This window comes from Maritalea porphyrae, assembly GCF_027213965.1.
GTDB classification, from domain to species: domain Bacteria; phylum Pseudomonadota; class Alphaproteobacteria; order Rhizobiales; family Devosiaceae; genus Maritalea; species Maritalea porphyrae_A.
Window position 1 is genome coordinate 1 of record NZ_JAPWGX010000008.1, and the last position, 57,671, is coordinate 57,671.

Annotated in this window: 58 protein-coding genes (1 of these 58 running past the window's edge); 24 read left to right on the plus strand and 34 right to left on the minus strand. The window is 49.7% G+C overall.

The features are described from left to right. From O4H47_RS17305 to O4H47_RS17315, 3 genes are all read left to right on the plus strand, one after another. A partial coding sequence (locus tag O4H47_RS17305; RefSeq protein ID WP_269395272.1) for a hypothetical protein occupies nt 1–430 on the plus strand: 430 nt, incomplete at its 5' end. 404 nt (nt 431–834) lie between these two features. Continuing rightward, nucleotides 835–2,184 carry a tyrosine-type recombinase/integrase gene (locus tag O4H47_RS17310; RefSeq protein WP_269395273.1) on the plus strand — a complete coding sequence of 450 codons (1,350 nt, stop codon included), beginning with the start codon at nt 835–837 and terminating at the stop codon, nt 2,182–2,184. Further along, on the plus strand, nt 2,181–3,320 hold the full coding sequence (locus O4H47_RS17315; protein ID WP_269395274.1) for a tyrosine-type recombinase/integrase: 1,140 nt from the start codon (nt 2,181–2,183) through the stop codon (nt 3,318–3,320). The genes O4H47_RS17310 and O4H47_RS17315 overlap by 4 nt, the downstream gene beginning before the upstream one ends. Before the next feature lie 285 nt (nt 3,321–3,605). On the opposite strand, the gene O4H47_RS17320 is transcribed toward O4H47_RS17315, so the two are convergent. The 11 genes from O4H47_RS17320 to O4H47_RS17370 form a co-directional block, all read right to left on the minus strand. After that, entirely contained in the window at nt 3,606–4,712 is a 1,107-nt protein-coding gene (locus O4H47_RS17320; protein ID WP_269395275.1) for an ABC transporter substrate-binding protein, read from the minus strand. A gap of 49 nt (nt 4,713–4,761) precedes the next feature. Beyond that, nucleotides 4,762–5,523, minus strand: a complete 762-nt coding sequence (locus O4H47_RS17325; protein ID WP_269395276.1) for an ABC transporter permease — start codon at nt 5,521–5,523, stop codon at nt 4,762–4,764. Next, nucleotides 5,520–6,323 (minus strand): ABC transporter ATP-binding protein, encoded by an 804-nt coding sequence (locus O4H47_RS17330; protein WP_269395277.1) that lies wholly within the window; start codon nt 6,321–6,323, stop codon nt 5,520–5,522. The genes O4H47_RS17325 and O4H47_RS17330 overlap by 4 nt, the downstream gene beginning before the upstream one ends. A gap of 87 nt (nt 6,324–6,410) precedes the next feature. After that, complete coding sequence (locus O4H47_RS17335; protein ID WP_269395278.1) at nt 6,411–7,232, minus strand: alpha/beta fold hydrolase; 822 nt, start codon at nt 7,230–7,232, stop codon at nt 6,411–6,413. Next, a complete protein-coding gene (locus O4H47_RS17340) occupies nt 7,229–7,516 on the minus strand; it encodes a 2-hydroxymuconate tautomerase (protein WP_269395279.1) in 288 nt (95 codons plus the stop codon). The genes O4H47_RS17335 and O4H47_RS17340 overlap by 4 nt, the downstream gene beginning before the upstream one ends. A gap of 12 nt (nt 7,517–7,528) precedes the next feature. After that, nucleotides 7,529–8,296: a 2-keto-4-pentenoate hydratase gene (locus O4H47_RS17345; protein ID WP_269395280.1), complete on the minus strand. Its 768-nt coding sequence runs from the start codon at nt 8,294–8,296 to the stop codon at nt 7,529–7,531. Further along, nucleotides 8,293–9,327 carry a 4-hydroxy-2-oxovalerate aldolase gene (gene dmpG, locus O4H47_RS17350; RefSeq protein WP_269395281.1) on the minus strand — a complete coding sequence of 345 codons (1,035 nt, stop codon included), beginning with the start codon at nt 9,325–9,327 and terminating at the stop codon, nt 8,293–8,295. The genes O4H47_RS17345 and dmpG overlap by 4 nt, the downstream gene beginning before the upstream one ends. A gap of 1 nt (nt 9,328) precedes the next feature. Further along, the gene (locus tag O4H47_RS17355) at nt 9,329–10,264 is read right to left on the minus strand and encodes an acetaldehyde dehydrogenase (acetylating) (protein ID WP_269395282.1); all 936 of its coding nucleotides are present in this window, start codon (nt 10,262–10,264) and stop codon (nt 9,329–9,331) included. Further along, entirely contained in the window at nt 10,261–11,058 is a 798-nt protein-coding gene (locus O4H47_RS17360; protein WP_269395283.1) for a 2-keto-4-pentenoate hydratase, read from the minus strand. The genes O4H47_RS17355 and O4H47_RS17360 overlap by 4 nt, the downstream gene beginning before the upstream one ends. Before the next feature lie 14 nt (nt 11,059–11,072). Next, the gene (locus tag O4H47_RS17365; RefSeq protein ID WP_269395284.1) at nt 11,073–12,551 is read right to left on the minus strand and encodes a 2-hydroxymuconic semialdehyde dehydrogenase; all 1,479 of its coding nucleotides are present in this window, start codon (nt 12,549–12,551) and stop codon (nt 11,073–11,075) included. A gap of 270 nt (nt 12,552–12,821) precedes the next feature. After that, a complete protein-coding gene (locus O4H47_RS17370) occupies nt 12,822–13,667 on the minus strand; it encodes a glutathione S-transferase family protein (protein WP_269395285.1) in 846 nt (281 codons plus the stop codon). A gap of 175 nt (nt 13,668–13,842) precedes the next feature. On the opposite strand from O4H47_RS17370, the gene O4H47_RS17375 reads away from it, so the two are divergent. After that, a complete protein-coding gene (locus O4H47_RS17375; RefSeq protein WP_269395286.1) occupies nt 13,843–14,571 on the plus strand; it encodes a GntR family transcriptional regulator in 729 nt (242 codons plus the stop codon). Here O4H47_RS17375 and O4H47_RS18210 read toward each other — a convergent pair. Both O4H47_RS18210 and O4H47_RS17380 read right to left on the minus strand, forming a co-directional pair. Continuing rightward, nucleotides 14,536–14,739 (minus strand): helix-turn-helix domain-containing protein, encoded by a 204-nt coding sequence (locus O4H47_RS18210; RefSeq protein WP_419719645.1) that lies wholly within the window; start codon nt 14,737–14,739, stop codon nt 14,536–14,538. The two genes, O4H47_RS17375 and O4H47_RS18210, sit on opposite strands and share 36 nt — an antisense overlap. Then, nucleotides 14,706–14,921, minus strand: a complete 216-nt coding sequence (locus O4H47_RS17380) for a hypothetical protein (RefSeq protein ID WP_269395287.1) — start codon at nt 14,919–14,921, stop codon at nt 14,706–14,708. Before O4H47_RS17380 ends, O4H47_RS18210 begins: the two co-directional genes overlap by 34 nt. A 137-nt stretch (nt 14,922–15,058) precedes the next feature. Here O4H47_RS17380 and O4H47_RS17385 point away from each other — a divergent pair, with 137 nt between their 5' ends. Then, on the plus strand, nt 15,059–16,126 hold the full coding sequence (locus O4H47_RS17385) for an IS110 family transposase (protein ID WP_269395288.1): 1,068 nt from the start codon (nt 15,059–15,061) through the stop codon (nt 16,124–16,126). 346 nt (nt 16,127–16,472) lie between these two features. Then, nucleotides 16,473–17,858 carry an IS1182 family transposase gene (locus tag O4H47_RS17390; protein WP_269395289.1) on the plus strand — a complete coding sequence of 462 codons (1,386 nt, stop codon included), beginning with the start codon at nt 16,473–16,475 and terminating at the stop codon, nt 17,856–17,858. Between the two features lie 225 nt (nt 17,859–18,083). Here O4H47_RS17390 and O4H47_RS17395 read toward each other — a convergent pair whose 3' ends face one another. The 6 genes from O4H47_RS17395 to O4H47_RS17420 all read right to left on the minus strand — a co-directional run bounded on the left by O4H47_RS17395 (nt 18,084) and on the right by O4H47_RS17420 (nt 22,472). Next, nucleotides 18,084–18,587: an AAA family ATPase gene (locus O4H47_RS17395; protein ID WP_269395290.1), complete on the minus strand. Its 504-nt coding sequence runs from the start codon at nt 18,585–18,587 to the stop codon at nt 18,084–18,086. A 537-nt stretch (nt 18,588–19,124) separates the two neighbouring features. Beyond that, entirely contained in the window at nt 19,125–19,871 is a 747-nt protein-coding gene (locus tag O4H47_RS17400; RefSeq protein ID WP_269395291.1) for an SDR family oxidoreductase, read from the minus strand. 17 nt (nt 19,872–19,888) lie between these two features. Then, on the minus strand, nt 19,889–20,317 hold the full coding sequence (locus tag O4H47_RS17405; RefSeq protein ID WP_269395292.1) for a nuclear transport factor 2 family protein: 429 nt from the start codon (nt 20,315–20,317) through the stop codon (nt 19,889–19,891). 61 nt (nt 20,318–20,378) lie between these two features. After that, nucleotides 20,379–21,140: a hypothetical protein gene (locus O4H47_RS17410; RefSeq protein ID WP_269395293.1), complete on the minus strand. Its 762-nt coding sequence runs from the start codon at nt 21,138–21,140 to the stop codon at nt 20,379–20,381. Nucleotides 21,141–21,311: 171 nt separating this feature from the next. Further along, nucleotides 21,312–21,770: an SRPBCC family protein gene (locus O4H47_RS17415; protein WP_269395294.1), complete on the minus strand. Its 459-nt coding sequence runs from the start codon at nt 21,768–21,770 to the stop codon at nt 21,312–21,314. Between the two features lie 9 nt (nt 21,771–21,779). Then, nucleotides 21,780–22,472 (minus strand): glutathione S-transferase family protein, encoded by a 693-nt coding sequence (locus O4H47_RS17420; RefSeq protein WP_269395295.1) that lies wholly within the window; start codon nt 22,470–22,472, stop codon nt 21,780–21,782. A gap of 116 nt (nt 22,473–22,588) precedes the next feature. Between O4H47_RS17420 and O4H47_RS17425 the strand changes: the two genes are divergently transcribed. Next, a complete protein-coding gene (locus O4H47_RS17425; protein ID WP_269395296.1) occupies nt 22,589–22,972 on the plus strand; it encodes a winged helix-turn-helix transcriptional regulator in 384 nt (127 codons plus the stop codon). A 216-nt stretch (nt 22,973–23,188) separates the two neighbouring features. On the opposite strand, the gene O4H47_RS17430 is transcribed toward O4H47_RS17425, so the two are convergent. From O4H47_RS17430 to O4H47_RS17440, 3 genes are all read right to left on the minus strand, one after another. After that, nucleotides 23,189–23,824 carry a tyrosine-type recombinase/integrase gene (locus tag O4H47_RS17430; protein ID WP_269395297.1) on the minus strand — a complete coding sequence of 212 codons (636 nt, stop codon included), beginning with the start codon at nt 23,822–23,824 and terminating at the stop codon, nt 23,189–23,191. A 534-nt stretch (nt 23,825–24,358) separates the two neighbouring features. Next, nucleotides 24,359–25,504: a serine hydrolase domain-containing protein gene (locus tag O4H47_RS17435; protein WP_269395298.1), complete on the minus strand. Its 1,146-nt coding sequence runs from the start codon at nt 25,502–25,504 to the stop codon at nt 24,359–24,361. Nucleotides 25,505–25,551: 47 nt separating this feature from the next. Beyond that, entirely contained in the window at nt 25,552–26,709 is a 1,158-nt protein-coding gene (locus O4H47_RS17440) for a helix-turn-helix domain-containing protein (protein WP_269395299.1), read from the minus strand. A gap of 465 nt (nt 26,710–27,174) precedes the next feature. On the opposite strand from O4H47_RS17440, the gene O4H47_RS17445 reads away from it, so the two are divergent. The 3 genes from O4H47_RS17445 (at nt 27,175) to O4H47_RS17455 (ending at nt 29,544) form a co-directional block, all read left to right on the plus strand. Beyond that, nucleotides 27,175–27,966, plus strand: a complete 792-nt coding sequence (locus O4H47_RS17445) for a hypothetical protein (protein WP_269395300.1) — start codon at nt 27,175–27,177, stop codon at nt 27,964–27,966. Further along, nucleotides 27,963–28,328 (plus strand): GntR family transcriptional regulator, encoded by a 366-nt coding sequence (locus O4H47_RS17450; RefSeq protein ID WP_269395301.1) that lies wholly within the window; start codon nt 27,963–27,965, stop codon nt 28,326–28,328. The genes O4H47_RS17445 and O4H47_RS17450 overlap by 4 nt, the downstream gene beginning before the upstream one ends. Before the next feature lie 730 nt (nt 28,329–29,058). Further along, entirely contained in the window at nt 29,059–29,544 is a 486-nt protein-coding gene (locus tag O4H47_RS17455) for a ParA family protein (protein WP_269395302.1), read from the plus strand. 251 nt (nt 29,545–29,795) lie between these two features. Here O4H47_RS17455 and O4H47_RS17460 read toward each other — a convergent pair whose 3' ends face one another. Together O4H47_RS17460 and murQ are read right to left on the minus strand one after the other, a co-directional pair. Beyond that, a complete protein-coding gene (locus O4H47_RS17460) occupies nt 29,796–30,677 on the minus strand; it encodes a BadF/BadG/BcrA/BcrD ATPase family protein (protein ID WP_269395303.1) in 882 nt (293 codons plus the stop codon). 8 nt (nt 30,678–30,685) lie between these two features. After that, nucleotides 30,686–31,636, minus strand: coding sequence for an N-acetylmuramic acid 6-phosphate etherase (murQ, locus tag O4H47_RS17465; protein WP_269395304.1), 951 nt, complete (start codon nt 31,634–31,636; stop codon nt 30,686–30,688). A 101-nt stretch (nt 31,637–31,737) separates the two neighbouring features. On the opposite strand from murQ, the gene O4H47_RS17470 reads away from it, so the two are divergent. The 7 genes from O4H47_RS17470 to dld all read left to right on the plus strand — a co-directional run bounded on the left by O4H47_RS17470 (nt 31,738) and on the right by dld (nt 39,834). Beyond that, nucleotides 31,738–32,589, plus strand: a complete 852-nt coding sequence (locus tag O4H47_RS17470; RefSeq protein WP_269395305.1) for a MurR/RpiR family transcriptional regulator — start codon at nt 31,738–31,740, stop codon at nt 32,587–32,589. A 225-nt stretch (nt 32,590–32,814) separates the two neighbouring features. Then, nucleotides 32,815–34,038: an extracellular solute-binding protein gene (locus O4H47_RS17475; RefSeq protein ID WP_269395306.1), complete on the plus strand. Its 1,224-nt coding sequence runs from the start codon at nt 32,815–32,817 to the stop codon at nt 34,036–34,038. Nucleotides 34,039–34,163: 125 nt separating this feature from the next. Then, on the plus strand, nt 34,164–35,255 hold the full coding sequence (locus O4H47_RS17480; protein ID WP_269395307.1) for an ABC transporter ATP-binding protein: 1,092 nt from the start codon (nt 34,164–34,166) through the stop codon (nt 35,253–35,255). A 3-nt stretch (nt 35,256–35,258) separates the two neighbouring features. Beyond that, a complete protein-coding gene (locus O4H47_RS17485; protein ID WP_269395308.1) occupies nt 35,259–36,215 on the plus strand; it encodes a carbohydrate ABC transporter permease in 957 nt (318 codons plus the stop codon). A gap of 8 nt (nt 36,216–36,223) precedes the next feature. Then, entirely contained in the window at nt 36,224–37,057 is an 834-nt protein-coding gene (locus O4H47_RS17490) for a carbohydrate ABC transporter permease (protein WP_269395309.1), read from the plus strand. 7 nt (nt 37,058–37,064) lie between these two features. After that, complete coding sequence (locus O4H47_RS17495) at nt 37,065–38,090, plus strand: serine hydrolase domain-containing protein (protein WP_269395310.1); 1,026 nt, start codon at nt 37,065–37,067, stop codon at nt 38,088–38,090. A gap of 49 nt (nt 38,091–38,139) precedes the next feature. Continuing rightward, nucleotides 38,140–39,834 carry a D-lactate dehydrogenase gene (gene dld, locus O4H47_RS17500; protein ID WP_331283689.1) on the plus strand — a complete coding sequence of 565 codons (1,695 nt, stop codon included), beginning with the start codon at nt 38,140–38,142 and terminating at the stop codon, nt 39,832–39,834. Between the two features lie 20 nt (nt 39,835–39,854). Here dld and O4H47_RS17505 read toward each other — a convergent pair whose 3' ends face one another. From O4H47_RS17505 to O4H47_RS17520, 4 genes are read right to left on the minus strand one after another with little or no spacing between them, the layout of a single operon-like run. After that, nucleotides 39,855–40,970, minus strand: a complete 1,116-nt coding sequence (locus O4H47_RS17505) for an anhydro-N-acetylmuramic acid kinase (protein WP_269395311.1) — start codon at nt 40,968–40,970, stop codon at nt 39,855–39,857. Nucleotides 40,971–40,980: 10 nt separating this feature from the next. Next, nucleotides 40,981–41,943 carry a serine hydrolase domain-containing protein gene (locus tag O4H47_RS17510; protein WP_269395312.1) on the minus strand — a complete coding sequence of 321 codons (963 nt, stop codon included), beginning with the start codon at nt 41,941–41,943 and terminating at the stop codon, nt 40,981–40,983. Between the two features lie 32 nt (nt 41,944–41,975). Then, entirely contained in the window at nt 41,976–42,923 is a 948-nt protein-coding gene (locus O4H47_RS17515; RefSeq protein WP_269395313.1) for an ABC transporter ATP-binding protein, read from the minus strand. After that, nucleotides 42,920–43,882: an ABC transporter ATP-binding protein gene (locus O4H47_RS17520; RefSeq protein WP_269395314.1), complete on the minus strand. Its 963-nt coding sequence runs from the start codon at nt 43,880–43,882 to the stop codon at nt 42,920–42,922. Before O4H47_RS17520 ends, O4H47_RS17515 begins: the two co-directional genes overlap by 4 nt. Before the next feature lie 251 nt (nt 43,883–44,133). Between O4H47_RS17520 and O4H47_RS17525 the strand changes: the two genes are divergently transcribed. The 4 genes from O4H47_RS17525 (at nt 44,134) to O4H47_RS17540 (ending at nt 48,317) form a co-directional block, all read left to right on the plus strand. After that, on the plus strand, nt 44,134–45,633 hold the full coding sequence (locus tag O4H47_RS17525) for an ABC transporter substrate-binding protein (protein WP_269395315.1): 1,500 nt from the start codon (nt 44,134–44,136) through the stop codon (nt 45,631–45,633). A gap of 68 nt (nt 45,634–45,701) precedes the next feature. Then, nucleotides 45,702–46,658, plus strand: coding sequence for an ABC transporter permease (locus O4H47_RS17530; RefSeq protein WP_269395316.1), 957 nt, complete (start codon nt 45,702–45,704; stop codon nt 46,656–46,658). Further along, complete coding sequence (locus O4H47_RS17535; protein ID WP_269395317.1) at nt 46,655–47,482, plus strand: ABC transporter permease; 828 nt, start codon at nt 46,655–46,657, stop codon at nt 47,480–47,482. The genes O4H47_RS17530 and O4H47_RS17535 overlap by 4 nt, the downstream gene beginning before the upstream one ends. An 85-nt stretch (nt 47,483–47,567) precedes the next feature. After that, the gene (locus tag O4H47_RS17540; protein WP_269395318.1) at nt 47,568–48,317 is read left to right on the plus strand and encodes a GntR family transcriptional regulator; all 750 of its coding nucleotides are present in this window, start codon (nt 47,568–47,570) and stop codon (nt 48,315–48,317) included. A 139-nt stretch (nt 48,318–48,456) separates the two neighbouring features. Here the strand turns inward: O4H47_RS17540 and O4H47_RS17545 are convergent, their stop codons facing one another. The 5 genes from O4H47_RS17545 to repA all read right to left on the minus strand — a co-directional run bounded on the left by O4H47_RS17545 (nt 48,457) and on the right by repA (nt 53,427). After that, the gene (locus O4H47_RS17545; RefSeq protein WP_269395319.1) at nt 48,457–49,167 is read right to left on the minus strand and encodes an RES family NAD+ phosphorylase; all 711 of its coding nucleotides are present in this window, start codon (nt 49,165–49,167) and stop codon (nt 48,457–48,459) included. Next, complete coding sequence (locus O4H47_RS17550; RefSeq protein WP_269395320.1) at nt 49,164–49,577, minus strand: antitoxin Xre-like helix-turn-helix domain-containing protein; 414 nt, start codon at nt 49,575–49,577, stop codon at nt 49,164–49,166. Before O4H47_RS17550 ends, O4H47_RS17545 begins: the two co-directional genes overlap by 4 nt. A gap of 373 nt (nt 49,578–49,950) precedes the next feature. Continuing rightward, on the minus strand, nt 49,951–50,829 hold the full coding sequence (locus O4H47_RS17555; protein WP_269395321.1) for a helix-turn-helix domain-containing protein: 879 nt from the start codon (nt 50,827–50,829) through the stop codon (nt 49,951–49,953). Between the two features lie 349 nt (nt 50,830–51,178). After that, complete coding sequence (repB, locus tag O4H47_RS17560) at nt 51,179–52,192, minus strand: plasmid partitioning protein RepB (RefSeq protein WP_269395322.1); 1,014 nt, start codon at nt 52,190–52,192, stop codon at nt 51,179–51,181. Then, nucleotides 52,189–53,427 (minus strand): plasmid partitioning protein RepA, encoded by a 1,239-nt coding sequence (gene repA / locus O4H47_RS17565; RefSeq protein ID WP_419719644.1) that lies wholly within the window; start codon nt 53,425–53,427, stop codon nt 52,189–52,191. The genes repB and repA overlap by 4 nt, the downstream gene beginning before the upstream one ends. A gap of 563 nt (nt 53,428–53,990) precedes the next feature. Between repA and O4H47_RS17570 the strand changes: the two genes are divergently transcribed. Next, complete coding sequence (locus O4H47_RS17570) at nt 53,991–55,079, plus strand: Fic family protein (protein WP_269395323.1); 1,089 nt, start codon at nt 53,991–53,993, stop codon at nt 55,077–55,079. Between the two features lie 108 nt (nt 55,080–55,187). Further along, nucleotides 55,188–55,487, plus strand: coding sequence for a PfkB family carbohydrate kinase (locus tag O4H47_RS17575; protein ID WP_269395324.1), 300 nt, complete (start codon nt 55,188–55,190; stop codon nt 55,485–55,487). A gap of 55 nt (nt 55,488–55,542) precedes the next feature. On the opposite strand, the gene O4H47_RS17580 is transcribed toward O4H47_RS17575, so the two are convergent. After that, nucleotides 55,543–57,582: a bifunctional aldolase/short-chain dehydrogenase gene (locus O4H47_RS17580; RefSeq protein ID WP_269395325.1), complete on the minus strand. Its 2,040-nt coding sequence runs from the start codon at nt 57,580–57,582 to the stop codon at nt 55,543–55,545. An 81-nt stretch (nt 57,583–57,663) separates the two neighbouring features. On the opposite strand from O4H47_RS17580, the gene O4H47_RS17585 reads away from it, so the two are divergent. Next, nucleotides 57,664–57,671: the 5' portion of a sugar-binding transcriptional regulator gene (locus O4H47_RS17585; protein ID WP_269395326.1), read on the plus strand. The gene runs 967 nt beyond the window's last position; 8 of the gene's 975 nt are visible here — the first part of the coding sequence; its start codon is at nt 57,664–57,666; the stop codon falls past the right edge of the window.

The following is a 57,671-nucleotide window of genomic DNA, read 5'->3' on the forward strand; positions in this document are numbered from 1 at the left end:
CATAGGGGCTACGATGAACCAAAAACCATCTCTTACGCAACAACACCAATCTGTCTATCAAATACTGACGCCGGACACGGAGGTGCCAGTAGGCAATGCTTCAAACGTTGCCGACCAAGTGGAAGAGTTGTTCAACACTCACATGTTGGCCATCAATTCAAACCAACGTGCGGTAGCTAACGCTATTTCTATCATGCAAAGCATGTTGATCTCTTCTGTAGCAGGTGTGGACGGAGACTTAGAAGCAGCCATGACAGAGCTTGCAGAGATGTCTCAATTGCTCGTCGCTAAGACTGTCGAAGAGCCTGATCAGGACACTCCTGGATTGAACATCATTCAAAGGAAATTTGAAGAGCAAGAGATGTCAAAGAGTCCAATTGCGGATGAGAAGGAAGCTGAATTGGATGATGACGAATTGGAGCGCGATTAGTGCTGCTTCATTCCACCCGTATCCCCCCTGCGTCCCTCTGGTCATTTTGCCCAGCACGCCAAAAACTCTCCGGTCATTTTGCCCAGTCGCTTCCAAAATCGCTGGTCACTTTGCCCAGACACTACATAACCTATTGAAATATATGACAAAATCTTACTCGCCACCAAATTCGCATCGAAACCACTGTTTTTACCATTGTTTTCAATGGCTTACTTGCCTTGCAGGGGAGCTGCGTTCCGTGTGTAGTCTTTTTGAGGACTTTGTCCGATTTTGGAACAAAATGTGATTGTGGTAAGATGTTGATCTAGTTGGAAGTATTGGTCCAATCAAAGCCATTGCGGCGTTTGAACGACCCTCCTCCTCCCTGCTTCCCCGTTTTTCCTGGGTGCTTTCCAAGGAACTGCGTGGATTTTTTCCTGAAAGCAAGGAGTAAAACTATGTCCAAATTATCGGCCTCTTCTGCTGTTATTAAAACACGTCACCACACAACTTCCCGGGACGCTATTGTGTGGGATGATCATGTCAGACCACTCGGGCTTCGAACACGAGATGGCAAAAACACGTGGATTGTTCAAACTCGCGTTGATGGAAAAACCAAAAGACGAACGCTTGGTTCTGAAGACGGCATATCAATTTACCAGGCTCGAGTTCTGGCACAGCAAACTTTGGATCAGCTTCAGCAAACATACGCTCGTTCAAATCCATTAGTGAGCATAGAAGACTTTGCCAACATTTGTTTAGAAGATTGCATTGGACGCTGGAAGGCAGGGTCCTTCAAGACGAACAAAAGTGCGATCAGAAGTCACATCATTCCTCACTTCGGGGGGAAAGCTGTAGTCGAAATTGAGCATCAAGACGTCGTCGTCTGGTATCATCAAATCGATAGGGCACCAGCAACACGCAATCGCATCCTCTCTATCCTTTCAACGATCATGCAGCACGCGGAGATTACCGGCATCCGGCCATCACACAGCAATCCGTGCCGTTACATGCGCAAACGTCAGAGCGAGTTCAACGCCGAGTATTTGGATGACAATGGCTATGCGAAGTTGGCAAAGGCCCTACATTGCTTCGAAGACCAGTTTCCCATGCAGGTCGCCTTTGTGAAGTTCCTCATGTTTACAGGCTGTCGCAAGGGAGAAGCAAAATCTGCTCAGTGGTCTCAGTTGGAATTAGATCGCATCGCTCTGCCCGACAGTAAAACCGGGCCAAAAACAATCTGGCTCGGCGATCCAGCACGAAAAATTCTCAAGACATTGCCCAAAACCGGATCACACATATTTGCTGGCAGCCAGTCAAACAAGTTTGCAAACGAGTTTGAAAGGGACCTAACTCGACTTTGGAAGGAAGTAAGAAACAAACTCACCAGACCAAAGTTCAGGCTGCACGATCTACGCCACAGCTTTGCGTCCGTTGCCGTAAATATGGACTATGACCTCAAGGTCATTGGCGGGCTGCTTGGGCATACTGATCCAGAAACCACGGCCGCATATGCGCATCTGAACAAGAAAACTGTTCGCGAAGCTGGTGATCGGGTTGGCAAGCATTTAGAGCGTACATTCGGTCAAAAGTCACCGTCCCAAGAGCCCACCATTGCCCGCAAGACTTTAGGGCGACATTCAGTGTTTATGAGGTTTATTAAATCCAAGCAGAAGCTTGATCAGTTCTGCAAACTGGAAGGTCTAAGTCCTCAGACCTTTCGCCAAGAGCTCCGATTATGGAGGAAGAACAATCAGCGGAGGGCGGCAAAATGAAGACGCTCACTCTGTTGACCCCTCACCTATTGGACAACCTCGTTCCACAAGCAAAAGAATACACACTATTTGATGCCCAGTCCGATCAACTTGCCCTGCGCATTCAACCCGGTGGTTCGATGTCTTGGGTAATGTGGGAAAGACAAAATGGCAAAACGCGCCGCATAACGTTGGGCAAGTATCCTGATCTTTCACCCAAGCAAGCACGCCAAGCACATCACTTGCGCAAATCTGGCGTCGAAGTAGTTCTGCCAAGGGCAGAAACCACAATTCGGTTTGCGGAACTTGCCGCGTTGTTTGTCGATATCAAGCTCTCCAAATACAAGAAGTCTGCACGAGGGCCATTCAAAGACTATCTGCGCAGCCAGCTCATCCCTGCCTTTGGAAACAAGGAGATCAGCAAGATTACAACGCCTATGGTGGCGGACTGGTTCTATAATTATTCTAAACAGCGTTCGGGTGGAGCTAATCAAGCCATTGGCCACTTCACCACGATGTACAATTGGGGGAAACGAAATGGTCACATCCAATTTGAACTAAAAAACCCTGCCTCGCCAATCAAACGCAACAAAACTTTACCACGCGGGACAATGCTGAATTCCGAACAGCTCAAGGCGCTTTGGGAAGTGTTAGAACGTCCACCCATTCGATGCGCACCAGCGGCAGATCCGCTGAAGCTGATGCTGCTTACAGCTTGCAGACGTGGCGAGATACTTGGTCTCACATGGAAGGAGGTTAAACCGAGCAAAATTCTACTTAATGACGCCAAACAAGGTCCGCGAGAAGTGCCGCTCAACCGACAAGCACAAAAGCTTCTCAGGGCGCTCAAATACGGCAATCATTCGCGTTTCGTGTTCCCGTCGGATCAGTCAGAAAGTGGTCACCTCGAATGCATTGATCAAGCTTGGCTCACGATCAAGAGCTTTGCAGGTTTAGCGCCCGACTTCCGCATTCATGACTTGAGACATACTTACGCATCACATGCCATTCTTTCTGGCGAGTCCATGCCAGTAACAGGTCAACTGTTGGGACATAAGTCGCCGCATTCGACCCAAAGATATGCGCATCTTGACGGATCAACCTTGGCAGGAGCCGCCGAGAACGTATCCAAAGAGATTGAGAAAATGATGAAATAGAGTTAGGGCAGATGTGGGCGGAAACCGGCCCTTCACTTCGTTTGCACGGGCTCTCATACGGCCCTCGTAAAAGCTGCCGTTCATTGAGGGGTAGAACCCCAAAATGCTGCTACTTTTCTAATGACGGCGGTGAGTCCACATTACTAATTTTCGACAATGCTGTGAGGGTGCGCTTTAGGGCAGTCGAATTGCCTCCGTATGACGCAAAGCGCCCCGACCTATATAGTCGGGGCGCTCTTCTTAGCATTCAAATACCGTTACTCTCTGCAGCAGAAAACAGTGGAGTTAACGGTCGGCGTAGGCCGCGTCAATCACCGCCTGCACGTTCTCGCCCGAGATCAATGGCGCAACATCAAGATCTGCGGAAACAGTGTCGCTTGACGCAAGGATTTCCACAACGGTCTGCCAAGACGAAAGCTTGAGTTCGCCTGGGCGTTGACCCTCGGGAGGCGTAATGAGGTTCATAGCTTCGGCATAAAATGCTTCGGCCACAACCTGGTTTTCGCACGCCGACTCGATGGTTTCACAGACAAGGTCAAATGCCGCCTGTGAGTTTTCGATAGCGTAGTATTGGCCTTCGACCCATGCGGTTGTCAGAGCTGTAGCAGTGCTCATCCCTTCCTCTGTGGAAAGAACTTCTTCAGATGTTACCATGCAGGCGCCCGGAACGTTCGAGTAGGTTTCAGGTGTAATGTCGACCCATTCGATACCCGATGCAGCCAGTACGGCGACGTCCGGAAAGCTCGAGCTGTAGGCCTGCACAGTATCTTCTTGCAAAGCGATCAGCGACTGCGGACCTGCCGGGCCAATCGGGAGAACAGTGATCGTCTGATTGACGACCAAGCCTGCCTCGGCGATCGCCGCCGCGACGAGCTGGCTTTCGCCGCCACCGGGTTCGGTATAGCCAAGCACCTTGCCTTCCAGACCTGACATCGATGTGATGCCGGTATCGGCGCGTGCAACGATACGATAGACGTTCTTGACCTGATTGCAGAAAAGAACCCGAATATCATCGCGCCGGTTAAACGCGACGACGGCATCTGCCGCGCCCATAAGTGCAAATTCGCTATTCCCCGCAACGATCTGTTGCGAAAGATAACCGGACCCGTCAGCGACCACCGTTGAGACAGTGATGCCTTCATCGGCGAAGTATCCCAACTCGCGCGCGACGATGAGCGGTGTGAATGCAAAGCCTTCAGGAATTGGAAGTAATACTTCCACCGGAGCCAAATCCTGTGCGACAGCCACGTCCGCTGTCCCAATCTGCAGCGCCATGGCCCCAATTGCTAAGACACCGGCCTTCTTGAATAGTTGTTTCATAGTTTTCTCCCTTTTTTGCGATGATTGCGGCAAAATCGCCGTCGTGTTGTCGTTTCGAATGAGTTTCATCATTGTCTTCTCCCTTAATTACTAATCATGATCGGTCTCCAACCTAGAGCAATCAATCGTGTTTCCAGGTGATCAAAAACCGCTCAAGCAATTCAATCAGCCCGTAAAGAACAAGGCCGATCACAGCCAAAAACAGGACCACAGCAAAACCTTTTGCCACTTCCAGTTGGAAATTCAGTTCCTTGATCAAGACGCCAAGTCCGACAGATCCGCCGACAAACTCGGCAACAATCGCACCGAGCAATGCCAGTGTGAGCGCGGTCTTGATCCCCGCAAAAGCCACAGCGGACGCGCCCGGCAAGGTAAGGCGAAAAAACATCTGAGCGCGGCTGGCACCCAAAGACCGGAACAGCATTTTGGCATTGTCACCAACGCTTGCCATACCGGCGACCGTATTGATCACCACAGGAAAGAAGCAGATCACGGCAGCCATGACGACCTTGGAAGTAATGCCGAACCCGAACCACGTCAGAAAGATCGGTGCCAGCGCCACGCGAGGCGTGTTTTGAAATGCAATTACGAATGGGTAGATAGCGGTGCGAAACATCGGAAAGGTTCCTGTTAGCGCACCGATGATCAGCCCCAATGATACACCAATTGCAAACCCGTAAAGCGTTTCTTGCAAAGTAACCCATGTTGCCTGCCAGAAGTATCCACGCGTCACGAGTTCACTGAAACCCACCGAGATATCCCACGGCGACGGAATCATAATCGGGTTTATCGCTCCAAGAGCGCTCATCAACTGCCAGAGTCCGATGATCGAGATCCCCACTAAGGTCGGCAACCCGACCCGATACAAAACCGATTTTGTCATTGCTTTTCTCCTTCCAAGTCCGACGCCAGCGCGGCGCGAACTTCGTTGCTGAGCTGTTGGTAGCGGTCGCTGCCGACCATGTCGGCGCGACGCGGACGTTCGAGATCAACCTTGATATCGCCGACAACCCGTCCCGGATTGGCGCCCAGCGCGATGATACGGTCCGACATCAAGACGGCCTCGCCAATAGAGTGCGTCACCAGTAATGTGGTCTTGCCAAGCTTATCGGCCATCTGTGCCACTTCGATGTTCAGAAATTCGCGCTTGAATTCGTCAAGTGCCGAGAATGGCTCGTCCATCAGCATGATGCCCGGATCAAGCGCCAACGCCCGCGCAAGCGCAACGCGTTGCTGCATGCCGCCCGACAATTCCCAAGGATTGAGCTTTGCAACAGGAGTAAGGCTGACCAGCTCTAGAAGGTCCGCCACCCGTTTCGCAGTGTTGCCATCGCGGCGGCCCGAAATTGCAAAGGGCAGTTCCACATTCTTGCTGACGTTCAGCCAAGGCATCAGAACCGATTGTTGTAGCATGAAACCGATATCTTCGCGTCCTTCACGCGGTGCCTCACCGCCGACGGATACATTGCCGGTGTCATAGCTGACGAGACCGGCGATGATTTTTAGCAAAGTGGATTTGCCACATCCGGATGGTCCGACGAACGAAACGAATTCACCCGCTTTGACCTCAAGGTCGATATCGCGCAACACGGGCAGAGGCCCTTTTGCGGTCATGTAGGTTTTCGACACGGCCGCAAGACTGATCGTCTCTCCGGCCGCCGTATTGTTATAATTCACAGACATGTTGCCTCCTTCTTTTGGTAATCCGCCAGCCGCAAGGACCTGGAGAATTCGTCGTTGTTCTGGCGCCGGCATTCCAGCGGATTGCAATCAGTCCAAAAAATCACCGACGATCCCGTTGAAACGGTCGGCTTTCTCGATTTGTGTCCAGTGTCCGCAATTGCGGAAAAGATGCAGTTCCGAATTCGCAAGTAGCCCGAACAGCCGTTTGGAAACATCGACCGGGATCACCCGATCGTCCTGACCGTGAACGATCAAAGTCGGAACTCTCACTCGCGCGACATCCTCCTCGCGCGATGCAAGGGCGCTCAGGGCGTCCTGACGTGGTTCTGCGAACATGGACGAATAAGCTTCCATCACGCCCGGACGCATCGCAGCGCGGTGGCGCAGTTCTGCAAGGTCGTCGTTCACAAGCGACGGGTCGAAGGCGAAGATCTTCAATAGCTCCACCATGTTTTCCACAGTCGGAACATGTCCCCAAACCTGATCAAGTTCCTTCGTGAGCGGAAAATCCAGCCCGACAGCGCCCATTAGGACCAATCGATCAACCCGCTCGGGAAACCGGATCGCATAGGCCAACGCAATCGCGCCGCCAAAAGAATTGCCGATAATGGCAATCTTGTCTTGCGCCTGGCTGTCGACGAATGCGGCAAAATGATTGACCCAAGCATCGCGGGGAAACTGCAATCCTTCGGGCGCGTCAGTATAGCCGAAACCCGCCATATCCAGTGCAATACACCGGACCCCGTGGGCAGCAATCGGCGCGAGATTCAGCCGCCAGTTGGCCCAGGATGACACACCTGGCCCTGACCCGTGAATGAAAAAGACCGGACGGCCCTCCCCGATATCATGATAATTCGTCTTGATACCGTTGATCGAAATCTGGCTGCCGATTTCTGGGTTCTCTGTCACTTCCAATGCCCTCCCGCATCTTTTGACGTCTGGTCGTCGTTGCCCCTTGATTGGGCCGGTAACGGATATGTCGGCGCTTTCTTTTCGGCCTGTGCTGCGCGAATTTCAGCGATGGATACGCCTCCGATAGCCCAGTGTTCGGCAGGCAGTTCACGGATCGCGACACGGATGGCTTTACGCGGGGCAGAGATTGCGTTTTCCACTGCATCCGTTACCTGCGTGATGAGGTCTGATTTTTGCGAGCTGGTGCGCCCTTCAATGATCGTGATTTCGACGAGTGGCATGTCATTTCTCCTTTAGGAAACGTCAAATCTGACACGACCGATGTCTTGAACTTCGACTTCGACCTGCATTCCGGGCGTCAACGGGACGGCTGCAGTTGCGGCACCGGCAAGTACGATATCGCCTGGTTCAAGCACATGGCCCGCTCGTGCCGTCATTCGCGCAGCCGCAACAAGCGCGCGCAGCGGATGGCCCAGAATTGCAGCAGATGAACCCACCTCACGCGGCATTCCATCAATGGAAAGAACCATGCCCAGATTAGTGATATCGACATCGGGACGCGCATAAGAGCCGATGAAGAACGCAGCGGACGAAGAATTGTCAGCCACAACATCACCCAGCGAAAACTTGAAGTTCTCATATCGGGAGTCGATGATCTCAATCGCAGGCGTGACCGCTTCGATTGCAAGCGCTGCCTCTGCCATGCTGACCTCTCCAGTCAGACGACGATTAAGAACAAAAGCGATCTCGGGCTCGGCGCGCGGATGGATAAAGTCGGTCCGAACAAGCGTGCCACCTTCTTCGCGGCGCATCGCGTCGGTCAGACGCCCCCAAGTGACTTCGTCTACACCCACCTGTTCCATTTTGGCACGACTGGTCAGGCCCATCTTGACGCCGACAATGCGCTCACCACGCTGCTGACGCAGCTCGATCCCCATTGCTTGAATAGCGTAACCTGTGGCCGCATCGACATGCTGGTCATCCGACAACTGGTGGGTCGCCGTGGCAGACCGGTTGGCATCATCAAGCCGCTTTGCTATTACTGGAAGAGCGTTCATCATGATGCAGCCTTTCGCGCAGTGACAAGGTCCAGAGCTACATCGACAATCATATCTTCCTGACCGCCAATCATTTTTCGTTTGCCCAACTCGACCAGAATATCCGAAGTCGGAATGTCGTAGTCTGAGGCCGCCTTTTCTGCATGGCGCAGGAACGACGAATAGACGCCCGCATAGCCTAGCATCAGGCTTTCGCGGTCCACGCGCACAGGGCGATCCATAAGCGGGCGCACGATGTCATCGGCTGTCGCCGAAAGCTGCGCAAAGTCGCATCCAGTCTCTATGCCAAGGCGGTCAAAAACCGCGATCATGGCTTCTATCGGGGCGTTTCCGGCCCCTGCCCCAAGTCCAGCAAGCGAACCATCGACCCGGACTGCCCCGGACCGAATACCGGCCACCGCATTGGCAACGCCGTGGTGCAGGTTTTCATGGGTGTGAATGCCGACTTCGGTCTCGGGCTTCAGATTTTCGCGCAGTGCAGTCACGCGCGCGGTCACATCGGCAGGCAGCATTGCACCCGCACTGTCCACGACATAGACGCATTCCGCACCATAGCTTTCCATCAACAGCGCCTGTGCGACCAAGGCTTCGGGCGACGTCATATGCGCCATCATCAAGAAACAGGCCGTGTCATATCCTAGGTCACGGGCCACACGGATGTGTTGGCGTGATACATCAGCCTCTGTGCAATGGGTGGCAATCCGAACTGATCGGGCACCAGCGCCATAAGCGTCCTTCAGATCATCAGCCAGACCGATACCGGGCACCAAAAGCACCGTGATGCGGGCCGTTTTCACAGCCTCCGCCGCCGCACCAATCCAGTCGAGATCGGAATGACTGCCAAACCCGTAGTTGAACGACGACCCCGAAAGCCCGTCCCCATGCGTAACTTCCAGTGCATCGACACCCGCCCGATCAAGCGCGCCTGCGATTGTCGCCACATCGTCAAGGCTCATCTGGTGGCGTAAGGCGTGCATCCCGTCACGCATCGTCACGTCTTGAACGTAGATCTTCTCTTTGTTGGGGATCGCCATTTTACGCCGCCTCCACGTTATGGGCTCTCGCCCAGTTTTCTGCAGCCGCCTTCGCTGCTGAGGTCATAATGTCGAGATTGCCCGCATAGGACGGGAAGTAGTCGGCATTACCTTCGACCTCGATGAAGATCGACGTTTTTAGCCCCGAAACCCGCCCGATGCCCGGCACGTTCAGCGGTGCATTGTCGCTAATGGTCTCGAACTGCACATCCTGTTTCAACCGATATCCAGGGACATAGCGTTGCACCTCTTGCACCATCCGTAACACGCTTTCGCGGATAGCGCCTTCGTCGCCGCCCTGGCTCAGGGTAAAGACTGAATCACGCATCAACATTGGTGGATCAGCGGGGTTAAGGATGATAATCGCCTTGCCCCGCTCCGCTCCGCCGACTTTTTCAATGGCGCGGCTGGTGGTCTGGGTGAACTCGTCAATATTCGCCCGCGTTCCCGGCCCTGCTGAAAGCGAAGAGACTGATGCAACTATCTCGGCGTAGATCAGACGGTCCGTTGCACGGCGCACAGCGTGAACCATCGGGATCGTCGCCTGCCCTCCGCAAGTCACCATATTCAGCGCGCTTTCACCGCGGTTTTCATTAAGGTTTACGGACGGCACAACGAAAGGCCCAATAGCCGCAGGCGTCAGATCAATGATCTGCTTGCCATCGGCCACCAGCACTGGATGGTGCTTCATATGTGCGCCAGCCGAGGTCGCATCCATTACGATGGAAATATCTTTGTAATTCGGTAGTGCGCGTAAACCGTCCAGCCCTTCATGGGTGCTGGGCACGCCAAGGTCAGCCGCGCGTTTCAGCCCGTCGCTCGCTGCGTCGATCCCGACCATCGCGCCCATCTCAAGCTCGTCCGAGCCCTTGAGGATTTTCATCATGAGGTCCGTGCCAATATTGCCCGATCCGATTATCGCAACTTTGAATGTCATGCGCTTTCTCCCTTTGCGAAATGAGTGGTCACCTCTCCGAGGCCATTGATTGAAACGCGGAACGTGTCGCCCGGAGCGGCCGCAACCATTGGCCCCAACGCACCGGACAGGATCACATTACCCGCCATCAGCGGGCGACCAACTCTTGCCATGCGTCGTGCGAGCCAGAGCGATGCGATCAGCGGGTTGCCCATGCAGGCCGCACCGACCCCGAAGCTGACAGGTTGCCCCATCCGTTCCATCACCATCCCGCAGAGCCGTAGATCAAAATCAGCAAGGCGTACCGGTCGCGACCCGAGCACATAGAGCCCCGACGATGCGTTATCTGCAATCGTGTCGAAGATGCCGATTTTCCAATCCTGGATGCGACTGTCGACGATTTCAATGGCGGGCAGCGCATAATCAATCGCGCCCATCAGTTCAGCGGTTGTCACATCCTCGCGCGTTAGGTCGCGCCCCAGAACAAAGGCAATTTCTGCTTCTACTTTCGGCTGAATCAGCGCACCAGCTGGAATGATGCCGCCATCAGCATATTCCATGTCCGCAAACAGCATCCCGTAGTCAGGTTGATCGACGCCCATCTGTGCCTGAACTGCTCTAGACGTCAGGCCAATTTTGCGCCCGACAAGCCGCCGCCCCTGCGCGATTGCGGCTTTTGTCACTTCTTCCTGAACTGCATAGGCCGTATCGATATCGGCTTTGTCGCCGAAATCTGCAGCAATCGGTGCAACAACCGCACGGTCGCGTTCTGCTGCAATCAGAGCTTTTGCTGTGGTTTCAATCTTGTCAGCCATCGTCAATTCTCCCCTTAAAGCTTCACGCAGATGTTTGCGCGCTCTGAATAGAACTCTAGCGAATGCACACCGCCTTCACGCCCAATGCCTGACTTTTTAGAGCCACCAAAAGCGGTGCGAAGGTCGCGCAAGAACCAGGAATTCACCCACACAAGGCCCACTTCAATTTTCGGTGCGAACCGGTGTGCGCGGGAAAGGTCCTGCGTCCAGATCACACTTGCGAGGCCGTAGTCATCGTCATTGACCTTCGCGATCACCTCGTCTTCAGAATCGAACGGGCTGACATGGCAGCACGGGCCGAAAATCTCTTCGCGAACAAGGCGGCTGGTTTCGGGCAACCCGGTCCAGATCGTCGGCTCTACGAAATGTCCACTATCACGCGCATCATCGAAAGTCGGCACGCCGCCCCCTGTCACGATCGTCGCGTTTTCCTGCTTGGCCAGTTCGTAGTAGGACAGCACCTTCTTGCGGTGTTCCGCAGAAATCAGCGGCCCCATATTCACGCCCGGATGGTCCGGTCCGCCCAGAACCATGGCTTCAGCACCATTTCTAAGTCGGGCCACGAATTCGTCAAAGATCGCGCGTTCAACATAGACACGCTCGGTTCCCAGACAAACCTGACCGCAATTGGAAAACACGGACTGCATCGTGCCTGCGACGGCTTTGTCCAGATCGGCATCCGCAAAGATAATCGCGGCGTTTTTCCCGCCGAGCTCTAACGAAATATCCCGCAGGCCAACGGCGGCCTGCTTCATGATCGCTTCGCCGGTCGTGGTCTCACCAGTAAAGGTGATCCCGTTGACAAGCGGATGTTGCGTCAGCATTTCACCGGCTGATTCTGGGCCAAACCCGTGGATGACATTGTAGACCCCTTTCGGCACGCCCGCGTCATTCATGACCTGGCCCAAAAGAGTCGTTGTGTGCGGTGTTTCCTCGGACGGTTTGACAACCACCGTATTGCCCAATGCCAAAGCGGGTCCAACTTTCCATGTCATCAACAAAAGCGGCAGATTCCAAGGGCTGATGACTGCGATAACCCCTTTGGGTCGATGCACACCATAGTTGATCGCCTTGCCGCCATCGGGAGTATCGGTCTCGAAGAACTCCGAACCGAGGTTCTTGATCATATCAGCGAAGGTGGAAAAATTCGCCCCGCCGCGTGGAATATCAACCATCCTCGCTAGACTGGAAGGCTTGCCGGTGTCGGCCACTTCGGCCGCCAGAAACTCTTCAAAGCGATCATTGATGCCCTGCGATACGCGCTGCAGGATGCCCGCCCGTTCTGCCACCGTCATACAGCCCCAAGGACCATTCAGCGCAGCCTTTGCGGCACGAACAGCATGGTCCACATCCTCGCGGCCCGCCTCATGCACCTGAGCAATTACCTTACCCGTAGCAGGCGACACCTTATCAAACATGCGCCCCGAAAGGGCGGATCGATACTCGCCGTCAATAAACAGCCTGTGTTCCGTGAGGGCCTCATTATCCAGCATGTCATCTCCGTAACTTGATCAAAGCCCCGCGCAACGCCGAACCAACTTCCTTGATCATCTTTAAGTAAAATCGTTTTGCCAATTTAAAAACGTTTTTATTAATTTAAAATCGTTTTGTCAACTCAAAACCGTTTTTAAGTTGACGGCGATTGATTTAATTGAATTTGTTGAGGAACTCACAGAGTGGCGAAGTAACTTAACATGTCGGATTTTGGATGAACACGTTGCAGTCCGTGGAGCCAACGCCCCTGCTCGATCTCGGCAGATGCTTCAGAATGCGCTTCTATCGGCCATGTGAGATTGGATTGTGGGCCACGCCTTGGCACCAATTCCGCGCAGATGTGCCCGGGCTTCGGCGTCGAGATCTGCCTTGATTGCAGTCGTCCAACTGTCGCGACCCTGCAATCGGTCAATCCAATCGGCGACGCGTGGGTGAGTTCCTGCATAAAGCTCAGTCCAGCCATATTGCAAAAGCGTCTGGAAATACGGCGCGGTCACGATATCAGCGAGGCTAAGGTGGTCACCGATCAACCAATCGCGATCCTGCAAGGCCCGTTCCATCTGATCAATCGTCTGACAATAAACGCCAACTGCATTCCTGACATCAGGCGCATCAAGCCCTTGGTCGAAAAGTCGCTTTTGACGCTCCCTGCGAGGGGCTTCGACCACCTGATCTATCAGCGCAAGTGCTTCGTCCCGGTCCATCTCCAAAAGCCGCGGTCGCATCGCCAATGGCCATTGCAACGCCCCACATGACGGATGCAGGCTATTATCGACATGTTTCATCCACAATCGGATTTCAGCCCGAAGATGCGGCGCGTCCGGCCGCAGTGAAACTGCACCAACATAGGCTTCGTCAAGATATTCGCAGATCAGTGATGATTCCCGTAGAACATGGTCCCCGTCCACCAACGTCGGCACCACGCCCGCCGGATTGAGCTTGAGATACCAGGGTTGCAAGTTCTCTTTTCCGGGCAGGTCGATATCCTGCATTTCATAAGCAAGAGCCTTTTCCGCAAGGACGATGCGCACTTTTTGGGCACACGGCGACATTCTGTTATTATACAGTGTAATCTTCAGCGCATTGCGCGTGCGCCTGTTCGCATGATCCGCCATGACATCCCCCTCACTGAAATGTGACCTGTCCTTGCCCCGCATCATGTTTCTTCAACAACGTTTTGTCAAGCCAGTAAACGTTTCTTTATTGTTAAAACGTTTTCACTAAATTAAGTCGTTGGTTGTTAGCATAATCTGCGCTAAGTAATAGACTTTATCTGAAGCGCAGGACCCAATGATTTTAGAGAATCCAAATCAAGAAAAAAAAACGGCCGTCGAAACGGTGCAGTCGCAGCTCAGGGATCAGATTCTCAACTTCGATCTTCCCCCCGGCACCCGCCTGCATGTAGACAACCTGCGGCTCAAGTTCGATGTCTCGACGGCGACTATGCGCGAAGCCCTGTCGCGACTTTTGATCGACAACCTCGTCACGACAGAACGTCAGCGCGGGTTCTGGGTCCGTGAACTCAGCCTTGAGGATTTTCGTAGCATTAGCGAAGCCCGCAAGATCGTCGAAATCGGCGCGCTGCGCTCGTCACTCGATCACCGCGACGACAATTGGGAAGGTGATCTGTTTGCCGCCTATCGCAAGTTGAAGCTCGTCGAAGACCGGTTGTTATCCAAATATGATCCCGATCTGGCAAACGAATGGCATCTTCGGAATAGAAAGTTCCATGATTGCCTAGTGCAGAACTGCCTAAACCCGTGGCTGATCGATTTCAGACGGCTTCTTCATCAACACAGTGATCGTTATCACCGCCTTGTTCTGAAGGACAATCGCAAACATCGTGACGTCAGCCAGGAACATGCCGAAATTTTCAGAAGCGCGATTGATGGCGACATCGAACTCTGCGTTGCGTTGGTTGAAAATCACATCGACACGACGGTCGAACTTATTGCCAAACGTTTACCGCAGACTTCCCAAAGATTAGCAATTCCACTGAGTGCTGAGCGTACGAAGTGAGCTCATAGGAGGTGTCCTTTGCGGCCCTGCATGAGGCAGAGCAGTTAGTCCGCAGTTCTTGCGAACTTCGCGGCCGACCGTCGAAATTGACCGGTTCAAGTTTTGGGCAATCGAACGAAACGACAGCTTTGTGATCAGCCCCTGAGAAATGTATTCTCGTTCAATGATGCTCGAAACACATCGGGAACGAGTTCAATCAGCGTGACGGATTCCACCAGTTCGCGCCAAGTGAAGAGAAATCGAAGACGACGCACAATTAGATTAACGGCCATTTGATCATCGCGTTGCCACCGATCCCACATCTCGGACTTTTGTTGCTCCGAATAAAGCGTCCGTGTACGATATTTCATATTAGACACTCCATCTTTCCAAAAAGACTAATGTGAGGCGTTCGTTTTGCAGCGAAAGTCAGCTAATGGGATGTACCGGCTGCTTCCCCCGATGGGTTAACCTGTGAGGGTTACCTCATAAATTAGGAGAAGCAGATATGACTACAAAGAAAGTGGATGGAATAGAGAACTTGGCCGTGGTTGGCGTTGATATTGGAAAGGACACGTTTCATCTCGTTGGGTTTGATAGCGATGGTAATCTTGTTGTTCGGACCAAAATCAAGCGGCAGGCTTTGAACCAAACCTTTGAGAGGTTGCCGCGATGTGTTGTTGGCATGGAGGCCTGTTTGAGTGCTCACTTTGTCAGCCGAACATTGCGTGGTCTTGGATTTGAACCCCGGATCATCCCGGCCATTTACGTTAAGCCTTTTATCAAAGGTCAGAAGAACGACTACAATGATGCTGAGGCAATTGCTGAATCAGCAATGCGCCCCAATCTGCCAACTGTTTCCGAGAAGAGCCAAGACCAACTTGATCTACAGGCACTTCATCGTGTTCGATCACGGCTGGTTTCGCGCAGAACGGCGGTGATCAATCAAATACGAGCTTTTCTGATTGAACAGGGCATTACAGTGCGCAAAGGATTGCGCTCACTCAAGAACTCTTTCGATGCAATTTTGGAACAGCGAAAAGATGAGATTTCACTACGTATGCGAGATATCCTCCTCGGCCTTCGCGGTGACTGGACGTGGCTCGATGAACGCATTGATACTGTTTCTACAGAGATCGAAAGCATCAGCCAGTCAGAAGAAAACTGCGTTCGGGTGATGACGATACCTGGTATCGGGCGGATGATTTCAACAGCAATGGTTGCTGCAATTGGACTCGGAGAAGCATTTGATCGTGGCAGAGACTTTGCTGCTTGGGTTGGACTGGTACCCCGGCAATACAGCACGGGAGGGCGTACGGTTCTTGGACGTATAACCAAGCGAGGTAGTAGATATCTGCGCATGCTATTAGTTCAGGCAGCGAAGGTGATCTTGATGCGGCCGCACAATTGGTCCAAGTTCAGTTTTGGCGAGTGGCTCAGCCTAGCTGCGGGACGGATGCATCGGAACAAATTGGCCGTAGCGTTAGCCAATAAACTTGCTCGAATTGCATGGAGTGTCTTGAGACACGGCAAGGCATTCGATGCGCAAACAGATGAGGTAATGGTTGGTATTTAAATCCTACCATTATCCAAAGGAGTTCGCGAAAGATAGGAAGCATGGAACGGAATAATACGCCCCCAGAGTCTGACGGCCCATATGGTCACCATCGACCTTGCAGCTAATGAGACCAAGGAGTGTGCGTAACCCCAACAAGGCCACGACCCGCATGTCGACCAACAGGCCGGATACATATGAGCGACTTCCGAGAACATGCAGAAATCACTTGCGAACAGCAGCCGGTACATACATAAGGGCCGAAAGCAGCGACGGTCAGTTAGGGCGTATTCTGTTGAAAAACTCTTGTTGCGTATTGGTCAACGAACTGATTCAATTTCCTTAGTGGTTTGGGAGGTTGAACATCATGATGGGGCCAAGACAGGAAGCGCAGTCGGCGCTGTTTTACGAGTTTTGCCTTGAGGATCATGTTCCAGCAGATCATATGTTGCGCTCGATTGATCGGTTTGTTGATCTCGATGATATTCGCCAGCACCTTGGATCGTTTTACAGTTCAACTGGCCGACCATCTGTTGATCCTGAACTGATGATCCGCATATTGCTGGTTGGCTATTGCATGGGCATCCGTTCAGAACGGCGACTGTGTGAAGAGGTTCATCTAAACTTAGCTTACAGGTGGTTCTGCCGTTTGGATCTGGGAGATGCTGTTCCTGATCATTCAACTTTTTCTAAAAACCGACATGGGCGGTTCAGGGATAGTGATCTGCTTCGACATGTGTTTGAGACAGTGGTTGCACGTTGCATTGCTGAGGGGTTGGTCAGTGGCCAGCGCTTTGCTGTCGATGCCAGCCTAATTGCAGCAGATGCTAATCGCCAGAACTCAACATCTAAAGAAGAATGGCAATCGGATAAGATCAACCCGGAAGCAGCCCCTCGTGCCGTTCGGGAATATCTTGAGACATTGGACGATGCAGCTTTTGGTGCTGCGACAACTGTCAATCCAAAGTTCACGTCACATTCTGATCCTGCATCCCAGTGGACTGCAGCACGCAAAGGTCCTGCCTATTTTGCATATTCAACGAACTATTTAATTGATACCGACAATGCCGTGATCTTGGATGTGGAAGCCACTCGCACTGTGCGTCAGGCAGAAGTAGGCGCTGCACGTACGATGATTGACCGTGTGGCAAAGTCATTCGATCTGCACCCTGAACGTTTGATAGCTGATACGGCCTACGGCTCTGCTCCGATGTTAGAATGGCTGGTTAAAGGACGTGGGATTGCCCCTCATATTCCCGTCATAGATAAATCTGGTCGCAAAGACGGAACGTTTGAGCGCGCTGACTTTACCCATGACACCAAGAATGATCTCTATATCTGTCCGGGCGGAAAAGAACTCAAACAAAACCGCCGCGCTTTCACTATTCCTCGAACACCTAAGCCTGATAAAGAAGGCATCATGCGCTACCGCGCCAAGAAATCAGATTGTGATGCTTGCGGAATAAAAGCCCAATGCACCCCAAAAGAACCCCAGAGAAAAATCCTGCGTTCAATCTACGAACCTTCGCGAAATGTGGCCCGTAATATCACCAAGACAATCGATTACGCAATTTCATGCAAGCTGCGCAAAAAGGTCGAGATGCTGTTCGCCCATCTCAAGCGCATTCTAAAACTCGACAGGCTCCGATTACGAGGGCCCTGCGGTGTAAAAGATGAATTCCATCTCGCAGCTACCGCCCAGAACCTAAGAAAACTAGCTAAACTGATCAAAGAACCAAGCCAAACTGCATAAGAGACGAGATAAACACGGTCGCGCTAAATTCCGAGCGATATGTATGGCGCCTCGATGGTGAGTTTTTCAACAGAATGGGCGGAAAGCGGTCGTTTGGTAGATTAGGCGTTCGGCGCTCTGAATTGGAAAAGCAGACTTTGGACGTTAGCATTGGTCCTGTTTTCGGATAGGCAGCAGTGAGCCCAAATTGACAGATGCAGCACCATCAACGAAGTTCCGATTAGCTCAAAGCTTCGTGTCAACATGATGCAGCACGATATTGAACCCTTCCTCGGGTGAAGGTGCAACGAAGTGTTCTGAAATCTTTCGAAACTGTTCTTCAGTTGCCGCAAACGGATGATCACCTTGTGCATTTCTTGCATGAAGCCGTGCGATGCAGACTTCGTCTGCGACATCTAATACGTGAAGTTTGTGTGCAGCCTTTGTTCGTTCCAAAATGCTCCGCATCCAGTCACGCGAAGCAATTGTGTTCGCCTGGAAGTCTAAGACGACCGAAATCCCCTCGTTTAGCAATGATACGACGTGCGGGGCCATGACCTTGCGAAATTTCGACATGCACCGCATGTAGTCTGACATCGAAGACATTTCTTCGGAATAGAGACCATTCAGCCAATCATCTTCAGCAATCACAACAGTTCCAGCCGTACGTCCAAGTTCGGCAGTCAGAGTGGATTTTCCGGAAGCAATTTTTCCGCACAACAAGTGCAGAGTTGGTATCGTCGAGGACATATGAATAACCTTGTTCGGCGCGGTGTGCGCAATTTACGTTCAGATACGAGTTAACCCGGCCCGGTTTTCAGACCGGGATGGTAACTCGATTTTGGTCCTGACGACCAAATTTCTGAACGAAGGTTCTCATACACTTTCAATGACACGTGGGGGTCTCAATGTCCATCAGTGGAGCGGTGCATTCACAGTCATTGGCCATATAGCGGCTTAGTCCGGAGGCTGTGTGAAAACACCAGTTGGAAAACTTCTCGTAGGAAGCTGTTCTGCCAATCTAGCCTATTTGAAACGCAGATCTAAAAAATGTGCCAAATCCATGTGATGTCGGAATCTAATTCGATCGGAAATGCACTATTTTGCGTTTTCACACAGCCTCTCCGCATTGCTGACGACCGTTCCGAGCCCAAAAGCTGCCCGTGAAGATTGATCCCGGGTTTTCTCCAAGCGGATATACCTGCCGTCTGTTCAAACCAGTTCGGCTGCATTTCTTGGATTATGTCCAGGCATTCCACAAGCACCTTTTCCAAAACATTCGAGTGCTCATGCCATTGGTTCCATACCTGCGCCAGTGACGGTGAATACCCTTTCATCCGGCAGCTTATCGCTCGTCAGAAGGTCGACCACAGACGCACCTACTATGTCGGACGTAAGGGCTTTATCCCATTGACCCATAAAGGCTGCATAGGGTTTTCCAACTGCTTCAGAATATGCTTCCCCCGCACTGCGCCCGAGTTCTGTATCTTGGACCAGCTGTTTCGGAACAACTGTCATGAAGGTTAAATTCAGTTTCAAGATTTCCGCTTCGCGTTGAGCGTATTCAGAAAGGAACATTTGCATCCGCTTGGCCCCAGCATATCCGCCCGAAAGCCTAGATCCGGCCAGTCCAGCCCCGCTTGACAACACCACTATGCGCCCACCTGCCCGCATGGGCTTGGTCAAAGCAGCACGAAAGAAAGCGTGCGATACTTTGGTGTCTGCGTTCCAGGCACCGCTGAATTCTTCCCAGCTCTGGTCCTGAAATGGAGCCATCTTGGGCGAATGTCCGACGCAAAGTATCAATAATTCCGGATCGAACTTTTCCATCAGCGCATTCGCGACACCGTCTTCTGAAGCATCCTCCATGCAGGTGTGAATACCGGGGTAGGATTTCCCAAGATCAGACAAGTCAATTTCATTTCGTGCAGCCACTATTGTTGGGTGCCCTTGATCGGATAGCTTCTGTGCAATTTTGCGACCAATTCCGCGGCTTCCACCGATGATCAACGCGGTTTTATTGTTGTCTGGCATATTTTCCCTTTCTCGATTTAAAGTCCACGCGTGTGGCGGCTCATATCGCCAAATTGGGGAGCCAATACATTGCGTCGCGAGAACTGCCAATTTCCCTCGATAATCTCGAACTCATCAACGTAGTGCCCCGAAAAAATCGGTTGCATGGGGGCCTCGTCCACTTGCTGCATCACAATTAGATAACCTTGAGAAGTCGCTGCATTCGCGCCGTCCGCCACATCAATTCGTACATTTGTCAATAAATGCCGGGTACGTGGAGTGCCATCTTCGTAAATGATCAAGTTGGCAAACATGCCTTTTACGCCTTCTATACCCTTGGCTGTCGGGAACCCCTTAAAGGTGAATTCGGCATTTTTAAATAATGCGGCGCAATCATCAATGCGCCCTTCATCTAGCGCCAGACAGTAATCCGTGAGCAGAAAATTTATCGCTTGGTTGTCGTTCATTTCTTTGGTGCTTCCTGCTTTCGAGAGAGCGCCCGGGATAGAACCGAGCGCCAATTTTTGCTTACTGCGTTGGCAAGCACCAGTTTGCATGAATGTCACAAAGGGCTAATAGAAGATCCGCATACTTGGCCCGAATGGTATCGGCCTGATCGGATTGCACCATAAAATATAGGTAGCCATGGGGGCCGGTGTCCGCACCGCCGTGATCAAGCGTTCCAGAGCGATAATGGGGATCCATCTGACCCAAGTTTTCAGTCGGCATGTTCGGCGCGAAAGGCATGTGATGCGGAAAGCTTACAGTATCGATCAGGTTTGATTGTGCAGGTTGCATGTAGGCTCGATGAATTGGGGCCAACATGTAGGAAACCCCTCCGCGTGTGGGCGCTGCATATGTGCCGTCTGCAAAACGCTTGCGCAAAATCTCTTTTGCCTCAGACGGCGTAACGCCCTTAATCCTCATCTTTTCGAGGTCCATATAAGGCCGCATATTCTGCGCTTGGCCTTGTGCATCATGCGCTTGCGGAATAATCATATCCGCTGGGAATTCGAACTCCCAATCTGCCTGATAAAAGCGAGCACTGGTTCGCGCAACGAACGTGGCCCAACCGTTGGTTCCTTGTTTATGTATCACAAACCCGTCTGCAGGATCTCGGACGTAGATCGTCGCGTTCTCCTGCAAATCTGCTGGCAGTGCGCTAAGCGCTAGTTCAATTTCCAACTCAAGCGGCAGATCAACGAACTCTTGCGCTGTTGCGGCTTGTGTCGACAGAATTAGCAGTCCTGCAACTAATGTCAGTGCGGTGTTCCGTAGTTGTCTAATCATTATTTGTTTTCCTTGGGTGCGTTGTATCGATCATCTTCGATACTTAAATTTTGTTTCTTGGAATGAGGATTGTCCGTAAACAGTGATTGCAGTCGTTGCAGGTATCCGTCCCAGAAGTCCTGTGTATTTTCAGAGCTATTTTGGGGCTCGTTTTGATCGCTGGACATCAGTTCAAGTCCTTATGAAGGGTGTGCCATGACCAGTGTCGAGATAGGCTTTCAAGCTATCGACGAAGAAGAGATCCCAACCTGCACGACATATGTCGAAGCAGTGCAACTCAGGTGCAAGACCGTCATGCTCAAAGTGAATGCATGTTTCATGTCCATCCTGTTCAATCTTCCAAATGACAGTTGTACCTAGCCATTCTTCTTCGATTTGCCCGGTGTAGCCTTCAACAAGGTGATGAGCTTCAATGCAAGTCATCTCAATGCGGTCCGGTCGCAGCTCAGTTGCCCTAAATATCCAGTAGCCGTTCTCCTCAGAAAAATCGAAACGGGCCGTGTCGCCAACGTTGCGCAGTACTTTGTCCGGTTTTGTCCACCAGTGTTCAAAGCCCTCCGTCAGAGCTGTATAAGCTGCATTTGGTGTGGCCTTAACGCGGATCGTTCGTTTGTAATTTTTTGCTGTCATGACCGCCCCCTATGCCGCAACTGCAGCGCGCCAATGAGGCGGACAGGTGTTTTCAAAGCCCGGCAAGTTTTGAATCTGGCGGCACCATTTCCCAAGTTCTGGAAACTGCTCGTCGATTATGCTCAGGCCAATTGCTTTCATGACATCTGGCTTGGTCTGCTGCGCTCGCATGATCCGAGCGACGTCGGGATATACTACTGCGTCCACTGCACTTGGTTTTTCGCCACACAGGAAGGTATTTGTTCCAAGTGTCTCTTCCAGAAGCGCGTATTCCACTTTGAGCAGGTCGCAGGCAGATTCTAATGACTTTGCTTCCTCTGAATTTGCTGCCGGTGGTGTGCTATCACTCCCAAACACAGGCGTAGTGACGGCGCTTGTAGCTTTGAAAAGGTAGTCGTTGAAAAGAGTGGCTGTCTCCCAGACGCGGGCCACCTCGGTAGCTGACGTTCCAAAAAGAGGGCGGTCTGGAAATTGACGATCAAGCCACCCCATTAGCGCTAAAGACTCCCGTCTAGCGATGCCGCCCGACACGATAACCGGCACCTTGCTGTGCGGATTTAGTTGCCTAAACTGTGCGGTCCGGTGCTCCCCTTTCGATCCGTCGAGGTAGTGCAGTTCGTACGAAAGCTGCTTGAACTCTAAAGCCAGCAGCACGCGCCAACCGCTTGGCGCTCCACTGAACGAATAGACTTTTAATGTCATAATCTTTTCCCATCTAATCTGTGGGATAAAGATACTACGTTAGTATTTATTCACAAGTAGGCAGTAAATTCTGCTATAGTATGGAAATTGATACTAATGGAGTAAGGAAACAAGCCATGGATGAAGTTGAAAGCGAAAAAGTTGACGCAAAACTCCCTCCTCTGCCTGTTGTAGTGGGGTTTTGCCCAATGCCGGATATCGCGGCTCTGATCGGCGGAAAATGGAAATTAATTATTCTACAAATCTTGATTTTCGATGGAACCAAACGATTTGGAGAATTAAAACGAGAGGTAAATGGCATTACACAAACGATGTTGACCGCGCAGCTCCGCGCTTTGGAGAGTGACGGTTTGGTGCACCGCGAACTCTACGCACAGGTCCCCCCGAAAGTTGAATATTCCGCCACGCAGCGGGCCAAAGACCTAGAAAAGGTGTTCCTATCTCTCCATGATTGGTGGGTGGCGTCAACGCAATGTGTGGGCGTAGCCTGGTCTCAATAGCTTGTAATTCTTTAAAGTCCCGAAATGTCTACTTTCAGTGCTTTTGCTCCAAATTGACTGCAGTGCAGCACCGACACTTTGTCCACTCAGCCGCCTTTCGTTGATTGAAAGTTTATGTCAGCGCCCCGATGTCCGCTTTAGGGAAACTAAGGTGTTACTTTCATTTTGCGGTCAAGGTCGGCTATGGGCCGGTTGTTCAACCGACCCAACAGACGATTAGATCTCGACACCTTCAGAAATGGCCAGTGCGTCCTCCAGATCTACACCAAGATAGCGAACGGTGCTGTCCATTTTGGTATGACCAAGCAGAAGCTGAACTGCTCTGAGATTTCCCGTTTTTTTATAGATTTGTGCAACCTTGGTTCTGCGCATCGAATGTGTTCCATATGCGCTAGGTTCAAGTCCAATAGACACGACCCAGAGTTTCATCATTCGTGCGTATTGTCGTGTCGAGATGTGGGGACGGTCTTGGAACCGACTGGGCCACAAATATTCATGACCGCTCATAAGCGGATGAGCAACCCAATCAGAAACGGAGGCCCTTGTCCCTTCGGTGATTTCAAATCGAACAGGCGTTTTCGTTTTGCTCTGCAAAATGGAAGCGCGTTCTTTGACTGAGCCAGCCGCGAAAATATCGGAAACTTTCAATCGAACGAGATCACAGCCTCTCAGTTTACTATCGATTGCCATATTGAACAGTGCCAAGTCGCGTAATGCTTTTGAAAGCTCAAGCCGGACCCTAATTGCCCAAACATGCTTTGGTAACAACGGTCGTTTTTGTCCAATTAATCTACCATGGTTCCAAGCACGTTTAGATGGAATAATCATAGGGAGGTTTTCGGAAGCAGACATAATTAGTCCTTTGCTCCATACCCTCCATCCTCAGCACTTAGACGTTCAGCAACACATTATTTCACTTACTGCGTAGGAATTACAACTTCCGCTTGGAGCCCTTTTTCGACCTTGGTTTTAGTGTCAGTCGAGCACTACCGGTCCTTAGCTGCTGTTCGATATATCGCAAAACTAGTCCCAAAGGTCAGTCCTATGGTCTGATCGGGCACAAGATCAAAGTCACTCTAGTTTCCAACCGCAACAACCAAAGTTAAATCAATGCGTTTTTCAACAGAATAGGCTCGAAGCGGAATTTTGCCTATCTTTTTTGCGACAAGATTTTGCGACGGGACCATTTGAAAACGGCTTGAAAGTTTGCGACAAAACCCTTGGGCGTAGAATTAGGGGATGCGTTGGCAATCTCTGAAGCCATCGAATTCTAAATGAAAGGGCCGCTTGTAAGGGCGGGCCAAAGCGTACTCAAATTCGCCAGATCAGCTGTAACATTACACAGCACAATCCCCCCACTTGAAGCCAACGCTCTCCTCTTTGCCCTTATGAGACGCGGTCCAACAAGATCATTGCGTTTACGATTTCTTCAGCGCCTTGTTCTCGAAACATTTCGTTGCCGACATTCAAAATGAAAAATATGTCTTGCGACGTATTCGTAAACATAAAGGCACCGGTTGTGCCGACGCCGCCGTACAAATCTTCAAAGCCGCGCAACAAAGGTGACAGTTCGCTCAATCTGAATTGCATCATGCCTTCGCCATAATAAATGCCGTCGTCAAACTCGTAAGAGAATGATTTCATGTGGTTTAGTGACGTCGAGTTAATCAAGGATCCATCATGCAACGCGCGCATAAATGCGAGAAGGTCGCTGGTTGTACTGACAAACCCACCGCCACTCCAATCAATACTCAGGGCGTTCCTGCCATGAAAGTTGACGCCATTTACGATGATGGGCAGCATGTCGATGTCGCCAGATTGAAAGGGCATTGTTGTATTCGTCATGCCAACCGGATCGAGAACGTAACGGTTCATAGACTCAAAAAACGTTTGCTGTGTGATGTGCTCAACGATTAAGCCAAGCAAGATGTATCCGGTATCGGAGTACTTGAACTGCGCACCCGGCGCACCGATAGCAGTCTGGTTGGTACGTGTGAAATCAACTAACCCTGCGGGCGTCCAAAGCCTATCCAAATCTTGAGCAACGATGTCTAGGAATGGCTGGCCTGTTAAAACCGGACCTTCAAAATAGTCGCCAATTCCTGAGGTGTGATTGAGTAACATTCGCGTTGTCACCTGCGCGCTATAATCGATGCCCTGATGAACAAACAGCCCCTTAAGGACATCATTCGAAAGGTAATCAGAAATCGGTAATTCGACGTCCAGTTCCCCTTTCTCAGCCAATACGTATATCAGCGTAGCGGTCAGGGTTTTACCCAAACTTGCAGCATGGAATTGGCTATCAATTTCTGCATTGCCAACGGCCAAACCGAAGGTGACGCCCTTTGATGGCGCATAAACGCGTAACAATGCACTATCAAGGTCGTGGGTCTCAATGAATGCCTCAAGATTTGCAGTTATCCTTTCCTCAGCTTGTTCCGCGCTTATCGAGCCAAACATGATGCGCGTGATCATCAGCCCGCCCACGACGATGACGACGACAATGCCTGCTAGTATTCCCAGTTTTTTCATGACTTTTCCTTTCGTATTGAAAGGATGACTTAGCGTGGGTTTTGCCGCTAATCGTCCGTCCCTGCTTGATCGGACTCAAATGAGGCCAGTTTGCGAAATGCCGTGGGCGTCGTGCCTGTGACCTTGCGAAAGGCGGTGTAAAACGACGAACGCGAGTTAAACCCAACTTCGTATGTAATAGTAAGGATGTTTTCATTTCCTTGTTGAAGGCGTAGTTTCGCAGCTTCGATCCGATATCCGTTTACGAAGTCAAAAAAATTCTCGCCAATCTGTTCGTTCAAGACCTGGGAGACATAGTTGTCGGACATACGCACGTGACGTGCCAATGTCCAAAGTGATAGATTGGCATTAAGGTACAGCTTTTCGGTGGTCATTGCAGCCCGTAATTTAACCGCAATCTTTTGGGTGGTGACAGGGTCAAGTGCAGATTTTGCATAGCGCGCGACTAATTTCTCAGGTTGTGACCCATCAAAAATTTCAGGCCTTTGCCGCAGCCCCCATAAGACGATCGTTGTGACAAGAATAATATTTAAGATGTATGCGATCAGGAGCAACGCCCCGTCTTGCGCCTTGGGAAGCCCAAACAAAATTGGCGCAGCCTGCGAAAGCCAGTACAGAGCGTAAAAAGCAATTACGAAGGAAATCCACTGCATTTCTTTTTGTACGGTACTGGCAAAATAGTCTTTGAGGCGCAGCCGATATCGCATTAGGCGATGCGAGGTAGCGATGAGGTAACACGCCCACTGCAGCGGGATGGGCAGAAATACTAAGCCGTTAAATTGATGGGTGCGCAGATCACGATCGTCAAACAGGTTTTGGGCAAAGCTGATGCTGTCGACCGAAAAGATATGTGTCACAAGCACAGCACCAGCATAGGCGGCCGGTACAACAAAATGCCAAGGCAGATTTTTTGGCAGCTTTTGGTCTTCAGCAGTCAAGACCCAGACATAGAGCCAGAAAAGCGGGCTGACGCAGGACGCCCCAACAACCCAAGTTGAATCGATGACCAATTTTACCGTTGCAGGCATGTGGAATGAAGTCAGGACGACGCCCATCTCGATCAACGCCGAAACAAACAGAACAAGCGCTAGGACGCGAAAAATCAACTTGTTTCGATCTTGGGTAAGGCAATAGAGCGTGCCTAACATTGAGACTGACATAGTCATTGTCGCAAGTAAAACAACAAGGGTTTGGGTCTGGGACATTCTAACCTTTCCGAGTCGAACCACATTATGCCAAAGCCGCCAATGCAACTATAGGGCTTGTCGCAAAGATTTCAGTTGGGCACAATTATCGGTGATGTCACAACATTTGTAGAACGCCAAGCGAACCTGACCTAACCGCCCATTGTCGCCAATTGGCAGAAACATGTGTTTGGTCGGTTTGTCCGCACAGCCGACATCGCAAAGCGTCGGCCATTCCGAATCTTGGTGCCTGGTTTGTGGAAATCCCTATTTTGTCCTCTTTGCAATCGGTTGAGGATATCCAAGTGTGTAATATGTATATTCTGGACTTTTAGGTCAAAATTCCGCATAATTTTTCCTGAGGCAGCATATCTTACCTGTGTTCAGACTTTTTTCGGTTGGAACTAACGCTAGAAAACACGGGCTTTTCCCGATTTTTCTTTAATATTGTTTCCTGCAGTCCGGCTGCGTTCCGTGTGTACCTTTATGAGCATTCTTCATGCGAATATTCCCCTAAAAATGATTGGGGGCCTTGATCCAGTGATCATATGGCCCTCGTATTTAACTCGCAGCATCTTTAGTGCTGCCATCATTTTCGGAATAACTTTAGGTGCTCCATCTTGTGAAGCTGCAAATTGGTCCACCAATGGCAGTTTCACGCTCGAAGAAAAGTTCTCCAACAAGTCGGATTGGACATTTGGTCAATCGAATTGGAAGAGCCAGATCGCATTTGAAAAATCGATTATGGGTCAAGAATTCAAACTTGCTGCCTTACCGAAAAAATTTGAGGGCAAGACAAAGCTTGATCAGCTCTTTTCGCTGATCGCTTCTGTCGAGGCCCCTCACCGCCAATATGATGCTGTTCATCATAAGGCCAAAATCAAACCACCGCACAATCCAACAAAACTGACACTTGGGGAAGTTTTCGAATGGATTGAGGCAACACCCAATCAATTTCACGCAATTGGTCGATATCAGTTTATTCCGGCCACCCTCGCCTATTTGGTCGAAGCTGAGAACCTGAGCCTTAAGCAAAGGTTCTCAGAGCAAGTGCAAGACCAATTGGCTTTAAAACTGTTGAACGATGCGGGTTGGCAGCAATATCAGGCCCATGAAATGCCCATAAAGGCATTCATGGACCGTATTGCAAAGGTCTGGGCAGGTTTTCCATTGGAAAACGGCAAATCTGCATATGACGGTCTAGCTGGCAATCGCGCTGTTATCACCCGTGCACACTTTGAAACCGCTATGAACAACATATTTGGGGAAAGGTCATGAGCAGCCTTTTTCAGAATAAACGCCGCATTCTACGTGATGGTGTGGATCTCAACATTCAGGTCAGAGAGATCATTGTGCATCAAATCCTGACAAAGCAGATTGTTGCAGGGGATCAATTACCTTCAATTAGAACCGCCGGAATTTATCTAGGGGTGAATAGCGCCACCATATCAAGGGGATATCATGCCCTTATTGAGCTCGGAGCCATTGAAAGGCGTAGAGGTCTTGGCATGTTTGTGACGAGCGAGGCCCAAAAACTCTTGTTGAAACACGAACGCCAGAAGTTTTTGAAACAAGATTGGCCAACAATTTGCCATCGGATTCGATCGCTGGACATAGTTTTGGGTGATTTACGCAAATGAGCCATTTTAAAGCCCCTACAGCGTCAATTGATGGTTTGATGTATATCCCGCCAAAAATCCACAAAATCCTCTGAGCGTGCAGATTTTGGCACCTACCACCACCATTCTCAACGTTCGATAGATCGGTTTTGTAATGCTTGAACATACGAACCAATGCGTCAAAGGGCTACAAAACTACAAACGCGCCCATCTACAAATCCGCCAAATTGCAAAACTACAAAAGTACAAAAGTACAAAAGTACAAAACTGCCCAGTTACAAATCTCCCAAAATACAAACTTGCACATCTACGAAACTGCAAAACTACAAATGTGCCTATTTGCACAAGTACAAAACTACAAAACTGCGCATCTACAAAACTACAAATCACCCAAACCGCCTATTTGCAAAAGTGAGAAAGAGCAAACATGAAAAGAGAACGGATGGACCAAAACCACAGAAGCGACAAAGACGTGATGGTCTGCAACTCAATCGAAGCAGCACACAGTCTTGGTTATCTCGAACCAATTTTTGTGGATGGGGGAATATTTTCTCTAAATCTGCTCGTGAAACCCAACACGGATCTTGCACAGTCATACTTTGCTTTTGACTGTGACGAGAACGAGCTCATCCAAGTGAATGGATGGTTATTTGAGACATGCTCGGATTGAACCTGTGCATTCAAAAGCAACAAGCTACCCACCTGCCAAAAACTCAGATCTACACAAGCGCCAATACCGGAGTGATCATCAATGCGAACAATAGCGACAATTCAACAAAAAGGTGGTGCAGGCAAAACAACAGCCAACTATCTCATCGCAAGTGGGGCCATAAGCAATGGATTGAAAGTCCATTGTATTGATGGCGATAGAAATTCACAGCTTGGTGAATGGGAACGACGATCACAGGACTATGATTGGAAAGGCGAAAAACCGATTTGGCCAGAGAACCTTTCAACATCACAGATGCCAGGTGATATCGACCTGCTCTACAATCACCTCAACGATTTGGAAAAACAGGGCGTGGATTTAGTTCTTTTGGACACAAGGCCAGGTTCAAATGCAGATACCGAAGATATCGCCTATGCTACAGATGTTATTCTCATTCCCACGAGAGCAGAAGCTGCCGATTATGAATTGGCTGTTGAGACCAATATTTGGATCAAAGCAGCTGTCGGGATGCATTTGGGAACCTTGCCGCACGCCTGCTCTTGCGTTCAGGCACCTCAAAATAGGTGACAAAAACGCTGCAACTAGACGTCAATGAAGACCGGTTGTCACAAGGGGTAAGGAAATTTCTTGGCAAACTCTTTGACTTGCCATTCACCAACACCGCGCTCCCTGCGTCAAAGATATTGTAGATATGCCGTTACTTGCGAGATATTAAATGTAGCAGAGTACACGATGTATGGGGTACGAATTTTGTTTGAGGATAATGTGTTATCGAGCAAGAGTAAATTTGGTGGCACCCGAGCAATAGAATTGCCGCGTTATTCGCCTAGTTTTTTTTGCACAAGCATAAATGCCCCATCAAGTGGACCATTTGTGACCGGATAGCAAATGGCTTGATAGGCAGTCGGAAGCCAATTTTGATAGATCGGGCCAAGCCCGCCAGTAAGGCACAGACGTTGAGCACAAATCTTTTCAGCTGGGCCCAGCATGGCAATCAAAATATCTACTGCCCGCGCGACAATCTTAATTGCATTAGCATCGTGAGAATCGTAAGCCGCAATAAGTTTGGGCGCTAGTCTTGCAAATTCTTTTGCATGGGCGCAGCGTGCAAACTCAATCATTTGATGCGGCGAACCGCCAAATTCATCCAATACGGATTGCGTTAGTTGCGAGTGCGCAAATTGACCATCAAAAGCCTTGATGGTGTCACGCAATAGCTCACGCCCCAACCAAGCACCGCCGCATTCATCACCAAGTTCAAAACCCCAACCACCTGTGCGTTGAAGTCTTCCATCCTTTTGATGAACTAGAAACGATCCGGTGCCAATCATGACGACCACACCATCATCGGACCCCAAACATGCCGCTAACGTGAGTTCAATGTCTGTGACAATATAGGTTTTGGCAAAACCCAAAGCGGTGCGCGCTTGTGTGATGCACCCTTCGTCCGCAGCGCCTGCTCCCGCTAACCCCGCAAGTGCGTAATCTGAAGCACTTGCAGCCAAATCTCTACCAGCTAGCTGATAGACCTCTTGTTTGAGTTGCAAAAGGTTGGCAATGGTTTGGCGCGTGTCTGTACAAAGATTCGCCGGCCCACCCGTATTTTTCGCCAAAATTTGGCCATCTATTGTCCTGAGGCAGGCGCGCGATCCGCTTCCTCCGCCATCTACCAAGAACAAGCACTTATCGGTTTTTGCCATCCTAGATTCTAACTTGCTTTAGCAAGTGCAGCACGCAAATGCCCACCAACACTTTCCAGCAAGCCAACAGCCTGCGCGGCGCTAGAACCAGTCTCACAGATCAAAATTGCCACTTTGACGTCCCAATCTGCTGCAATCAAGGCTTCTAAGGATTGTTCCTTCGTCGCCATTGTCAGCTCGCGCACAAGGTTTAGAGCCCTGGCGCGCAATTTCTCATTGGTAACGTTTAAGTCCACCATCCGGTTGCCATAACATTTACCCGACCGCACCATTGCGCCAGTGGAAATCATATTCAGTACCATTTTTTGTGCCGTACCAGATTTCAAACGGGTAGAACCCGCCAAAATTTCCGAACCAACCAGTGGCACAATTGAGATTTGTGAAATCTCTTCAAGTGGACTATTTGCATTGCAGGAAATGCCAACGGTCATGGCCCCTTGACTGTTGGCGTACTCCAATGCCGCCAACACATAAGGAGTGCGACCCGATGCAGCCAATCCAATCACAAGGTCAAGATTACCAACTCTTGCTTCCTTGATATCGTTCACGCCCCTATCCATGTCATCTTCAATACCTTCCTGGGCTTGAAAAATTGCTGGCGCTCCGCCAGCAATTATTGCGTGAAAAAGGTCTGACTGAGCAGAAAAAGTGGGAGGGATTTCTGAGGCGTCCAAAACACCCAACCTTCCGCTGGTCCCTGCCCCGACATAAATAATCCTACCACCGGCATTCAGAGCGGATTTAGCCGCTTCAATTGCTTGGCCCACTGGCCCGAGAACATTTTCAACAGCCATTGCCACGGCTTTGTCTTCATCATTCATCAGTTGCGCAATTTCTAGCGCAGTCATCTCGTCCAGTCGCTCCGAGCGCGCGTTTGCGCCCTCTGAAGTTAACCCTTCCAGGGTCAAAGACAAACGCAATAGATTCTCTTCAGAGTTTTTGTTAAGGTCAGCCATCATGTTGGAATTATGTATTCCAATGTCAACTCAGTCAAGAATTTTAAATTCTTTGTACGCATTTTATTTTTGTTCCCAAACAGCAAATGAGGAAACTCTCCTAGATGCATAGTGTTCAGAACCTAATTTCTAAGCTCAGCGCAAGTTTTGATGACTTATCACACAATGAACGACGCATTGCACAGGAAATTCTCGACGATCCCGCTGGCATCACCACAATGACTTCTCAGAATTTGGCGCAGCAATGTGGTGTAAGCCAGTCCAGCATTATCAAGTTTTGCAAAAAAATTGGTCTTTCCGGCTTCCCTGCCCTCAAGATCACTTTAAGCGCAGAAATAGCGCGCACACAAAGTGCAGAACAAATACATGGCGACATTTTTAGCAACGATCCGCTCAGTGCCGTCGCACAAAAAATGTACAATAGCAAAGTCTCGGCTTTGTCAGAGACCTTAAAACTCAACTCTACGGATGACTTTAGCATTGCCGTCGAAAAACTGACCGCCGCCAAGCGAATTATCATCCTTGGTGTCGGCGGCTCTGCACTGGTGAGTAGTGATTTCGCGTCAAAACTAACAAAATTGGGCAAGGCAGTAATTTCTGGCAGCGACGCTCATGTACATTTGGCAAACCTAGCGCGTTTTGGCCCCGAAGACCTTTTGGTGCTCATATCATATTCGGGAAAATCAAAGGAATTGTTGGTCGCAGCCGAATATGCACATCAGCACAATATCCCAATTCTACGCCTCACTGGACCAAATGCTATCGATAATACAAACAGCAACGAGTTTACTTTGCGATGCGTCGCCAGCGAAAATCTTGTCCGTTCGTCGTCCATTGCGACGCGGACTGCTCAGCTTGCCATAACGGATTTGCTGTTCATTCTGTTTGCGCAAAAAGAAGCAGACATGCCCGCAAAAATCCAAGATAGCCAGAACGTTGTGAATCGACTTCGATAATTACCAACATTTATTCACGCCGCCGTAATGGGGATTTTTTATTATTGACATGACAAAATGAGAATTTTATATTCCTACCTGAGGAAGAGAGCTTTTCTGCTCAGCTTCGGGCCAGTTTGCAAAACAGTTTTGCTATCGTGCGCGACTGACAACGGGGAAAGGCAAACCTGACTTTCACAAAAATTATTGGCGTCCGCCAATGTGTTTTTCTACGGGAGGAATAAAATGACCAACTTAAAACGACTTGCAACTTCAGCAATTCTTGGCGCCGCAACATTTGCTTATGCCGGAACTGCATTGGCCCAGACAGAGCTAAGCTTTTGGTCATGGCGCCAAGAAGATGTAAAGGCTTACAACCAGATTATCGCAGCTTTTGAAGAGCAAAACCCAGACATCTCGGTTACCTTCACAGCGCATGAAGCAAAAAGCTACAATACCATTCTAACAACTGCTTTGGCTGGTGGTGCGGGCCCAGACATTATGCATACACGCTCATACGGTTCGCTTGAAGCCATTGCTGCACCGGGCTATCTAGAGCCGCTAGACGGGCAAATTGACTTGTCGGCTTTAAGCGCGGACGAACTGCTTGGCACAACTCTACGCGCCGATGGGCACGTTTATGCCGTTCCATTCGCTTCACAGACAGCGCTTGTTTTCTACAACAAAGACCTCTTTGAAAAACATAATGTTGATGTGCCAGCCACTTGGGAAGAATTCAAAGCGGCAGCCGATGCATTCAAGCAAAACAATGTCAATCCGCTTGCCAACGGCATTGCCGACGGCTGGACAGCTGAGGTGATGGCAGGCGCCCTAATGCCAAACTTCTACGGAAAGGAGTTCTTCGGCGAAGTAACATCCGGCTCTGCAGATTTTGAAGACCCGCGCTTTGTTGGCGCTTTGGAAAAAATTGCCGAACTCAAAGACTACATGCCTACAGGATATGAGGGTGTGGATTACGCAACAATGAAACAGCTTTTCATTGCCGGCCAAGCAGCAATGTTTGTTGGTGGTTCTTTTGAAATTCCTGGTTTCGTTGAATCTGGCGTGAACTTCGACATCATGCCAGCTCCTGCGGCTAAGGCAGGTGATGAGCGCATGGTTGCCACTTGGCTAGACGGTGGTTACGGCGTAAACGCTTCATCTGAAAATAAGGAAGCAGCGCTTAAGTTCATTCAGTTCACAGCAACACAGCCATTTGCACAAATGCTTTCTGACAAGCTTGCAAACGTACCTGCTGTAGATGGCGCAGTCATCGCAGATCCAATGCTTGCTAAAGTGTCTGCATTCCATGCGGAAGCTTCGCCTTACATCATGTTGGTTGGCTTTAGGTTCAACACGCCAACTGGTTCCACATTGTTACAAAATGGCTTGCAAGAACTTCTCACTGGCAAAAAGACTGCCGCTGAAGTTGCAAAAGACGTAAGCGACGGCATTAAAAGCGCAAAATAAATCGCCTAGCGCTTAAATGAAACATCCTTTGGGGCCCGACTTCTCTGCCCCAAAGGATCAGCCATTTTCCCATGGCTCGCTCCAAGAACAACTTCCGAAAAAATTCTCCCATTCAGGACAACATAATGGCTCAAATTGAATTACGCGGCGTGACCAAACAGTTTGGTGATGTGAAAGTAATCCACGGCGCAGATCTGGTGATTGAAGGCAACGAATTCGTTGTTTTCGTCGGTCCGTCGGGCTGCGGAAAGTCCACGCTCTTGCGGCTTTTGTCCGGGTTGGAAGAACAAACTGCGGGCGAAATCTACATTGATGGCGAGCGTATTGACCATTTGCCACCTGCCAAACGTGGTTTAGCAATGGTGTTCCAATCATACGCACTTTATCCGCATATGACTGTTTTCGAAAACATGTCCTATGCCCTTCGTGTTGCAAAAAAAAGCAAAGCGTTTATTGCCGAAAAAGTCGGTGAAGCGGCCGAAACATTACAGCTGACCGAACTCTTAGACCGAAAACCAAAGGCGCTTTCTGGCGGACAACGCCAACGTGTCGCTATCGGTCGAGCCATTGTGCGCGACCCACGCGTTTTCTTGTTTGACGAACCGCTGTCAAACTTGGACGCAAAGCTTCGGGTTCAGATGCGAATTGAACTGACAAACCTGCATCAGCAACTGAAAACCACGATGATTTACGTAACCCATGACCAAGTCGAGGCCATGACAATGGCCGACAAAATTGTGGTTATGCGCAGCGGAAATATTGAGCAAGTAGGTGCACCCCTCGAACTCTTCAAAAAACCGGCGAACAAATTTGTCGCTGGGTTCATAGGCTCCCCCGCCATGAATTTCTTCGATGGGCACGTGACCAAGATCGATAATCAATATCATCAAATCCGTTTGGCAAACGGCGTTGAGTTTGTGTGCAAATTATCAAACCAAAAACTGAGTGTGAACGACAGAGTCCACTTGGGTTTGCGGCCAGAAAGCTTAACACCAAACGTCAAAGGCGATGGTACATTCAAAGGCACCTCAAGCACCGTCGAACGATTAGGCGCGCAAACGTACATTTACCTCAAGACAGAGATCGGCGAAGACATCATCGTCCATCACCTTGGCGACTTAGAAATAAAGTCGGGCGAGAGCATTGAAGTCAGCTTCAACATTGCTGAGTGTCACCTATTTGGCCCTGATGAGCAACGCATCGAAATAGACGGATAAACCATGAGCACGCTTACGGAAGAAAATTACAAGAGCGCGAGTGTACGACGCAAAAGGCTGCGCCAACTGTGGATTGCATTTTTGTTGTTTCCAGCAGTGACAATACTTGCCACATTTGTCTTTCTACCCATGATCTCTGCGATTTGGTACTCAGTTTACGAATGGGATGGGCTGGTGCGTGGAGACTTTGTTGGTCTTGCAAACTTTGCTGAGGTTCTCTTTAACCCACAAAGCAACAAATTCCTGTTCAACGCCTTTTTTAACAATGTCAAAGTGTTCGTTACACTGATGATTGTTCAAAATGGATTGGCGTTGGCCCTCGCGTTGCTCTTGGCACGAGAACCGAAAGGCTATCGGTTTTATCAAGTGGTATTCTTCCTGCCCGTAATTCTCTCAACCGTGATTATTGGCTTTCAGTGGAAACTGTTTTTGAACCCGATTTTTGGTCTTGTGAACACCTTCTTGCGTATGGTTGAGCTCGATAGCTGGGCCCTGCCCTGGCTTGGCTTGCCTGAGACAGCGCTAGGCTCCATGCTCATCGTTAACGCATGGCATTGGGTTGGTTTTCCAACGCTTGTGTTCCTCGCAGCCATTCACCGCATTCCAAAAGACTTAATTGAGGCCGCACGCTTAGACGGTGCCAGTGAGTGGAACATCGCTCGCGACATCATTTGGCCCCTAATGGCACCAGCCGTTACAATCATCGTCGTGCTGACCTTCATTGGCTCGTTCAACTGGTTTGAGATCCCATATATTATGGGCGGCTTGGAAGGCTCTCCTGCCTACTCAACAGACATGCTTGGTCTTTTGTTCTACCGCACCGCATTTGGTTCAGTTAGCGCAGGCAATTCAGATTTCGGCACTGGTTCCGCCCTGGCGGTTTTGATTTTCATCTTTATTTTCACCTTCTCAACCATTGCGACCCGGTACTTGACCAGTCGTGAAGTTGAATTGAGTTAGGGTCGACTATGTCACAGAAAAAATCAGGTGATTTCGGTACTTGGCTCATGCATATTTTTTTGGGCTTTAACGCACTCATCATGCTGTATCCCATCATTATGATGGCGCTATCGAGCTTCAAAACGAACAATGAGATTTTCTCAGCGCCATTTGCGTTGCCGAAGAGCTTTAACCTAGACAATTTCGCCGTAATCTGGAACGAAACCGACGTACCTCGTTACTTCTTAAACTCTACAATCGTAACTGGGATTTCAGTTTTCGTTCTGCTGGTCATCGGCACCATGGCCGCCTATGCAGTTTCTCGGTACAAATTCCGTGGCAACATTATGGTTTCACTATTTTTCCTCAGTGGATTGATGTTGCCGCTACGGCTCGCAATTATTCCACTATTCATCCAGCTCAAAGCATTGGGACTGGTGGACAATTTGATTGGGCTTATCTGCATCTATACCGCAATGTCTCTGCCCGCGACCGTTTTCATCATGACCGGCTTTCTGCGCTCTTTACCCTCTGAGTTGGAAGATAGCGCCCGTATGGATGGCGCGAGTGAACTGCGCATTATGGTCCAAATCATGGTGCCACTCATAACTCCCGCCATGGTGATCGCTGGGATTTACAATGCCGTACCGATTTGGAACGACTTCTTCTTCCCGTTGATCTTTATTCAATCTCCAGAGTCACGCACAATCGCTCAGGGTCTAACATCGTTCTTTGGAGAGTATTCCGTCAACTACGGCGTATTGTATGCAGGGCTGACAATGGCTGCATTGCCGATCATGGTTATCTTTATCATCCAGTCGAAACGCTTCATTGCAGGCATGACCGCTGGGGCTATTAAGTAAAGGCCATATGTTAAACCAATTGGACACTTTAGTTGGGGCGGCAATAGAAACCAAAACCTTCCCGGCCATTGAAATTTTGGTGGCAAAAGGCGGTAGAATAATCGCCAATGGAGTGTGGGGCAGACCATTTGATGACGCCCCACCATTACGGTTGGACTCCGTCTTTGACCTTGCCTCAATTACCAAACCAGTCGCGACGGCAACGCTTATCCGTCAGTTGGTCAGAAAGAATGTTCTGTACTTAAGTGACAAAGCTGCTCGCTATATCCCTGAACTCGCTGAAGCGGGAAAAGGTGAAATAACCATAGGTCAGTTGTGTCGACACACCTCTGGGCTGCAACCAGATATGGCATTGGCTCAGATGACAGATGACCCAGCAATTGCGCGCAAGCTCATAATAGAAGTGCCACTTCAATCACAACCAGGTCAACAAGTCGTCTATTCCTGTTTGGGCTATATTTTGCTCGGTGAAATTGTTGAATGCGCATTGGGCACCACATTAGAGAATGCGTTCCAGCATTATGTTGCTACCCCGTTGAATATGCACAACACCTGTTTCAAACCGCTCGGGCAAAACTTAAGTCCCAATCGCATTGTTCCCACATCCAAACCTGCTTGCACTGAAAACAAAGTTGGCTTGGTTCATGACAGCACAGCGCAACTGTTGGGGGGAAACAGTGGTAATGCGGGCCTCTTTGGCACGGCAAGAGATTTACATAAATTCGCAACAGCCTTAATTGATGAAGGTGATCCGCTTGCGTTCAGCAATGGCAATTTGGGAAAACCAATTGCACGCACCATTGGCTGGGAGTTCAAAGCCCATACAAATGACGATTGCAGTTGCGGTCCCACACTTCCTAAAGGATCAATTGGCCATACCGGCTTCACCGGAACATCCATGTGGATTGATCCGGTCACGAGACTAATTGTCATTGCGTTGAGCAACCGCACGTATTTCTCGCAACGTACAAATCTGCCTGCCATGAACAAATTCAGGACGGAACTGCACACCCTTGCAGCCACCGCAGCATAGCTTCGTTTGATCCCGGCAACCAACGTTTCCGCTTTGAAAAGGTGAAATTGTGAATAACCAAGACCTGATCAATCAACTTAGTCAAACAATTGGCAAGCGCAATGTCTTAACCAACAAGCGTTCAACGCGCAGGTTTTTAACGGGATTTCGCTCAGGTAGCGGAGAAGCGATCGCGGTTGTTCGTCCAAATACCTTGGTCGAAATGTGGCAAGCACTTGGCCTGTGTGTGAAAGCTGGCAAAGCGGTCATTTTTCAAGCCGCAAATACTGGTCTAACTGGCGGATCAACCCCTGATGGCCACTATGATCGAGACATTGTTTTGATCAATACACAGCGTATTCGAACCATTCACACCTTGAATCAAGGCCAGCAAATTGTGGCCTTACCCGGCGCGTCATTATTTGAACTTGAAAAAATCCTACAGCCGATCAACCGTCAGCCCCATTCGGTGATTGGTTCAAGTTGCATTGGTGCATCAGTTATTGGCGGCGTATGCAATAATTCCGGTGGATCGCTGGTAGAACGAGGCCCCGCGTACACGGAAATGAGTTTGTTTGCTCAAGTGACAGCCGCTGGCGAAATAGAGTTGATCAATCATCTCGGCATTGAACTTGGCAACACACCAGAACAGATATTGTCCAATGTCGAAGCCGGAAATTTTGATCAATACCAACAAATGAGCGCCGCGAACGCATCTGACACAAAATACCCAAACATTGTGCGTGAAGTCGAAGCTTCAACTCCAGCCCGTTTTAACGCCGATAAAAGATGCTTACATGAAAGTTCGGGCTGTGGCGGCAAACTGGCGGTTTTTGCTGTAAGGCTAGATACATTTCCTACCAATAAACTCAGCAAAACCTTTTATATTGGAACAAACGATCCGCATGACCTGACTGCGATTCGACACCGGATTCTTAAAGGATTTAAGGCCCTACCCGTAAGTGCCGAATATATGCACCGTGATTGCTTTAACATTTCAGAAAAATACGGCAAAGACACGGTGGTGATGATTGATCTCTTAGGCACGGACAAACTACCCATTTTTTTCGCAATCAAAGGCGCAATTGACTCGCGGTTGAATCGGCTCCCGTTGTTCCACGGGTTTACCGATAAGTTCATGCAAGTACTTAGCAGCCTATGGCCGCGCATTTTACCGAAACGATTGTATGACTATCGGAATAAGTTTGAACATCACCTCATTTTGAAAATGGCTGATGGTGGCATTGCCGAGGCACAACAATTGTTGCCATCCCTTCTTAACAAAAATGATGCCTCCTACTTTGAATGCACACCGAAAGAAGCCCAAATGGCAAGCCTAAACCGTTTTGCGGCCGCAGGTGCCGCCATTCGCTACGCTGCCGTCCACAAGGATGAAGTTGAGGATGTTTTGGCCCTAGACATTGCACTGCCACGAAACAGCGTAGACTGGTTTGAAAAACTACCGGAAGAGATTTCCAGCAAATTACATCACAGTCTTTATTATGGGCATTTCATGTGCCACGTTCTGCACCAAGATTATATCGTCAAAAAGAACCAGGATTCCACAGCAATCAAGCAGGCCATGTTGCAACTGCTCGATCAACGTGGCGCAGAATATCCTGCCGAGCATAATGTAGGGCATCAATATGTTGCAAAACCCGATCTGGCCGCGTTCTACAAATCGATAGATCCAAGCAACACGTTAAATCCAGGTATCGGCAAAATGTCCAAACGAAAAGACTACGCGCCTTCTCGCACTGAATAAGTTGAGACGCTTAAGCCATTCTATTTGGCGATCAACCCACCTGACATTGGCTTGGCAACACCAGTTGTTGTGGGGAAACTGATCGGTAGATCATTCATTGTTCTGACGGCAAGCAAAGCAAAACATTCGGCTTCAACTGCATCGCCCCGCCAGCCATATTGTTCTGCAAAATCAACCACACAAGCTGTGTGTTCTGCAAGCGCCTTCATCATTGCTGGGTTTTTGCGGCCACCACCGCAAACAATCAAACGCTTCGGGCGCTTCGGTAAAAGATCAAGTCCCTTGCCCACAGCCCCTGCCGTAAAAGCTGCAAGAGTCGCTGCACCGTTTGCGTTAGTCAAACCATTTGCCATTTCTGGCCCAAAATCAAAGCGGTCGAGTGATTTTGGAAAAGGCGCTCGCAAATAGGCATGGGCAAGCAATTCTGCAAGGCGATTTTGGTCCACCTCACCCGAAAGGGCGAGCGCACCGTCCACATCCATCGCCCCTAAGCCACGTGCTTTCATAAAGTCGTTTGTCGGCGCATTAGCTGGGCCAGTGTCGAAGGCGATTAACTGATCAGCACCATCAGTCCAAGAAATATTGGCGACGCCCCCCAAATTAAGTATTGCCACATCGCCTTCGGCCCCAATGCCGCGCAAAAGTGCCGCGTGGTAAATTGCTGATAATGGCGCGCCCTGCCCGCCAGCGTTTACATCAGCAGAACGAAAATCATATATAACTGGAATACCCAATGATCGATGCATGCGCGCGCCATCGCCCAATTGTCGTGTCTGGCCACGTTGTCCCACAGCTGGTGCTCGGTGCAGGACACTTTGCCCATGAAAGCCCACAGCACCAATGTCGTCCATGCGCATGCCTGCCTCTTTTACAAGCGCTTGAACGGCTTCAGACTGTGCATCCGTAAGCATAGCTTCCGCTTTGGCAAAAATCTCTGGCTCTGGCCCGTCAAAGTTCCACACCCGCGCTTCCGCAAGTGCTTGCGCCAGCAATTGGTTTACTTCATCCTCATAAGGCGCCAGCGTGTATGGGCCAAATTCTTGAACGTTTTTCCCGTCGGTGCGGATCAGCGCAACGTCTATGTTGCCGTCCAACACTGTCCCTGTCATAAGCCCGACTGACCAAATTGATTTCATGTTTCAATCCTCATGAGCCTGCAACAATTTCACCCACAGCCTGCCGCAATTGAACAATGCCAGAGTCAAAATGACGTGTAGGATGAATCCGGTTGGTCAAAAGTGTCCAGCTTATCCCACTGTCAAAGTCCAACCAAAGTCCAGTTCCGGTAAACCCAGTGTGCCCTATCGTTGAGCTCGAGCACGCACCGCCACCGGACCAACCAGCATAGCGAATTTCAAATCCATGGGCTCTGGTTTTTGAAAGTGGCGTTCGCATCAATGTTACAAGCGGACTGCCCGAATTGTTTAAAAGGTCAGTTGCAAAATTTAGAACTGAATTAGCCGTCCCGAAAAGCCCAGCATGTCCCGCGCCGTCCAAAGCATAGCAATTGTCATCGTGAACTTCGCCACACATCATTTTATGTCGCCATGTGCAATTTTCAGTTGCGGCGCTTTTGTCAGATGGGGCGCTAAATGCAAAGCCTTCAGGCAATTCAATTTTGCGAATATTGCACCCCAAAAGACGTTCAAGCGCAAAACCGAGCAAAATGAAATTAATGTCAGAATAAACCGACGGACCATGCCGCCACTCCCGTTGCAGAATGAAACTGCGCAACAGATCTGGGTCACGCCCATAAGTATAAATGGGCTCAACTGCAGGAAATGGTGTCTGGTGGCCAAGGCATTCTCGAAACGTCACTTTGCGTTCCCACGCATCAGTGCTGTATTGCCTGAGGTCTGGCAAAATAGTCGTTAACGGTGCATCCAAATCAATCCGACCGTCCAACGCCAACGAAAGAATTTTTGGTGTCGTAAAAATGACCTTGGTTAGCGAAGCCAAATCGAACCATGTGTCATCCATCATTCTACGTGATGAAGGCTCACTTTGCGCCATTCCTTCACTAAGGATAGCTCTTTCACCTTGCTTGGTTATCACCCCCAAAACCCCGCCAGGAATGCGACCACTTTGGATTGCGGTTGAAACGGGCACGAAGGCTCTAAGTGCAATTTGTTCGGCTAAACTCACTTGTCAAACAGATGGCATGCCACCTCTCCACCCACATCAGTGAAATGTGTCATGAGCTTCGGCCGGACCTGTTTGCAGATATCCATGACTTTTGGGCAACGAGAATGAAAAGCACAACCCGACGGAGGATCGGACGGGTCCGGCACTTCTCCACTTAAGTTAGAGCGCGATTTCTTCTCACCAACCCGTGGAATTGCTGACAACAATGAATGTGTGTAGGGATGACGCGGATTTGCCATAACTCGTTCGGTAGGACCAATTTCAACAATTCTGCCCAGATACATAACGGCAATACGATCACTCACATGGCGAATGACAGACAGATCGTGACTAATGAAGATAATAGAAAGGCTCAGCCTCTTTTGCAGCTTTGCAATCAGATTTATGATTTGACTTTGTATGGAAACATCAAGGGCCGAAACAGCTTCATCGGCCACGATCAGCTTTGGGTCCAACGCCAATGCACGCGCAATCGCAATGCGCTGACGTTGCCCGCCAGAAAACTCATGCGGATAGCGATCAATTGCATTTTGTGGAAGCCCAACAATCTCCACCAACTCTTTGACCTTTTCCAACCTTTGTGTGCGCGAGCCAATGTCGTGCACGTCTAGCGGTTCACCAATCAAGTGTCCCACCTTATGTCGCGGATTAAGCGACCCAAAAGGGTCTTGAAATATGATTTGCAAGTCGCGCCGAACGGACTTCATATCTTTCCGGTTGAGACCAATTATGTCGCGCCCTTCATACAAAACCTCTCCAGCACTGGGTTCAATCAACCTCAATAGGGATCTACCCAACGTTGATTTTCCGCAACCAGATTCCCCAACAACGCCAAGAACTTCGCCGTCTTCAACGCAAAAAGACACGTCCGAAACAGCACGCACAATTGCCCCATTGCGGCCCGGGAATGTTTTTGAAATATTGTTTACTTCTAATAAGGTCATTCGACAGGATTCCAGCAACGAAAGCTATGCGTTTGATTGATCAACTCAGGCATACTCGACAGGCAAATCTCAGTTGCCACTGCGCACCGAGGATGAAAAGCACACCCTTTTGGCCGCGCCCCTGGTGGCGGTACCGTACCCGGTATTGCTGGCAATTCCGTGCCCGGTTGATTTGAGGCTGGAATCGTTTTCAACAACGCTTCTGTGTAACGATGCTTTGGCTTGCTAAAAAGCTCATCGGCCAAGGCTTCCTCAACCACTCTGCCGCCATACATCACAGCGACACGCGCGCAATATTGCGACACAACCCCCAAATCATGGGTAATTAGCAAAACAGCCATGCCGGTTTCTTGCCGCAAATCATCCAAGAGTTCCAAAATTTGCGCCTGCACGGTCACATCCAATGCGGTTGTTGGTTCATCAGCAATCAACAACTCAGGATCACAAGCCAGCGCAATTGCAATCATTGCTCTTTGTCGCTGCCCACCAGACATTTCATGCGGATATTTCTGCACAGCTTGTTCGGGGGCAGGGATACCCACCCTTGAAAGCAATTCAATTGCCCGTTTATTTGCTGCTGTTTTATCCGATTGACGGTGCAATAAGACCACTTCTGCAATTTGGTCCCCAACGGTAAACACCGGGTTGAGCGACGTCATTGGTTCTTGAAAGATCATGGCAATACGATTGCCACGCAATTGCTCAAGCTCTCTTTCCGATTTCGCCAAAACATCTTCGCCGTCAAAAAAGACATGACCTTTTCGAATGCGCATTGGTGGCTCATCCAAAAGCCGGGCAATCGCCAATGCGGTCACAGATTTACCGCAGCCAGACTCGCCCACCAAGCCCAGCATTTCGCCAGGCTTTACAGATAATGAGAGCCCTTCAATAACGGGACGAGAACCAACATCAATCCATAGATCTTGAATAGAAAGCAGCGATGCTGGTGCCAATCTCATCTCCCTCATTTCCCCCGCATTAGCGACTAAATAGGCATCAACCTGCGGGAAAAAGCAGCCAACGCTCAGGCTATATTGGCCTGAAGCGCAGCCCTCTTGTCAAGACAAAGATAATACCATAACGTCCATATTGTCCAGAGTGGTCTTAGATTGGACCTACATTTCGAGGGTACGCTCAACCAATTGCGCCAACTTGGACGTCTCGGACTAAATCGGTGAAATGCACCTTATGCAAAACCACAGGAGACTTCATGTTAGTCAAAAAAATTGGACTTGCGCTTACAACTACGACCTTTCTGGTCACAAGTGCCGCAGCTGCAACCCTCAACGTTGCAATTGATTCCTCACCCGCCGGGCTGGACCCGCACCTCATCACAGCCTTCAACTCTGTAGTTATTGTTCAAGGCAATGTATATGAAGGTCTTACAGACATTGATGCAGGTTTGAACGTTGTGCCAGACCTCGCCGCGTCCTGGGATATTTCAGCAGACAATCTAAGCTATACATTCAAACTGCAATCCGGTGTGACCTTCCATGATGGTTCCACCATGGACGCAGAAGACGTTGCGGCCTCGATCCGACGCGTACAAGCAGAAAAAACGGCCTCACCAATGGCCGCAAGTGTTATGCCGATCACAAATATTGAAATTATCGATCCGCTGACTATCAAGCTATCTCTAGACGAACCGTTCGCGCCCATTCTTTCTTCTCTCGCAACCATTGCAATCGTTCCAGCTGAACTAGAAGCCGATATCGAAGCACTTCAACAAAAACCTGTTGGCACTGGCCCCTTCAAATTCGTTGAATGGTTGCCGAACAACTACATCGCATTAGAAAAGTTTGAAGGATATCGCGAAGCCGGACTTCCCATGCTTGATGGTGTTAAGTTCAACTTTGTGCCCGAGGCCTCAACCCGGCAGGTTGGTCTAACAAGTGGCGATTATGGCATTCTTCCGGGAATCGATCCTGCAACAGCCTTACAGTTGCAAGCACAACCTGGTGTCAAATTGCACGACACCCTCAACGTCTCCTACACGTTGTTGGGTATGAATGTGACCCGTGGCCCACTTGGTGACGCTAAAGTGCGCGAAGCGGTCAACATGTTGTTAAACCGCGATGAAATCATCGCGGGCGCATTGTTTGGTGCAGGTGTGCCGGGTGGTCCATTGTCTCCTGCATTGTCCGCATGGGCATTGGATACAAGTGAATTTGCTTGCTACACAACAAATGTTGACGGTGCAAAGGCCCTACTCGCAGAAGCTGGTATTGAAACACCAATCAAACTGTCCATTCTCGTGTTGCCTCGTCAGGATGCACGTGACATTTCCCAGGTGATCCAACAACAGTTGGCCGCTGGCGGCATCGAAGTTGACCTTGTGAACAAAGAAATTGGTGAATTTGTTCAAGACTGGCGCAACTCAAATTTTGATATGTTTGTTTCAGCAAATGGTGGCAACCCAGACCCAGATCAGTATTTCTACCGTACGTTCCGTTCTGGTGGCCCAACTAACGTCTACAAATATGCAAATGCAGAAATTGACACATTGCTAGATACAGGCCGTACAGAAACGGATCAAGCAAAACGCAAGCAAGCATATGATGCGGCACAACGCACATTGGCTTGTCAGGGACCAATTGCTCACCTTGCATATGGCAATCTGTTCACCGCAACAAACGCCAAGGTTAAAGGGTTCGAAATTTACCCAACTGGCCGTTTGACCAGCTTGGTGAATGTCAGTTTGGACGAATAGTTAAGCATCTATGGTGCCCATTTATGAATGGGCACCGTTACCACCATTTAAACTGAACGGTTTTCACAATGCGTGCTTCCCTTGGCCCAATCACAAATAGGCTGCTCGATCTTGCTGTCGTTCTGCTTGGCGTTTCGATTTTGGTCTTTTTGATGATCCGCCTTATCCCCGGCGATGCAATCGCGATCATGCTTGGCGCCAATACTGAAATTACGCCTGAACGCATTGCCGAACTTGAAGCGCGGCTAGGGCTAGATAAGCCCATGTATATTCAGTATTTTGATTGGGTCACCGGCGCGTTAGTTGGCGACTTTGGCACTTCAATTTGGACGGGTCGTTCCGTCATGTCAGAAATTAGTGCAAACATTTGGCCCACACTAGAGCTCACCTTCCTATCTATTTTGGTTGGTGCGGGACTTTCTATACCCATTGGCTGTTTTATGGCATCAGCACGGGGCAAAAACTCAGAAGTTGCTGTCCGGGTTGTGGCGATTGCGGGGCTAACAATTCCTTCTTTTTGGCTTGGAATCGTTTCAATTTTCATCGTTTCAAAGTTATTGCCCAGCGTTTCAACACTGGGCTATGTCCCTTTTAGTCAAGATCCTTTGGGCAATCTGCAACGCATGTGTTTGCCGGTGCTGGCGCTCAGTTTACCCATGCTTGCAAACTTGTCTCGTCTTGTACGCTCCGCCATGCTCGACGCCTTGGGCCAAGACTATATTCGCACAGCAAAGGCTAAAGGCGTGCCACGCAGAAGCTTAATTTATAAACACGCCCTGCGAAATGCTTTGATACCCTTCATCACAAGCGTTGGCGTTGCCACAGGCTATCTTTTGGGCGGCGCTATCGTTGTGGAACAAGTGTTTGCCATTCCGGGATTGGGGCGCTTGGTTCTCGGGGCCATCGCCGAACGCAATTATCCGTTAGTTCAAGCAGCCATATTGGTCATGACCACCTCTTTCGTGCTGGTCAACTTTCTAGTCGACACTCTTTATGCCTATATCGATCCGAGGGTCGCGAAATGAAAACCTTCCTTTTTCGAAACAAGCTGCTCACCTTTGCTTTGATCTTTGTCGCCTTTCAAGTTCTATTGGCTGTCTTGGCCCCAACTTTGGGATTTCAAGATCCTTACAATCAGGTCATGATCCAGCGGATGAAACCACCCAGTGCAATAAATTTCTTGGGCACCGATCAATTGGGGCGCGATGTTTTGGCGCGCATAATTTATGGCTATCGTACATCTCTTGTCACATGCCTTACCGCTGTCGGTATAGCTTTGGTCATCGGCGGCATGCTTGGTATGCTGTCCGCGTTTTATCGAGGTTGGATTGACCGAATTGTCATGCGCTTTATGGACATCCTGTTCGCTTTCCCAATTCTGCTGTTGGCAATTGGGGTTATTGCGGTTATTGGACCAAGCACCTGGGGCGCGGCTATCGCCATTGCAATTGTTTACACGCCAATATTTGCGCGGTTATTGCGCGGACCTTCGCTTGTGATTGTTGAAAGTGAATATGTTATGGGCGCACGCGCCATTGGTGCAAGTGATGCACGCATCATATTTTCGCATCTACTTCCCAATCTCGCCTCAGTCATTTTGGTTCAAGTAAGTCTGCTACTTTCTGCTGCCATTCTGGTTGAAGCATCTCTTTCCTTTTTGGGACTGGGCGCTCAACCGCCAACCCCCTCGCTTGGACTAATGTTATCAGAAGGGCGAAATTTCTTGTTACTCTCGCCGTGGCCTGCCACGTTTTCGGGGTTTGCTATTCTCTTCTTGTCTTTTGGTTTCAACCTGCTAGGCGATGCATTGCGTGACACGCTAGACCCTCGTCTGCGCACCCAAGACTAAGGACCGAATATATGGCACGCAAAGCGCAAACCGATGTGGCAAATAACAGCAAACGATCAAAACCCCAAAAACTGAGCAGGACGGTATGAAGTTGATCGATGAAATTTTGCAGCGCCTACGCCGGACAAGCCGTACAGCGGACCCCTTATATAAACAGCTTGCTTTTACCATCAGAGAACTCATCGAATCCGGCACATTGCGTGGCGGCGAGGCCCTACCCGCAGAACGCGATCTTGTCACAGCCACAGGCTTGTCACGCATCACAGTTCGCAAAGCCATTGAAGAACTTTTAAATGACGGTTTATTGTCAAAACGTCACGGGGTAGGCACATTTGTTTCAACGCAGATAGATCAACCCCTCTCAATTTTGCTTGGCTTTACCGCAGATATGCAGCGTCGCGGCGCGCAATCCAGCTCAATCCTCCTAAACAAATCCGTTGGCCTGCCAAATTCATCCGAAGTCTTAAAACTGGGCATATCGCCCAATGAAAAAGTGTTGCGTCTTTCCCGTGTGCGTCTTTCCGAAGGTGAACCGCTTGCTGTCGAAAACGCCACAGTGCCGCTTTATGCAGTCGGCCAAGTAGATGAAATGGGCGAGTCATTGTACGATGCGCTAGAGAAAACCAGCAGCAAGCCCATTCGCGCGCTTCAACGGCTCCACGCCGCAATTGCCAACCAAGAAGAGGCACGTCTACTCAAGATTTCCGTTGGCGATCCAATTCTGCATATTGAGCGTCGATCCTTTTTAGAAAACGGACGCCCGATCGAAGTGACCATTTCTGCATATCGTGGCGACCGCTATGATTTCATAGCCGAGCTTTCAATAGAACGATAATTTTGATTACCGCGCCAAAACACTGTGGCACACAGACTACGATCATGAGTTCCAGGCCCCTGTGATGCTAACAAGACATTCATTGACCGTACCGCTAAGGTCTGGGGCGGGTTTCCAAAAGGGCACTGCGCGTACGCCCTCACCCCACAATGCGCTCAATTTCTGGCACCGGATTGCCGTTCCATTGAAAAAGCCATGTATCACCCTGCCGGATGTTTTGAATGAGGTGTGGACGAAACGCCGCCAAACAATGACCGCCTTGGTTTCTCACCGATGGATAAAGCACTCCGTTGGAATCGTTGGCAAAGAGCTGCGCGGCAAGGGCTTGTCCAGCTTTGTGACCAACTGTTGGATCACTCTCGCCAATATCCACTAAGTCGGCTTGCTCAAGATCATGAAACTGCGTTGCAAAGGAAGCGTTCAATTCTCGATAGGATGTGATGTTCTGATATATACCTGTCGCATGCAATTCTTGGGTTAAGTGCCATGAGACCTCGCGCTTTGCTGTTTCTACACGCGTTTCACCCCAAGCCGCGTACCACGCGCCTCGATCGGGCCCGTTGAAACGATTTCCGGTGCTTCTTGTGTAACAAAACGCTGCATTTACATAGGTCCAGCCGTAGCCGTGACGTTGGCTCAACAGTTCATCGGCCTGAACGTTTGATGGAATAAACTCTGGCTTGCCAACCCGTGAGGAAGACAGTCCTTCTAATTCTTCCAAAAAGGTCAGCTCATTAAGATCGTCAACCAACGGTGAGAGTGCAGGTTCGTTTATATAGGCTGTCGAAATTAATCTTGTTGAATTTACCTCAACGAACTGAACGATCGGAATTTTAGAGATATCGATCACATGCCGCCCCTTAATGCATCGATGTGGCGTCTTGTGGCTATCATTGCAGGGATGCCACCAGCGATCATTTTGTTAACAGGCGACATTCCGCCAAAGAGCGGGCCGGTATTTGATTGCTTTGGCCATTGTGTTTCCAGCGGCCCATTGAATAAGAGGCGCAATCCCTTGAAAAGTCCGATCACAAGACTTGCTCTCATCATTTTGTCTTGATCAAGGGTGCCCTTAAACGAACCCGCCTTCATGCGACCCCAAGTCGCCACTGGAATATCGAATAGGGAGGCCGCTTCTGCATTTGTGAGTTTCCATGCCTGTGCAACCCGCACTAGAGCTTTGACAACAGTTCGAATTCGTTGTGGATCAGCAAGTGGGGCTATATCTTTAGGTTGTTCGACTTGTTGATGTGCTAACATGGATCAATCCTAATCTTATGCAATAACAAACCATATCATATGATACGGTTCGTTACAATCCCATCACTCAAATTCTTTTTCTTTCTTCAAATTATTTCTCTGGAAGACAAAGGGACTGACATTTCTCCGGAGCCGACATGTTCAGAATATCGTCACGCGCAGCGGAAGTCATCCCGTAGGGATCGAAGCGGAGCGGAGAAGGGCGTAGCCCTTGATGGAGCGAGCATGTCGATATGGTTGTGTGTATAGGCACGGAAGAAGCGAAACGCTCAATTTATGGAGCGAGTTCGCTGTTCACTTGCAATGAAGAAGTGATGTTTTTGATGCTTTGGCTTTGCAGTAGGGAAATTTTCAGCTGTTTAAGCTGGAAATTCTAATCAAATGGGTCAGCCATTAGGCTGTCGCTATTATATCTATGTGAGATTTGCTTTTTAGAGGACACTTGTGTCTTATCTGAATAATCAGCACGAAGGTCTGTTTCAGAAGCCCCTAAGCTAAAGAACTGTCGAACAAGATCGCTGGTGCGCTTTAAATCCTCATAGAAGGGCTTCGTGATTTCTCCAACCCGCATCACCAGCCCCACATACAAACCACGCGCATTGCGCTTTGTGTGGGCAAACAAATAGCCAAACTGCACCAGATCGGCGATATAGCGTTGAATGGTGCGGGTTGAGCGGTTCATGATGTTGGCCAAGGTGCCTTTGGTGGTCTCTGTGATCCCCTCTTTGCCACAGCGCGCATGAATGATCTGCAACAGGGCTTTTGCGTTTGGGGTCAAACGTTCGTCTCTGGCCGCCGTTGTGGCCATATTGGGCGCATATTGGTCTGAAGGGATCGGCGACTGTCGGCCCCACCGCACAGGCACGCGCTTTGACATCTCAAATCTCTTGGGAGTAGCCACAGAGCTTAAAAGTTCCCTGCCCGCACCCTGGGCCATATTTTTGGCGCCACGCCCGGCCCTCTCAGCTCTAATCTCACGCATGATGGCGTCAGCTTCGGCTTCTTCAGGGGTGATATAGCCCTTGCGCACATATTCACGATAGGCATTGCTGCCAAATCGTGGCTTGTTAAACCCCTGCTTGGCCAAAATGGACTGGTTAAACCGCGCCTTTATGCGGCGTTGTGCCTGCTCATGGTCTGTTTCGAGCGATCGCAACATATCGTCGCCGATCATCCCCATGTCCCAGACCTTAACATCGATCCCCTTATAATTGGGTGCTAACGTACTACGGTGTTGGTTAGACGAAGCCATTGGCCCCTCTCCTCTTTAAATAAGAGGCGGCTCAGCAAAATCTTGGCAAAGAAATATCACTGCATGAAATTGGGTGATCTACTTATTGTCCAAAAATTGGATGCAACAAAGCACACGCAAAAATCACGTTTTCTCTTGCCAATAATGTTGGGGAACTGATAAGACTAAACCTAGTTCAAAAGGGTATTAGGAATTGCCGTTCCTATTGTCTAATTCAATCCCCTCCGCTGGTCACCACCTCGGGGGGTTTTGTTTATCTTAGATGTGATCTCCTCAAGACATCAAAACCATTTCAATAAATCACGCCGCTTAGAGCATGATGCTAAAAAAACCTTGTCAGCTGACAAGCCTACTCATCACTTTGCGCCCGTAGTTTTTCCAAAAATCGCTTTTCCAAATCGGGCAACTCATTCGCCATAAAAACCCTAAACTGATCGGCGTGCTGTATGGCCACGCGGATACGCATATCCGATTTGCCAAACGACACTTCCCCAACATCACCAAACGTCGTTTTGGCGGACCGTGCGGGCCTGCTTGCTGCTTCACCCTGCCCTGCAATCGCGCCCAAACAAGCCATAAACCTATCATCTGAGGTCATTTTTTTGACCTTGTCAGATGACAAGGTTTTGTCTAAATCTTCGAGCTGAGTACCGTCGGCTACAGCCGCGCAAAGATCCAGCCATCTTGGTCGTCCAATGTTGGGTGCACGGCCGATAGCTTCAACAATTGATTTGGGCAATGTGCGGGTGACGGTGCGAAACTTTGACATTTGCGCATCGTCCACCCCAAGGGCTGACTTTATGTCTTTGGGCTTAATGCCTGCCGCTTCCATCTCAGCACAAAAAAGCGCTCGTTCAATCCATGAAAGGTCTTGGCGCTCGGCGTTTTCCATTCCCTGCGCTACAACCAAATCCCGATCAGAAAAAGTGCCAAGGCGCGCCTCAACTTTTTGGCCCAAATCTGCAAGTGCACGCCAACGGCGATGTCCAAACACGATTTGATATTTGTGTTCACTTTTGGGGTCGCGACGCACCGAAATTGGTGTGCGTTGACCCTCTTTTTGCAGGGCTTGCTTAAAACGCTCAAACTCTCGCGGGTCATCATCGGGCAATCGATCACGGAACGGAGAGGGGTCGATATCGCTCGGATCTAAGGTGATGATTTGGCCGCCACGTTCTGCCTCAGCCAACAACCTGTCACGTTCTTCACGAATTTCGGTCATTGAGCGTTGGGTTGCCCCAATTACCCCGGCCGCCACCCGACTTGGTGCGGGGGTAGGTGAGGGAGATGTCTCGCGATTGGCTGCATCACCATTATGAGTCAAATTGCCAAAACTTGAAGCGATGGATTTCTTGCGGCTCATGTTCGACCCCAACTTTTGTGAACCTGATCCAATATCGCCCGATTAACATCATCCATGGATTCACGGGCGCGCTTAAGCGTATTGCGCGGAATTTCACCCGCCTCAACTTCGTAAATCGAACGTTTGCCCAAACCCGCCAACTCAACCGCAGTGCTTTGCAAGGCTGTGGGCATAATCACATCATCTGCAAACAAATGCCGTAGCAGAGCAACAATTTGGGTTTGCGCCTGATCATTTGGATCATGCCGTGTGACCAGGTAATTCATGAAATCATTGCGCATGGTTGCGCCAGCATTGCGGATTACGTCTGCCAGATCCCCAAGCATCAACAAAAACTGGCTCATTGAAGCCACATCCAGCATCGCCGGGTGAATGGTAATCACCATCGATGTGGCAGAGTAAAGCGCACCAAGGGTAAGATATCCAAGGGAAGGGGGCGTATCGAGCAAAACGATATCATAATCATCTGCCACCTCTTCAATCGCCAACTTCAACCGTTCAAAAAACAAGCCGCCTTCAACTTTTTGGTTGGTGCCAAGAACACGTGGAGTTTCATATTCAAACTCCATCACCTCAATATTGCCGGGCACAAGATCCAACCCATCAAAATAGGTTTTGCGGATCACTTCACTGATCGGTTTACGCTGCTCATCATATCGCATGGCGGCGTAAATCGTTTCATTTTGCCCCACATCCAATTCGGGTTGAAACCCAAACATGGCGGAAAGCGAGGCTTGTGGGTCCATATCAATCGTCAACACCCTGTAACCTTGCAACGCCAGGTAATGGGCCAAATGTACCGTGGTCGTGGTTTTAGCACTACCGCCTTTAAAGTTGGTCGCTGCTAATACTTGCAAATGTTCATGGGGTTGCCGGCTAGGCAACATTGCCAAATCACCGTCAGGTTTTAGCGCAGCAAAATAGCGACGCAACTCATTGATCTGAGCCAAAGTATAGGCGCGATGATTGTTCTCTAAACGGGCAGGGGAGGGACCCTTGCCATCAATCGAGAGTGTGCGCAAAGTCGACTCTGGAATAGAGGTCAGCTTTGACACTTCATTGGTCATGAAATAGCGTAAGCTTTTCTCCGCTTCGGGTGGATACATGCGCTGACGCAAAACTTGTAATTGCCCCGACAACAGGCCAGCATGGTCGACAATCTTGTCGACCGCATCAATTGCGCCGATTTGATGTGATTTGCCCATTTCGGTTGCTTTTGTGGTCTGTGTCGTCATTTTCCCTCTCTGACGGCAATCGCGCTATATAATGCACTTTTCCCGTCAACAAGTCGCATAAATGCGCCGAGTCGTAAAGGAAAACAAGGTTACCAACTTCTTAACGCCGCGCGCCGCAAAAAACAGCCTAACAGTTCAGGGGCTTAACGGGGATAAATGACAAACCAAACGTCCAAAATCCAGGCCAATTGCGGTAACCGTCGGGCACAAATTCAACGGCTCCATCAACCGCAGGGGAATCAGCAAACATTGTTTGCCCACGAAATAAGTTCATTAAAGTACAAAACGAAACCCATTTAAGATGCGCATGGCACATCATACGACGGTGCCACTGAAGCCCCCTGATACTGGGCGCAAGAAGACACATTGTGTCGGCACAGTCCCGACACAAATTCGAAACAAACCGGGATGTTTCAACGACTCAAAAACCGAAAGGGGAAGGCATCCCGCCGCTCCCTCTTTCGGCAAAAGGTCACAATGGGGCCAAAAATGATCGATAGAATTTCATTCTATAACTCATTTTATGTGGTATGGTGAGTTATAACAGCAGCGGACTATAGCTCATGAAATGGAATTGGCAACGAACAAATTGGCCCCACTTTGCCTATGATAGCGAGGCTATCAAGACGTTGGAAACTGAATTTTTGCAACAAAGCGGTATTGCCATCGGCGCATTCAAGCATATCCGTCAAGATGAAAAAGCAGAACTCATTGTGGAGCTGATCAGCACCGAAGCGCTTAAAACCTCTGAAATTGAAGGGGAATATTTCAATAGGGAATCCGTGCAGGCCTCCATCCGTCGCAATTTTGGGCTGGAAGACAAAAACCTCAAGGCGACCGCCGCAGAGCAGGGCATTGCCCAAATGATGAATGCACTCTACGAGGATTTTCGAGAACCACTTAGCCACGATATGATTTTTGAGTGGCATAAAATGATAACAGCCGGCAGGCACGACCTCATTGATATCGGGCGCTATCGCACCCATGAAGAGCCTATGCAGATCGTTTCCGGGCCCGATTACGCGCGCAAAGTTCACTTTGAAGCGCCGCCATCAGCGCAAATTCATGCCCAAATGGATCAATTCATAACTTGGTTCAACAAAAACACCACACTGCCAGCCCTAACCTGTGCCAGCATCGCGCATCTGTATTTTGAGTGTATCCATCCATTTGAGGATGGCAACGGGCGGATTGGACGTGCCATTGCTGAGAAGTCGCTTTCTCAAAATCTAGGGCAACCAACACTGCTCGCTCTATCCAACTCCATTAATACGGCCAAAAAGGCATATTACTCCAATTTGGAGAAATCAAACAAAGACTTAGAACTAACAAGTTGGATCAAATATTTCGGTGAAACGATCCTAACTGCCCAGCAATACTCATTGCGTCTAATAGAGTTTCTAATTGCCAAAACAAAACTCTTCGACCAGCTTCGCGGCCAGCTCAACCCACGACAAGAAAAGGCGATGATACGGATATTTCGCGAAGGGCCGGACGGTTTTAAAGGGGGGCTTAGCGCTGAAAACTACGTTTCAATAACCGGTGCGACACGCCCAACAACAACAAGGGATTTGGCAGACTTAGTCCAAAAAAAGGCACTCACAAAAACCGGCACGCGCCGCCACACCAGATACTGGCTGAAACTAGACTAACAAAGTGGGAAATCACGCACCAACGCAAGTATGCCTTGCCTATTGTGTTAGGGGGCGAGCCAAGCACACCTAAAAGTCTCGCTTGATTGCTCTTGCGATGAGGGTGCTATGCATCATCATGACGCCGCAAAATTGATTTCACAAGTTGATGTGTTTTTGTCAAACCAAGCGCAGCTGCTATTTATCTTGCAAGCTGATGAGATTGTGGCGTCAGATGTGAGCGCAACATTTGGCGAAAGCTGCCTTGAGGTAGTCAAACAAAGTGCTCAAGGTGCTTCCATGATCCAAAATGGAACGCATATTCATTCGCCAGCAATTGCGAGTGAGGTGGTTGACACAACCGTTGCCGGCGATGCCTTCAATGCAGGGTTCATTTCAGCATGGCTTGGTGGCAAAACTCGAGTCTAACTGAAAGCGGCGCCAAATTTACGCAAGCTCTTCTTCACACAAGAATGCTGTTTCCTCACCTCAAGCTGGCTTCGATGTTGCCGCCATCCACGGTCATAATGTGGGCCGTTGTGCGAGGCGCTAACGCCAAGGCCACAAAAGCTTGAGCAACATGGCTGGCTTCAACCTCTCGTTTGAGTAAATTACCCGATAGATAGGTTTCAGCGCTAATATTGCGAGACTTTGAGCGGCTGGCGATAAACTCATCCGTGAGTAAACCTGACCGGATACGATCCGCATTGACGCCATTTACGCGAATTCCCAATTCGCCAAGCTCGAGAGCAAACTGCTTGACCAAAAAGAAAGTCGCAGCCTTAGGCAAACCGTAGGCGCCAAAATCCTTTCCTGGATTAACGGCTTGCTTGGACACATTGAACAAAATACTCCCACCAGTGCTCTGAACTTGCATTACTCTTGCCACAGCCTGGGCAATTTTTTGGTGAGAGAAGAAGTTCAACTCAAAGCTGTTGCGCAAGGTGTCTTGATCCATCTCCAGCATAGACTTGGACCAAGCAGCACCGGCATTGCTCACCAAAACGTCAACGCCGCCAAACCGACTAACTATTGCATCTACGGCGGTTTGGGGGCCGTCTTCGCTGCATAAATCTACTATAGCACCGTCATGGTCCATGCCCAATTCGTTCAGCGCGGCGAATAGTCCATCACGATCGCGATCGACTAAAAAAATGTTGGCACCTTGATCCCTAAATGCCTTGGCTGCTGCCAAACCAATGGCACCCGCCCCCCCTGTTATCAAAACGGCCTTACCCAGCATCGCTTTTGGTTTGGCTTTGCCCAACTTGGCTTGTTCCAATGCCCAATATTCCATGTCAAACAAATCATCTTCATTGATGGGATAGAAACCACCGCTTCCTTCTGCCCACTCCATCACTTGTACAGTTTGAACACCCAGATCCGCAGCGATGCGGGCCGCACCGGCATTGCTTCCAACACCAATTATGCCAAGACCGTGAACCCAAAAAAGGTTCGGGGTCGGCAAAAGCATTGTTTTTTGGTCCGGTACGCGTGCGTTTTGTCGCGCAAAATACTCTTTATAATTGTTAATGAATTTATCAATTGCAGCGTCGATTTCACCTTGATCATCGCTGGCAATAATTGTTGGAAATGCCTTGGTACGGATCACATGGTCCGGCGTTGCCACCCCGCGCGTTGCCAAGTCGTCCAGGTCTTCGCGAGCCAAAAACCGTAAGATCTGATCGCTGGTACGCAGATCCAAAAATGGCGCGGCTTGATCTTGGTTGCCCGTGTGCGCCTTCATGGCGCGCGCTAAACTGGCGCGAATTTTGGGCAACACACTCTTGGCGCTGAGCTGTATTTTAGGGGCATGAGGTTGCGTGTCGGCGCGTCGCTCAAACCAGTTTTCCACTGCACTTACGTGATCCACCATCAACTCATAAGATGATTTGGCGTCAGGCCCGAAAGTGAAATGTCCGTGATTGATGAGGAGTAAGCCCTCAACATTGGGGTTTTTGTCAAAAACATCAGCCGCTACTTTGGCCAATTCAAACCCAGGCATGATGTAGGGAACAAAAGCAACTTTATCACCGAAAATCTCGGCGAGGACCTCTTTGACATTTGGCAGGTTGGCCAAAGCGAGCATAGCCGTTGCATGGGTATGATCGACAAATTTATGGGGAATATAGGCATGCAACAAAGTTTCAACTGAAGGGTTTGGCGAAGTGCTATCCAGCAAATTCGAACGTTGCAAATTCACCATGTCTTCATCGGAAAGTGCGTCCAGCTGGCGCAGTTTTTCCAGCGGTGCAATATGCACCCCAGGCAACCCCGCCGCCTCAATGGTCTCAAGATCCCATCCGCTACCTTTTACGTGCAATACATCGGTTTTGTCGCCGAATATATTTTGCCGACTGACCTTAACAGACGTGTTGCCTCCGCCATGCATAACCATATCAGGGTCTTGACCAATCAAGCGGGATGTATAAACCCTCAATGCGAGTTGACGATCTGCTTCCTCTGGTCCAGCATTATCATGTAATTGTTGAGCGTCTTTTGCGTTCCAGAGATTTTTAACCACGAGGCCGTCCATTCCATTTGGGGGATTTTTTGTAATTTGACAAATGTTGACATCATCTGTCAAATGGAAAAGAGGGAATTTATGGCATA

Coding starts and splice junctions, on each gene's coding strand:
- O4H47_RS17315 (WP_269395274.1), top strand. CDS start 2,181: ATGAAGACGCTCACTCTGTTGACCCCTCACCTATTGGACAACCTCGTT.
- O4H47_RS17320 (WP_269395275.1), bottom strand. CDS start 4,712: ATGATGAAACTCATTCGAAACGACAACACGACGGCGATTTTGCCGCAA.
- O4H47_RS17325 (WP_269395276.1), bottom strand. CDS start 5,523: ATGACAAAATCGGTTTTGTATCGGGTCGGGTTGCCGACCTTAGTGGGG.
- O4H47_RS17330 (WP_269395277.1), bottom strand. CDS start 6,323: ATGTCTGTGAATTATAACAATACGGCGGCCGGAGAGACGATCAGTCTT.
- O4H47_RS17340 (WP_269395279.1), bottom strand. CDS start 7,516: ATGCCACTCGTCGAAATCACGATCATTGAAGGGCGCACCAGCTCGCAA.
- O4H47_RS17345 (WP_269395280.1), bottom strand. CDS start 8,296: ATGATGAACGCTCTTCCAGTAATAGCAAAGCGGCTTGATGATGCCAAC.
- dmpG (WP_269395281.1), bottom strand. CDS start 9,327: ATGGCGATCCCCAACAAAGAGAAGATCTACGTTCAAGACGTGACGATG.
- O4H47_RS17355 (WP_269395282.1), bottom strand. CDS start 10,264: ATGACATTCAAAGTTGCGATAATCGGATCGGGCAATATTGGCACGGAC.
- O4H47_RS17360 (WP_269395283.1), bottom strand. CDS start 11,058: ATGGCTGACAAGATTGAAACCACAGCAAAAGCTCTGATTGCAGCAGAA.
- O4H47_RS17365 (WP_269395284.1), bottom strand. CDS start 12,551: ATGCTGGATAATGAGGCCCTCACGGAACACAGGCTGTTTATTGACGGC.
- O4H47_RS17370 (WP_269395285.1), bottom strand. CDS start 13,667: ATGGCGGATCATGCGAACAGGCGCACGCGCAATGCGCTGAAGATTACA.
- O4H47_RS17375 (WP_269395286.1), top strand. CDS start 13,843: ATGATTTTAGAGAATCCAAATCAAGAAAAAAAAACGGCCGTCGAAACG.
- O4H47_RS17380 (WP_269395287.1), bottom strand. CDS start 14,921: ATGAAATATCGTACACGGACGCTTTATTCGGAGCAACAAAAGTCCGAG.
- O4H47_RS17385 (WP_269395288.1), top strand. CDS start 15,059: ATGACTACAAAGAAAGTGGATGGAATAGAGAACTTGGCCGTGGTTGGC.
- O4H47_RS17390 (WP_269395289.1), top strand. CDS start 16,473: ATGATGGGGCCAAGACAGGAAGCGCAGTCGGCGCTGTTTTACGAGTTT.
- O4H47_RS17395 (WP_269395290.1), bottom strand. CDS start 18,587: ATGTCCTCGACGATACCAACTCTGCACTTGTTGTGCGGAAAAATTGCT.
- O4H47_RS17400 (WP_269395291.1), bottom strand. CDS start 19,871: ATGCCAGACAACAATAAAACCGCGTTGATCATCGGTGGAAGCCGCGGA.
- O4H47_RS17405 (WP_269395292.1), bottom strand. CDS start 20,317: ATGAACGACAACCAAGCGATAAATTTTCTGCTCACGGATTACTGTCTG.
- O4H47_RS17410 (WP_269395293.1), bottom strand. CDS start 21,140: ATGATTAGACAACTACGGAACACCGCACTGACATTAGTTGCAGGACTG.
- O4H47_RS17415 (WP_269395294.1), bottom strand. CDS start 21,770: ATGACAGCAAAAAATTACAAACGAACGATCCGCGTTAAGGCCACACCA.
- O4H47_RS17420 (WP_269395295.1), bottom strand. CDS start 22,472: ATGACATTAAAAGTCTATTCGTTCAGTGGAGCGCCAAGCGGTTGGCGC.
- O4H47_RS17425 (WP_269395296.1), top strand. CDS start 22,589: ATGGATGAAGTTGAAAGCGAAAAAGTTGACGCAAAACTCCCTCCTCTG.
- O4H47_RS17430 (WP_269395297.1), bottom strand. CDS start 23,824: ATGTCTGCTTCCGAAAACCTCCCTATGATTATTCCATCTAAACGTGCT.
- O4H47_RS17435 (WP_269395298.1), bottom strand. CDS start 25,504: ATGAAAAAACTGGGAATACTAGCAGGCATTGTCGTCGTCATCGTCGTG.
- O4H47_RS17440 (WP_269395299.1), bottom strand. CDS start 26,709: ATGTCCCAGACCCAAACCCTTGTTGTTTTACTTGCGACAATGACTATG.
- O4H47_RS17445 (WP_269395300.1), top strand. CDS start 27,175: ATGAGCATTCTTCATGCGAATATTCCCCTAAAAATGATTGGGGGCCTT.
- O4H47_RS17450 (WP_269395301.1), top strand. CDS start 27,963: ATGAGCAGCCTTTTTCAGAATAAACGCCGCATTCTACGTGATGGTGTG.
- O4H47_RS17455 (WP_269395302.1), top strand. CDS start 29,059: ATGCGAACAATAGCGACAATTCAACAAAAAGGTGGTGCAGGCAAAACA.
- O4H47_RS17460 (WP_269395303.1), bottom strand. CDS start 30,677: ATGGCAAAAACCGATAAGTGCTTGTTCTTGGTAGATGGCGGAGGAAGC.
- murQ (WP_269395304.1), bottom strand. CDS start 31,636: ATGATGGCTGACCTTAACAAAAACTCTGAAGAGAATCTATTGCGTTTG.
- O4H47_RS17470 (WP_269395305.1), top strand. CDS start 31,738: ATGCATAGTGTTCAGAACCTAATTTCTAAGCTCAGCGCAAGTTTTGAT.
- O4H47_RS17475 (WP_269395306.1), top strand. CDS start 32,815: ATGACCAACTTAAAACGACTTGCAACTTCAGCAATTCTTGGCGCCGCA.
- O4H47_RS17480 (WP_269395307.1), top strand. CDS start 34,164: ATGGCTCAAATTGAATTACGCGGCGTGACCAAACAGTTTGGTGATGTG.
- O4H47_RS17485 (WP_269395308.1), top strand. CDS start 35,259: ATGAGCACGCTTACGGAAGAAAATTACAAGAGCGCGAGTGTACGACGC.
- O4H47_RS17490 (WP_269395309.1), top strand. CDS start 36,224: ATGTCACAGAAAAAATCAGGTGATTTCGGTACTTGGCTCATGCATATT.
- O4H47_RS17495 (WP_269395310.1), top strand. CDS start 37,065: ATGTTAAACCAATTGGACACTTTAGTTGGGGCGGCAATAGAAACCAAA.
- O4H47_RS17505 (WP_269395311.1), bottom strand. CDS start 40,970: ATGAAATCAATTTGGTCAGTCGGGCTTATGACAGGGACAGTGTTGGAC.
- O4H47_RS17515 (WP_269395313.1), bottom strand. CDS start 42,923: ATGACCTTATTAGAAGTAAACAATATTTCAAAAACATTCCCGGGCCGC.
- O4H47_RS17520 (WP_269395314.1), bottom strand. CDS start 43,882: ATGAGATTGGCACCAGCATCGCTGCTTTCTATTCAAGATCTATGGATT.
- O4H47_RS17525 (WP_269395315.1), top strand. CDS start 44,134: ATGTTAGTCAAAAAAATTGGACTTGCGCTTACAACTACGACCTTTCTG.
- O4H47_RS17530 (WP_269395316.1), top strand. CDS start 45,702: ATGCGTGCTTCCCTTGGCCCAATCACAAATAGGCTGCTCGATCTTGCT.
- O4H47_RS17535 (WP_269395317.1), top strand. CDS start 46,655: ATGAAAACCTTCCTTTTTCGAAACAAGCTGCTCACCTTTGCTTTGATC.
- O4H47_RS17540 (WP_269395318.1), top strand. CDS start 47,568: ATGAAGTTGATCGATGAAATTTTGCAGCGCCTACGCCGGACAAGCCGT.
- O4H47_RS17550 (WP_269395320.1), bottom strand. CDS start 49,577: ATGTTAGCACATCAACAAGTCGAACAACCTAAAGATATAGCCCCACTT.
- O4H47_RS17555 (WP_269395321.1), bottom strand. CDS start 50,829: ATGGCTTCGTCTAACCAACACCGTAGTACGTTAGCACCCAATTATAAG.
- repB (WP_269395322.1), bottom strand. CDS start 52,192: ATGAGCCGCAAGAAATCCATCGCTTCAAGTTTTGGCAATTTGACTCAT.
- repA (WP_419719644.1), bottom strand. CDS start 53,427: ATGACGACACAGACCACAAAAGCAACCGAAATGGGCAAATCACATCAA.
- O4H47_RS17570 (WP_269395323.1), top strand. CDS start 53,991: ATGAAATGGAATTGGCAACGAACAAATTGGCCCCACTTTGCCTATGAT.
- O4H47_RS17575 (WP_269395324.1), top strand. CDS start 55,188: ATGCATCATCATGACGCCGCAAAATTGATTTCACAAGTTGATGTGTTT.